At 57.1% G+C, this 50,261-nt stretch carries 45 protein-coding genes; 19 read left to right on the top strand and 26 right to left on the bottom strand.

Annotated elements, in window-relative coordinates:
* Positions 1–575 precede the first annotated feature (575 nt).
* Positions 576–2,501 (top strand): Cache 3/Cache 2 fusion domain-containing protein, encoded by a 1,926-nt coding sequence (locus IBX51_RS05250; RefSeq protein WP_291829403.1) that lies wholly within the window; start codon positions 576–578, stop codon positions 2,499–2,501.
* A 79-nt stretch (positions 2,502–2,580) separates the two neighbouring features.
* Here the strand turns inward: IBX51_RS05250 and tmpT are convergent, their stop codons facing one another.
* Positions 2,581–3,246 carry a thiopurine S-methyltransferase gene (gene tmpT / locus IBX51_RS05245; protein WP_291829401.1) on the bottom strand — a complete coding sequence of 222 codons (666 nt, stop codon included), beginning with the start codon at positions 3,244–3,246 and terminating at the stop codon, positions 2,581–2,583.
* A 73-nt stretch (positions 3,247–3,319) separates the two neighbouring features.
* Between tmpT and IBX51_RS05240 the strand changes: the two genes are divergently transcribed.
* Positions 3,320–4,258: a D-2-hydroxyacid dehydrogenase gene (locus IBX51_RS05240; RefSeq protein ID WP_291829399.1), complete on the top strand. Its 939-nt coding sequence runs from the start codon at positions 3,320–3,322 to the stop codon at positions 4,256–4,258.
* Here the strand turns inward: IBX51_RS05240 and IBX51_RS05235 are convergent.
* Entirely contained in the window at positions 4,249–5,082 is an 834-nt protein-coding gene (locus IBX51_RS05235; protein ID WP_291829397.1) for an OmpP1/FadL family transporter, read from the bottom strand. The genes IBX51_RS05240 and IBX51_RS05235 overlap by 10 nt on opposite strands.
* A gap of 204 nt (positions 5,083–5,286) precedes the next feature.
* Between IBX51_RS05235 and IBX51_RS05230 the strand changes: the two genes are divergently transcribed.
* A complete protein-coding gene (locus tag IBX51_RS05230; protein ID WP_291829395.1) occupies positions 5,287–6,624 on the top strand; it encodes a YihY/virulence factor BrkB family protein in 1,338 nt (445 codons plus the stop codon).
* Here the strand turns inward: IBX51_RS05230 and IBX51_RS05225 are convergent, their stop codons facing one another.
* The 4 genes from IBX51_RS05225 to IBX51_RS05210 form a co-directional block, all read right to left on the bottom strand.
* Positions 6,625–7,674, bottom strand: a complete 1,050-nt coding sequence (locus tag IBX51_RS05225) for an HDOD domain-containing protein (protein WP_291829393.1) — start codon at positions 7,672–7,674, stop codon at positions 6,625–6,627. It abuts the gene before it with no gap.
* A 93-nt stretch (positions 7,675–7,767) separates the two neighbouring features.
* Complete coding sequence (locus IBX51_RS05220) at positions 7,768–8,997, bottom strand: hypothetical protein (RefSeq protein ID WP_291829392.1); 1,230 nt, start codon at positions 8,995–8,997, stop codon at positions 7,768–7,770.
* A gap of 144 nt (positions 8,998–9,141) precedes the next feature.
* Positions 9,142–9,876, bottom strand: a complete 735-nt coding sequence (locus tag IBX51_RS05215) for a 16S rRNA (uracil(1498)-N(3))-methyltransferase (protein ID WP_291829389.1) — start codon at positions 9,874–9,876, stop codon at positions 9,142–9,144.
* A gap of 13 nt (positions 9,877–9,889) precedes the next feature.
* Complete coding sequence (locus IBX51_RS05210; protein ID WP_291829387.1) at positions 9,890–11,239, bottom strand: adenosylmethionine--8-amino-7-oxononanoate transaminase; 1,350 nt, start codon at positions 11,237–11,239, stop codon at positions 9,890–9,892.
* Positions 11,240–11,452: 213 nt separating this feature from the next.
* On the opposite strand from IBX51_RS05210, the gene IBX51_RS05205 reads away from it, so the two are divergent.
* Complete coding sequence (locus IBX51_RS05205) at positions 11,453–11,953, top strand: DUF2505 domain-containing protein (RefSeq protein WP_291829385.1); 501 nt, start codon at positions 11,453–11,455, stop codon at positions 11,951–11,953.
* A gap of 41 nt (positions 11,954–11,994) precedes the next feature.
* Complete coding sequence (locus tag IBX51_RS05200; RefSeq protein WP_291829383.1) at positions 11,995–13,176, top strand: ADP-ribosylglycohydrolase family protein; 1,182 nt, start codon at positions 11,995–11,997, stop codon at positions 13,174–13,176.
* On the opposite strand, the gene ovoA is transcribed toward IBX51_RS05200, so the two are convergent.
* Positions 13,148–15,310 carry a 5-histidylcysteine sulfoxide synthase gene (gene ovoA, locus IBX51_RS05195; RefSeq protein WP_291829382.1) on the bottom strand — a complete coding sequence of 721 codons (2,163 nt, stop codon included), beginning with the start codon at positions 15,308–15,310 and terminating at the stop codon, positions 13,148–13,150. The genes IBX51_RS05200 and ovoA overlap by 29 nt on opposite strands.
* 568 nt (positions 15,311–15,878) lie before the next feature.
* Here ovoA and IBX51_RS05190 point away from each other — a divergent pair.
* From IBX51_RS05190 to IBX51_RS05180, 3 genes are read left to right on the top strand one after another with little or no spacing between them, the layout of a single operon-like run.
* Positions 15,879–16,928 (top strand): mechanosensitive ion channel domain-containing protein, encoded by a 1,050-nt coding sequence (locus tag IBX51_RS05190; protein ID WP_291829380.1) that lies wholly within the window; start codon positions 15,879–15,881, stop codon positions 16,926–16,928.
* Between the two features lie 18 nt (positions 16,929–16,946).
* Positions 16,947–17,735 (top strand): SDR family oxidoreductase, encoded by a 789-nt coding sequence (locus IBX51_RS05185; RefSeq protein ID WP_291829378.1) that lies wholly within the window; start codon positions 16,947–16,949, stop codon positions 17,733–17,735.
* A gap of 49 nt (positions 17,736–17,784) precedes the next feature.
* Positions 17,785–18,180: a DUF2750 domain-containing protein gene (locus tag IBX51_RS05180; RefSeq protein WP_291829375.1), complete on the top strand. Its 396-nt coding sequence runs from the start codon at positions 17,785–17,787 to the stop codon at positions 18,178–18,180.
* Here the strand turns inward: IBX51_RS05180 and IBX51_RS05175 are convergent.
* From IBX51_RS05175 to IBX51_RS05145, 7 genes are all read right to left on the bottom strand, one after another.
* The gene (locus IBX51_RS05175) at positions 18,177–18,923 is read right to left on the bottom strand and encodes an amino acid ABC transporter ATP-binding protein (protein ID WP_291829373.1); all 747 of its coding nucleotides are present in this window, start codon (positions 18,921–18,923) and stop codon (positions 18,177–18,179) included. The two genes, IBX51_RS05180 and IBX51_RS05175, sit on opposite strands and share 4 nt — an antisense overlap.
* 13 nt (positions 18,924–18,936) lie before the next feature.
* On the bottom strand, positions 18,937–19,608 hold the full coding sequence (locus IBX51_RS05170) for an amino acid ABC transporter permease (protein WP_291829372.1): 672 nt from the start codon (positions 19,606–19,608) through the stop codon (positions 18,937–18,939).
* 71 nt (positions 19,609–19,679) lie between these two features.
* Positions 19,680–20,438: a transporter substrate-binding domain-containing protein gene (locus tag IBX51_RS05165; protein WP_291829370.1), complete on the bottom strand. Its 759-nt coding sequence runs from the start codon at positions 20,436–20,438 to the stop codon at positions 19,680–19,682.
* A 223-nt stretch (positions 20,439–20,661) separates the two neighbouring features.
* Complete coding sequence (gene metF / locus IBX51_RS05160; RefSeq protein ID WP_291829368.1) at positions 20,662–21,531, bottom strand: methylenetetrahydrofolate reductase [NAD(P)H]; 870 nt, start codon at positions 21,529–21,531, stop codon at positions 20,662–20,664.
* A gap of 12 nt (positions 21,532–21,543) precedes the next feature.
* Positions 21,544–22,938, bottom strand: coding sequence for an adenosylhomocysteinase (gene ahcY, locus IBX51_RS05155; protein WP_291829366.1), 1,395 nt, complete (start codon positions 22,936–22,938; stop codon positions 21,544–21,546).
* Between the two features lie 78 nt (positions 22,939–23,016).
* The gene (gene metK, locus IBX51_RS05150; protein ID WP_291829364.1) at positions 23,017–24,207 is read right to left on the bottom strand and encodes a methionine adenosyltransferase; all 1,191 of its coding nucleotides are present in this window, start codon (positions 24,205–24,207) and stop codon (positions 23,017–23,019) included.
* Positions 24,208–24,352: 145 nt separating this feature from the next.
* The gene (locus tag IBX51_RS05145; protein WP_291829362.1) at positions 24,353–25,354 is read right to left on the bottom strand and encodes a metalloregulator ArsR/SmtB family transcription factor; all 1,002 of its coding nucleotides are present in this window, start codon (positions 25,352–25,354) and stop codon (positions 24,353–24,355) included.
* 236 nt (positions 25,355–25,590) lie between these two features.
* Between IBX51_RS05145 and tkt the strand changes: the two genes are divergently transcribed.
* The 4 genes from tkt (at position 25,591) to fba (ending at position 31,232) form a co-directional block, all read left to right on the top strand.
* A complete protein-coding gene (gene tkt, locus IBX51_RS05140; RefSeq protein ID WP_291829360.1) occupies positions 25,591–27,591 on the top strand; it encodes a transketolase in 2,001 nt (666 codons plus the stop codon).
* The gene (gene gap, locus IBX51_RS05135; protein ID WP_291829357.1) at positions 27,591–28,619 is read left to right on the top strand and encodes a type I glyceraldehyde-3-phosphate dehydrogenase; all 1,029 of its coding nucleotides are present in this window, start codon (positions 27,591–27,593) and stop codon (positions 28,617–28,619) included. The genes tkt and gap overlap by 1 nt, the downstream gene beginning before the upstream one ends.
* A gap of 167 nt (positions 28,620–28,786) precedes the next feature.
* A complete protein-coding gene (locus IBX51_RS05130; protein WP_291829355.1) occupies positions 28,787–29,947 on the top strand; it encodes a phosphoglycerate kinase in 1,161 nt (386 codons plus the stop codon).
* Positions 29,948–30,167: 220 nt separating this feature from the next.
* The gene (fba, locus tag IBX51_RS05125; RefSeq protein WP_291829353.1) at positions 30,168–31,232 is read left to right on the top strand and encodes a class II fructose-bisphosphate aldolase; all 1,065 of its coding nucleotides are present in this window, start codon (positions 30,168–30,170) and stop codon (positions 31,230–31,232) included.
* A gap of 39 nt (positions 31,233–31,271) precedes the next feature.
* Here the strand turns inward: fba and IBX51_RS05120 are convergent, their stop codons facing one another.
* The 4 genes from IBX51_RS05120 to IBX51_RS05105 are packed head-to-tail and all read right to left on the bottom strand — an operon-like array spanning position 31,272 to position 35,018.
* Positions 31,272–31,880 (bottom strand): DUF2894 domain-containing protein, encoded by a 609-nt coding sequence (locus IBX51_RS05120; RefSeq protein ID WP_291829351.1) that lies wholly within the window; start codon positions 31,878–31,880, stop codon positions 31,272–31,274.
* Positions 31,877–32,533: an OmpA family protein gene (locus IBX51_RS05115; RefSeq protein WP_291829349.1), complete on the bottom strand. Its 657-nt coding sequence runs from the start codon at positions 32,531–32,533 to the stop codon at positions 31,877–31,879. The genes IBX51_RS05120 and IBX51_RS05115 overlap by 4 nt, the downstream gene beginning before the upstream one ends.
* Positions 32,533–34,332, bottom strand: coding sequence for a DUF802 domain-containing protein (locus IBX51_RS05110; protein WP_291829347.1), 1,800 nt, complete (start codon positions 34,330–34,332; stop codon positions 32,533–32,535). The genes IBX51_RS05115 and IBX51_RS05110 overlap by 1 nt, the downstream gene beginning before the upstream one ends.
* The gene (locus tag IBX51_RS05105) at positions 34,329–35,018 is read right to left on the bottom strand and encodes a DUF3348 family protein (protein WP_291829345.1); all 690 of its coding nucleotides are present in this window, start codon (positions 35,016–35,018) and stop codon (positions 34,329–34,331) included. The genes IBX51_RS05110 and IBX51_RS05105 overlap by 4 nt, the downstream gene beginning before the upstream one ends.
* Positions 35,019–35,240: 222 nt before the next feature.
* Here IBX51_RS05105 and IBX51_RS05100 point away from each other — a divergent pair, with 222 nt between their 5' ends.
* Together IBX51_RS05100 and IBX51_RS05095 are read left to right on the top strand one after the other, a co-directional pair.
* The gene (locus IBX51_RS05100; protein WP_291829343.1) at positions 35,241–36,218 is read left to right on the top strand and encodes a DnaJ C-terminal domain-containing protein; all 978 of its coding nucleotides are present in this window, start codon (positions 35,241–35,243) and stop codon (positions 36,216–36,218) included.
* A 12-nt stretch (positions 36,219–36,230) separates the two neighbouring features.
* Positions 36,231–36,575 carry a chaperone modulator CbpM gene (locus IBX51_RS05095; RefSeq protein ID WP_291829340.1) on the top strand — a complete coding sequence of 115 codons (345 nt, stop codon included), beginning with the start codon at positions 36,231–36,233 and terminating at the stop codon, positions 36,573–36,575.
* A gap of 36 nt (positions 36,576–36,611) precedes the next feature.
* Here the strand turns inward: IBX51_RS05095 and IBX51_RS05090 are convergent, their stop codons facing one another.
* Entirely contained in the window at positions 36,612–36,788 is a 177-nt protein-coding gene (locus IBX51_RS05090) for a DUF6435 family protein (protein WP_291829338.1), read from the bottom strand.
* A gap of 129 nt (positions 36,789–36,917) precedes the next feature.
* Here IBX51_RS05090 and IBX51_RS05085 point away from each other — a divergent pair, with 129 nt between their 5' ends.
* Complete coding sequence (locus IBX51_RS05085) at positions 36,918–37,514, top strand: ACP phosphodiesterase (protein ID WP_291829336.1); 597 nt, start codon at positions 36,918–36,920, stop codon at positions 37,512–37,514.
* On the opposite strand, the gene IBX51_RS05080 is transcribed toward IBX51_RS05085, so the two are convergent.
* Positions 37,500–38,462: a nitronate monooxygenase family protein gene (locus tag IBX51_RS05080; RefSeq protein ID WP_291829334.1), complete on the bottom strand. Its 963-nt coding sequence runs from the start codon at positions 38,460–38,462 to the stop codon at positions 37,500–37,502. The two genes, IBX51_RS05085 and IBX51_RS05080, sit on opposite strands and share 15 nt — an antisense overlap.
* A gap of 115 nt (positions 38,463–38,577) precedes the next feature.
* On the opposite strand from IBX51_RS05080, the gene IBX51_RS05075 reads away from it, so the two are divergent.
* From IBX51_RS05075 to IBX51_RS05065, 3 genes are all read left to right on the top strand, one after another.
* Positions 38,578–39,309 (top strand): thioredoxin domain-containing protein, encoded by a 732-nt coding sequence (locus IBX51_RS05075; protein WP_291829331.1) that lies wholly within the window; start codon positions 38,578–38,580, stop codon positions 39,307–39,309.
* A gap of 187 nt (positions 39,310–39,496) precedes the next feature.
* Positions 39,497–40,516 carry a rhodanese-related sulfurtransferase gene (locus IBX51_RS05070; protein WP_291829328.1) on the top strand — a complete coding sequence of 340 codons (1,020 nt, stop codon included), beginning with the start codon at positions 39,497–39,499 and terminating at the stop codon, positions 40,514–40,516.
* 24 nt (positions 40,517–40,540) lie between these two features.
* Positions 40,541–41,272 carry a YdiY family protein gene (locus IBX51_RS05065; RefSeq protein WP_291829326.1) on the top strand — a complete coding sequence of 244 codons (732 nt, stop codon included), beginning with the start codon at positions 40,541–40,543 and terminating at the stop codon, positions 41,270–41,272.
* Positions 41,273–41,356: 84 nt separating this feature from the next.
* On the opposite strand, the gene IBX51_RS05060 is transcribed toward IBX51_RS05065, so the two are convergent.
* Positions 41,357–42,304, bottom strand: coding sequence for a DUF523 and DUF1722 domain-containing protein (locus tag IBX51_RS05060; RefSeq protein WP_291829324.1), 948 nt, complete (start codon positions 42,302–42,304; stop codon positions 41,357–41,359).
* A gap of 24 nt (positions 42,305–42,328) precedes the next feature.
* Complete coding sequence (locus IBX51_RS05055; RefSeq protein WP_291829322.1) at positions 42,329–43,015, bottom strand: GntR family transcriptional regulator; 687 nt, start codon at positions 43,013–43,015, stop codon at positions 42,329–42,331.
* A gap of 108 nt (positions 43,016–43,123) precedes the next feature.
* On the opposite strand from IBX51_RS05055, the gene gloA reads away from it, so the two are divergent.
* A complete protein-coding gene (gene gloA, locus IBX51_RS05050) occupies positions 43,124–43,666 on the top strand; it encodes a lactoylglutathione lyase (protein WP_291829320.1) in 543 nt (180 codons plus the stop codon).
* Positions 43,667–43,693: 27 nt separating this feature from the next.
* Here the strand turns inward: gloA and IBX51_RS05045 are convergent, their stop codons facing one another.
* The 4 genes from IBX51_RS05045 to uca all read right to left on the bottom strand — a co-directional run bounded on the left by IBX51_RS05045 (position 43,694) and on the right by uca (position 50,061).
* The gene (locus tag IBX51_RS05045; RefSeq protein WP_291829318.1) at positions 43,694–44,638 is read right to left on the bottom strand and encodes a DMT family transporter; all 945 of its coding nucleotides are present in this window, start codon (positions 44,636–44,638) and stop codon (positions 43,694–43,696) included.
* A gap of 104 nt (positions 44,639–44,742) precedes the next feature.
* The gene (locus IBX51_RS05040) at positions 44,743–45,015 is read right to left on the bottom strand and encodes a ComEA family DNA-binding protein (protein ID WP_291829316.1); all 273 of its coding nucleotides are present in this window, start codon (positions 45,013–45,015) and stop codon (positions 44,743–44,745) included.
* Positions 45,016–45,442: 427 nt separating this feature from the next.
* The gene (locus tag IBX51_RS05035; protein ID WP_291829314.1) at positions 45,443–46,168 is read right to left on the bottom strand and encodes a GntR family transcriptional regulator; all 726 of its coding nucleotides are present in this window, start codon (positions 46,166–46,168) and stop codon (positions 45,443–45,445) included.
* 260 nt (positions 46,169–46,428) lie between these two features.
* On the bottom strand, positions 46,429–50,061 hold the full coding sequence (uca, locus tag IBX51_RS05030) for an urea carboxylase (protein ID WP_291829312.1): 3,633 nt from the start codon (positions 50,059–50,061) through the stop codon (positions 46,429–46,431).
* Between the last annotated feature and the right edge of the window lie 200 nt (positions 50,062–50,261).

Genomic DNA, 50,261 nt, shown 5'->3' with positions numbered 1-50,261 from the left:
CAGGTATACGTTATCCGGAGCTTTCCGGCCTGTTAGCTTTGAGCTTAGTTCAGAGACAAGAGATTGGACAGGTGGAGTTCATCTAAGGTTCACTGAAATCGCACGAAGCTATGGCTTCATTCAATCTAAACTCCCCCTAAAGCCCGCAATCACGAAACTTTTATTCCCCTCAGTCTTTGTTAGCGAGTAATGCATTTGGGGTGGCTGGTTCCTGTGGTGCGTAACAGGATTTAACAATTACGCACGGAAAATGTGTAGCTTTCTGCGCTTGTGGAACACTATTGTGTAATTCTATCAGATTGTTTAGAGCTCCCGTGTTTAGGGTATTAGAGTATCTTCGATGGTTTTGGAGCAGTGCCTTGCAAAGTCGCCAGCAAAGTTGAGCCGGGACAATGCCTGCACCCCATGATCCGCGCAACAGCTTGGTGGATGTCAAGCGCCATCCCGGCGCTGGCAAAAGCGTGTGTGCCACTTCAGGGCTTGGGACTATGTCTCATAAGGGGCTGGAATAATTCAAGCGAGTTCTTACGATTACAAACGGTTGACTGGCAGATTGGCTGCTGAGGGAACGTCTAATGTCTATTCGTAACGTGTTTATCGCAGCTGTTTGCGGCTTGCTGGCAATTTTTGCCGTGGTGGTCAGTGTTGTCTCAGCTGTTGACACTCGCGCAAGTATCGTACAAGAAGTGTCTCGCACCAGCTCATCTTTGAATGATGAAGTTACCAAGATTTTGTCGGTAACCAACAACCTGATGCTCGAGCGTGTCCGAAGCTCCCTTGATCTTTTGATCGAAAGAGGGAGAGGGCTCGGTCAGGCCAGCGTGCGGGGCTCTTTTGTCGTTGGTGGTACCAATGCGCCTGGTTTGTACCTCGGTAACCAGTTGACCAACAACAACTTTGCCCTGGTTGATGGCGTAACCGATATCATGGGCGGAACAGCCACGTTATTCGTACGTGAGGGTAATGACTTCATCCGGGTCTCAACCAACGTTAAAAAGGCCGATGGCACCCGGGCTATTGGCACCAAACTCAATATGAGTGGTGCCGCGGGGCAAGCCATCAGCCAGGGAGAGGCATACTTCGGGCAAGTCGACATCCTGGGTAACCCCTTCATCACAGCCTATGCACCGTTGAAAGACGCCTTTGGTGACATAGTAGGTGTTTGGTACGTGGGCTATTCAGCGGACCTTGCAGAGGTCGAGGAAGTGGTTTCGTCAGCCACATTGTTAAACGATGGTTTCCTGGCGGTTCTCGACGACCGGGGTAGGGTGCGCATGCACTCAGGGACCATCCAAAGCGACAAGTTGAAGTTGATCCTGGAAAACAAATCCGAGCACTGGCAGCTCAGCAGAGTGCCGTTCGCACCTTGGAATTATGAGATAGTAGCCGGCTACTCTCGGGATGAAGTATCCGGTTTGGTCACGCGGCAGGTCATGCAGTCTGTGCTTTGGATTGCAGCCGGCGGGCTGGTCCTGATTGTTATTCTTTCAATGCTTGTGCAGTGGGTAGTTGGGCGCCCGCTCCAGGCGATGATTGCAGCCATCGAAGACATCGCTGAAGGTGAGGGCGACATGACCATTCGGTTTAATGCCAGCAAATCTGATGAGCTTGGCCAGATGGCAAGGGGGTTTGATCGCTTGCTGGACCGCCTGCAACGGACCATCTCAGAAACCAAGACTTCGTCCCACACCCTGCTGGAATCTGCCTCGCATCTGGAGACTATTGCCGCTAAATCCGCCTCGGTCATTGGAGAACAAAGCAAGGAAACCGAGCAGGTGGCTACCGCTATGAACGAGATGACAGCCACCGCTCAGACCGTAGCTGAGAGCGCCAGCCGCGCGGAAAACACTGCCACGCATGCGGACTCTCTGGCGGAAAATGGCCGTACCTTGATTGACCAAACCACACACGCCATCTCAAGCCAGCTGGAGAACAATCATAACGCAGCTCGGGCCAGCGCACTTCTTAAGGACGCATCGTCCAGCATTGGCAACATTTTGTCGGTGATTGAAGACATCGCAGGGCAAACCAACCTCCTGGCGCTGAATGCGGCTATTGAAGCGGCGAGAGCTGGTGAACACGGCCGGGGGTTTGCTGTGGTTGCCGACGAGGTGCGCCGTCTCGCGGGTCGCACCCAGGAGTCCGTGCAGGAGATTCATGCCCAAATTGAACAGTTGCAAAATGGTGTTGGTGAGGTGGTTAATGTCATAGACACTGGCAGCCAGTTGGCCGAAAAGACCAGCAGTTTGATTGAGGAAGCCGGTGTGGCTATCGAATCCCTGCGCGAGGCCGTGCAGTCCATCCGCGGTGCCAACATAGAAATGGCCAGTGCAGCGGAGGAGCAAAGCACGGTGTCGGAAGACATTAATCAGCGCCTAGACCATATCCGACAGATTGCCCTAACTAGCGGAGAAAACGCAGATGCCACCAAAAGCGCTGCCAAAGCGCTTCAAGATTTGGCAGGATGCTTGCAGCAACAATTGGGGCAGTATAAGGCTTAGTTGGAGCATTGAGATGCTCCAACTAAGCTTATGGTATGGCTGTTCGCGTATCTTGGCATCAATCAAGGCCTTTGCGAGGTTAAAGCTGCTTTTTCGTCAAGGTAAACACGCTCTCTGTGGCACCGTTTCTCAGGCCTCTTCTTTTGGCAAACGGGTTATCCCTCGCCATGTCTTGTCTCAGCATCTGGGTGATCTCGTAGTCTTCACCGTAGAGTTGGTAGACTTCGTCATCGCTGACATTGAACGGCGGGCCTTTCATTTCGTTGCTATCGTAATCCAGCGTGATCAGTAACATCTGCAAGGCGTCGGGTGTTACCGCTGTGAGGTGGTCGACGTAACCCTGGCGCATTTCCCGGGGCAGGGCAATGAGCGCTGCGCGATCGTAGACCAGGCGGATGTGTTTGAGGTCATCTGGCACCAGCTGGAAGAAATCGCCACACCAGAGCTGCAGGTCGTCGTGCTTGAAGGTGGTGAAGGGTTCACCCGGGTGCACCGTGGCTTTTTCGCCGGCTTCTTCGAAGAAGTCTTTGCAGGCAATGTCGCTGAGTTCCACACCAATGATTGGGTGGCCCCGGTCATTCAGCCACCACATGTCGTGGGCTTTGCCGCACAGGGGCACAAACACGGCGTCGGTACCGGTGCTGGCCAGCTCCGGCCAGTGATCGTGCAGGTACTTGTTGACGGTGCCTTCGTGGAAACCGGTTTCTTCTTTTGCCCAGCGTTCGTGCCAGAATTCGTGTTCCATGGTTGCCCTCCGGAATTTGGTCATTTTCCCCAGTCTACCTTACTCTGTGCCGATCGTGACTCGGGAGAAAAGTATGAACGCGGTGTTTCTGGATAGCAAAACCCTTGGCAATGACGTTGATCTGTCACCGATTGAGCAGGTAACAGGCGGCCTGGTTTGCCATGAACGAACCACATCTGAGCAGGTTGCTGATCGAATTCGGGGCTTTGATACGGTGTTGGTGAACAAGGTGGTGCTGGGCCGCGAGCATTTTGCGGCTTGCCCGGAGCTTAAAATTATTGCGGTGGTGGCAACAGGCCTTAACAACATTGATCTGGACGCGGCGGAGGATCACGGCATCAAGGTGATGAACGTGACCAACTATGGTCGCTCCACCGTGGCTCAGCACACCCTGGCGCTGATTCTGGCACTGGCTACCCGGTTGCTCGATTACAGCCGGGATGCCCGGAATGACACCTGGGGCAAGAGCGATATGTTCTGCCTGATGGATTATCCGATTATGGAGCTGGAGGGCAAAACCCTGGGGATCGTCGGGTATGGCGATCTGGGGCAGGGCGTGGCCGAGCGGGCGAAGGCCTTTGGTATGAACATTGTGTTGGGCTGCCGGCCCGGACAGGCGCCGGGTGAGGTCGACGGCTACCCGCGCGTACCATTGGATGAGCTGCTGGCGCAGGCCGATGTGTTGTCGCTGCATTGCCTGCTGACGGATGAAACGCGGAATATGATAGGGGCGCGGGAGCTGGGATTGATGAAATCATCAGCCTTGCTGATCAATACCAGCCGCGGCGGGCTGGTAGATGAGTTGGCGTTGGCGGAGGCGTTACGAAAGGGCGACATTGCCGGTGCCGGCTTTGATGTGTTGACCGAAGAGCCGCCCCGCAACGGTAACCCGTTGCTGGCGGACAATATTCCGAATCTGATTATCACTCCCCACTCTGCCTGGGCCAGTCGTGAGGCCCGACAGCGGATTGTGGGGATCACCGCAAGGAACCTGGCGTCGGTTCAGAACTGATAGCCGACGCTGAGAGACGCACCTACCTGAGTCATGCTCAGCTCAATCTGCTGGCCGGGGCCCAGTGGGTTTTCGCCTCGAACGGTATTGCGGGGTGAGTAGAAAGCCATGCCGGAGACCTCCAGAGCGTCGCTGAACCGATGGGTGAAGCCGCCGGTAAAGTGCCATTCCTGAACGCCGGGCGCCAGAATGTTGAACAGGACTTCTTCATCCGGGATGGGCTGCTCACCGTAGCTGACTCCGGCGCGCCAGGTCTGTTCATTGCTTTGCTGCCACTGCCAGCCGAGTTTGACGATGGTCATGTCGTCCCAGCCGAAGCCCGCACCCTGGTCATCGCCCAGTTGCGCTTGCATCAGGTTTGGCAGCATGGGGTTGCCGATGCTGTTGATCTCGCTGTAGCGGATATGCTGAACGTCCAGCAACAGCCAGTGGTTCTCAATGCCAGACCAGGCGATGCCGGCGTTGAGCATCTGGGGAATGTCGAAGCCACCCTGTTCAGCAAACAAGCCTTCGTATTTGCTGAATTCCTCCATCTCAAGGATCGTGCGCCAGCTCAGGCCGGCGCGCAGGGTATCCGTTATTTTTCCCTGCCAGCCGATCTGGATGCCATAGCCCCAGGCGTCGTCGGTGCCGTTGTTGGAGAGAGCTTCGGAGTTGGAAGAAAAGCCCGCGAACGACTGAAGACCGGTCGCTTTGAAGCGTTGATAGGCAATCAATGGTGATATGCCGATAGCCTGGCCGTCGGCAAACTCCCAGGCCCAGGTGGGTGCAATAAACAGCTGTTCCAGATTTACGCCGGTTTTGCCTGCTTTAAGCGCATACATCAAACCCTGTATCTGGAAAATGGACGGATAATAAACAGAGCTTTTTACGTTAATATGGTTATAAGTGGAAGTGAAAAAAGTTGATATGGTTATACTTAATTTTGGGGCATGGCTACAAAACACGGATCACCTGAACCAAGAATCACCTTGTTTACTGGCATCCGACTGATAAGCTGTAGAAAAGACAAACAAGCAGGACGTTGCGTGGCTTCTATTCAAATGAAAGAGCGGTTGCAGGCCGCAGAAACCTGGATTCTCGCCAACCCGAACCCACCCCAGAAGTGGCCGTGGACCTGGCTCTACAAAACCGGGCGCTCCGTGTATGCGGTAGTGAGGGATGTTATCAGCGGTCAGTTAACCCTGCACTCCATGAGCCTTGTCTACACCACGTTGCTGAGTATTGTCCCGCTGCTGGCTTTGAGCTTTTCGGTCCTGAAGGCGCTGGGTGTGCATCAGCGCATGGAACCCCTGTTGTATCAGTTTTTCGAGCCGATGGGGCCGCAGGGTATCCAGGTGGCGGATCAGATACTTGGGTTTGTTGATAACATCAAAGTAGGCGTGTTGGGTTCGGTTGGCCTTGCACTGCTGGTGTATACGGTTATTTCTCTGGTACAAAAGATCGAGCGCTCGTTCAATATGATCTGGCGAGTACCAGAGATGCGCTCGATGGCGCAGCGGTTCAGTAACTATCTAAGCGTTATTATGGTGGGGCCATTACTGATGGTGTCGGCCATCGGTGTTACTGCCACGATATTCTCTTCAAGCGTTGTTCAGCAGTTCATGGAGATCGAGCCCTTTGGGTCGCTGCTTGTTCTGATCAGTCGCTTTACGCCGTTCTTTCTGGTGGTGGGTGCCTTCACCTTCGTTTATGTATTCATTCCTAACACCCGGGTAAAAGTGCGCTATGCCTTCATTGCAGGCCTTGTCGCCGGCATTTCCTGGCAGGCGGCGGGCATGTTGTTTGCCTCTTTTGTCGCTGGCTCTGCCAAGTATGCGGCCATCTACTCCGGGTTTGCGGTGGGGATCATTCTGCTGATCTGGACTTATCTGAACTGGATGATTTTGCTGCTTGGCGCAACCCTTGCGTTCTATATGCAGAATCCGGGTTCTGTTGCCAAGCGTCAGAATGTTCAACTGGCACCAGAACTTCAGGAGCGTGTCGGGCTGGCATTGATGTGGATGGTGGCTCAGCCGTTCAGTCGTGGTGAGCCCGCCCCCCAGCAGGAGTCGTTGGAGTATGACTTGAGAGTGCCCGGTGAGATTACCCGGAACGTCAGTGACAAACTGATTCGCGCGGGTCTGCTTAGTTTGGCTGGGCGCAATGGCGATCAACTGGTTCCGGGCAAGGCGCTTGATCTGATTACCGTGGGTGGTGTGTTACAGACCATTCGCCGGGATGAAGATCGAGTGGTTGACCGGCTCCCGGCAGAGGCGGTTCCGTTCCAGCTGATTGATGTCGCCGGCCATCGGGATGACGTCAGCTTTGCGGAGTTATTGGGTCTCGATAACAAGCAAGGCGAAGACAAGTCCGCTCGCGCTTGATCAGGTGCCAGGCTGGGGACTTTTACCTTCCTGCAGCATTTTGAGGAGAGCGGTTCGCACTGAGCCAATCTGCTCGGGTGTTAGATGCACAATTTTTTGCACGTCGGCCTCCGCAAGATTGCGCTGGCGTGCATGGCGTAAAACCTCTCTCGTGCCCATCAGTAGTCCGTCGGTTAGGGCAGAGTGAGCCTGGTGCGGAGCCGGGCGCTCGGCTGAAAGCAGCCAGGCGTGATACTTGGGTGGCAGGTTCCATATATTGGCCAGTAACTGACAGGCAGCCCATTGATATCGGGTCAGCGCCACCCTCAACAGCGCTGCATCCGGCTCGCTCCCGGTATTTTGAGAACGACAGATGCGGGTCAGCTCACGGCGGATGGTGATGTAAGCGAGGGCCGGTAGCAAACCAACCATAAAGTGGGCACTGGTATCGTCTCGATGAATTCGCGCTACCAGTTCAGAGGCTCTGGCGCAGGTAAGCCCCCAGCGCCAGGCCCGCTGCGCAAACAATGCCTCACGGCTGTTCCTGGCGGCCATCATGGGGCGCATTACCGCCGCTGATATCACGCTGCGTATGCCATCCAATCCCAATATAAAGACTGCCTGATCCACCGATTCAATGGTGTGATCACCGGGCCGGAAGTATGGGCTGTTAGCCACTTGCAGCAGCTGGTCTGTTAGTGAGGGGTCGCTCAGGATGATGTCGGTAATCTGTTTTCGGTCTGTGGTTTCGCTGGACAAAGACCGCATCAGCATGGGTAAGCTGCCTGGCCTGCGCGGCAGTTCTTCCATTTCACTATGATAAAGGCGTCGCTCAAGCTCGCCCAGGGCACGCTCTTGGTGAGTGTAATCTTGATCAAGCTTTGCTGGCGGGATGTCAAGCAGCCAGCAGAACAGGTGTTCCTCCAGTTGCTCAACCACATTGGATTCTAAAGACTGCTGCTCAGAGTGTTCGCCTTGCGACGGGTTGAAAAGACGGGTCTCGGTGATGTGGGCGGCAGGCTGTTGCCGGGGCGAGAACAAGCCTGAAATCCAGGTAAAAAAGCCCGGCATCCATTGCCTCCGGATTAATGTGTATTGAGAAGTGACCGGTTTACCGAGCCAGTATAGTTGCGTAAACCAACCCTGCACAATGCTTTGCCACTATCAGAAGAAAGATTCTCCAAACACAAACACCAACTGGCAAACACCGGCTAACAGGCCCAGAAATGCGCCCACCAGAATAAGCTTTATCTCATCTTCCTGAAAGCAGGGGCGAAGCAGATCCTGGAACTCTTCGGATGAGAGCGCAATCATCCGTTCAACCATGATGGATTCCACCGCACGGGCCCGATCTGTTTCGAAGATGGGATTGTTGAAGGAGTTTTGTGAGATCTCGATGGCTTTTTCGCCCACTTGATTCTTCAGGGTGGCAAACCCGGTCGGTCCGAAGGCAACCTGAGTAAGCGCTTTACCCATGCCGGCGGTCTCGTCTACCAATGGCTTGATGTGCTTCTTCACCATGTTGCGGGCGCGCTCACCTTTTGGGCCGGCCATGATGGCATTCACGATGTTGCCGACGGTGAGAATTTCGTGGGTGACGATGTGGCAGAACGACTCGGCCACGGCTGGCTGGCGTTTCAGGAATAGCCCCTGCAGACGCAAGGGACCAACTTTGTGCTCGTGCAATGGCCGGAAGATAACGTTCAGGGCGATCCAGTTGGTGGCCCAGCCTACCAGTAAGCCGAACAGAGGCAGTACCCAGATGGCGGGGTAGAGGTACCAGACGACCATCTGGATCAGGCCGAATAAAAAGCCGAAGTAGAGACCGGAATTGATGATGAAACGGAATTCGACGTCACCACATTCAAGGAAAATACGGTTAAGCAGTTTTTTGTCTCGGGCCAGGCGCTCGATGACCATGCCTTTGATATCGAGCAGGTCTTCGATGTTGTCAGAGACGTCTTCGACCAGGTTGTCGACCAGTTGAGGTGTGGATTTGCGTACCCGATCGTAAACCATTTTACGGGCGGAGGCTGGCAGGTTTTCCCAGAAGGTGGGGTATTCCTTGAGCATGAGTTCGTCGACGTACTCTTCAACGCGGGGGTCGACGGTGTAGATGATATGGGCTGCGAGGACTTTGGGGTCTATCTGCTCGAAGATTTCCTGGACGGTGCCGATCTTGGAGATGGTGGCATCGACACTGATAGCGGCCATTTTTCGGGCTTTGGACGGGATGATGCCTTGCCAACCAAGCAGAGGTGGCTTGCCGATAAACTCCAAAGGGTAGAAAGTCATTTTGATGGCAAGCCAGTTGGTGGTCCAGCCGATCAGGGCTGCTATCACCGGGATGCTGAGGTATTGCCAAAACTCTGGATTGGTAAGTAGGTCTGTCATCCTGGGCTCTTATTTGTTTTCTTGGGTGCAAGCGGCCGGTTGGGGGCGGTCAGCCAAGTTTTGTCTGACAAGGATAATGTTGGTCGCCGCCAGATCTGTCAATGACTGCGATGCCCAAGGATTTGCCATTCAAGGCCACAAACCTCAGTTGCCGATATCCCCCCACAACCACTGGCACAGCGCAATGGCCGCAACCGGGGCTGTTTCGGTGCGCAAAACCCGGGGGCCAAGGGCCACGGGCAGGAAGCCGCTTTGCTCCGCCCGGGCGATTTCGTTGGTGGTCAGGCCGCCTTCGGGGCCGATCATCAGGGCAACACTGCCGGGCTTGGCGAGGGTATTTAGTGACTGCTCGGTACGGTGGTGGAGTACCAGTTTCAGGTTGGCGTTCTGGCTGTAATGCAGCCACTCGGCAACGGTCATCACTGGCAATATGTTCGGTACCCGCGCGCGGCCACATTGTTCGGCGGCGCTGATGGCGACTTGCTGCCAGTGGCGCAGGCGTTTTTCTTCCCGGTCGCCTTTGAGTTTTACATCGGAGCGTTCGGTGGCCAGGGGCACGATGACGGTGGTGCCCATTTCGACCGCTTTCTGTATCGCGTAATCCATCCGGTCGCCCTTGGACAGGGTTTGACCCAGGATGATGCTCAGGGGAGATTCGGTACGGTTGGTTTCAGCTCCGGTTATTTCCACCTGGACGTTTTTCTTGCCGGCCTGGGCGATGGTGGCGGTGTAGTCCTGTCCGTCGCCGTTGAACAGGCGCAACTCCTGGCCTTGCTGCATGCGCAGTACCCGGCCCACGTGATTGGCGGCGTTGTCGTCGAGTTCACAGTGGCTGCCCACCAGCAGTGGGCTGTCTGTGAAGATTCTGGGGATGCGCATGGACAGTTTTCCCTCAACCTTTTACAGCAATGTCGATGCCTTCGGTCGCCACCTGTGCCAGATGGCGAACCTGCTCTTCGGTGATCACGTAGGGAGGCATAAAGTAAATGACGTTCCCCAGCGGGCGCAGCAGCGCCTGGCGGGTAAGCGAGTGTTGGTAGACTCGCAAGCCGCGGCGTTCCTGCCAAGGGAAGGGCGTTTTGCTGGCTTTGTCTTTGACCATTTCGATGGCCAGGGTCATGCCATGCTGACGGATATCACCCACGTTGGGGTGGTCGGCCAGGTGGGCCACGGAGTCGGCCATGCAACGGGACAGCTGGCGGTTGTTTTCGATGACGTTGTCATCCCGGAAAATATCCAGAGTGGCCAGGGCGACGGCACAACCGATGGGGTTGCCGGTGTAGCTGTGGCTGTGCAGGAAGGCGCGCAGGGTTTCGTAGTCGTCGTAGAAAGCGTTATAAACTTTGTCGGTGGTCAGTACCACCGAGAGCGGCAGGTAGCCGGCAGTGAGCCCCTTGGAAAGGCACATGAAATCAGGGGTTATGCCGGCCTGCTCACAGGCGAACAAGGTGCCTGTGCGGCCAAAGCCCACGGCGATTTCATCAGCCAGCAAGTGCACGCCATAGCGGTCGCAGGCTTCCCTCAGTTTGGTATGGTAAATCGGGTGATGCATGCGCATACCGCCGGCGCACTGAATCAACGGCTCAACCACCACGGCACAGATTTCTTCGTGTTTCTCCGCCAGCAGCTGTTCCATCGTCTCAAACTGGCGCAGGGCGTATTCCTCGTCGGTTTCTCCGGGCTCTTTGTTGTAAGCATCTGGTGAGGGTGCGGTCAGCACCTCCATTAACAGCGGCTGGTAGGTGTCTTTATAAAGAGCAACATCGCCCAGTGCCAGGGCTCCCAAAGTTTCGCCATGATAGCTGTTGCTCAGATTGACAAAGTTTTTCTTGCCAGGTTTGCCCAGATTCTTCCAGTAGTGGTAACTCATCTTCAGGGCCGCTTCGATGGCGGAGGAGCCATTGTCGGCATAAAAACACTTGTTGAGACCTTCTGGCGTTACCTCAATCAGTCTTTCTGACAGGTTGACCACTGGCTCATGGGTAAAACCAGCCAGGATCACGTGTTCCAACTGGCCGATCTGTTCCTGAATGGCGGAGTTGATGCGCGGGTTGGCGTGGCCGAACAGGTTCACCCACCAGGAACTGACCGCATCGATATACCGGTTGCTCTCGAAGTCTTCCAGCCATACGCCCTCGCCACGTTTGATGGGAATCAGCGGCAGGCTTTCGTGGTCTTTCATCTGGGTGCAGGGGTGCCACACAGATTTCAGATCCCGTGCGACCAGATCGGCATTGCGCATCGTGTTCTCCTGTCTTCCCGGCTGGGGCATTTTATTTAGGTCGCCCATAATACTTCCCGGAAGGCTCTGTTAACAGCACTCAGGGTGTGAACCAGAACATCAATGACCTGTGAACCAGTCGGATGGCTTCCTTGCCAGAAACACTCGCTCGGGCGGCCAATGTGAGCCGGGCCGGCGGCGGCAACAATGAAATCAAGATAATAGGAGGCATATATGGAGCTGACTTTGGAGCATCCCTACGAGGTAGGGCTGAATCACATCATTGAACGGTTTTTCAGTGAGAATCACATTCGCGAGAAGAATGAGAAGCTGGGTTCCCGAAATGTCCGAGTGGCTGAGCTGCAACGGAATGATGCCGCGGCCAAGTTGGTTATTGAGCGGGACATGATGGCCTCAACGCCGGTGCCCGGTATGTTGGCCAGCTTTCATCGTGATTGGAACCGGGTGCGCCAGGAAGAGCACTGGTTTAAAAAAGACGATGACGAGTGGCACTGCGAGTTCCGGGTAAAAATTGATGGGGTACCGGCCAGAATCAAGGGCATCCAGCGTTTGCTGGGCAACGGTAACCGCTGCATCAACTACGTGAACCTGTCGGTTCACTGCGACGTGCCCTTCCTCGGCAAGAAAGTGGCTAAGTTTCTGGCTGAAGATTCGCACGCAAAGATTGAGCGGGAATATGAAGTTATCCGACAGCTTTTGCTGGGCAACGCGTAGCTCCGATCCCCGCAGTCCGGCGTAGATATCTGGTGAAACCGGTGACTTCAGAATCAAGCACTCAGGAGTCATCGCCCATCACCCAGTTGTCGCCCGGAGCTGACGCCATGAATTCGGAATCCAGCCTTTCCTGCCGCATTTCAGATGCACTCAAAACGCAATACGTCGCAGACGCGCTGGCCATGCCGGTGCACTGGTACTACAACCCTTTGGATATCGAGAAAGCGTTTCCAGGTGGAGTTCAACGCTTTGAGGCGGCACCGGCCTTCCACCCCTCATCAATCATGTCTCTGCATTCCACAACCGGTGGCGGGCGACGCCATGCACGGGAAGGAACGGCTGAACAGCCGCAGGTAGTCGGGGACGTTATTCTCAAAGGCCGGGCGACGTTCTGGAATGTGCCGAACGTGCATTATCACCAGGGTATGGAGGCCGGAGAGAACACATTGAATGCCCATTGCGCCCGGGTACTGATGCGAACCCTGGCAGCTGGCCAGGGGCACTATGCTGCCCGAGAATTTCTGGATGCCTACATTGGTTTTATGATCGCGGATCCGCCCCGGCATCCGGACACCTACGCGGAATCCTATCATCGGGGCTTTTTCTCGAACCTGACAAAAGGAGTGCCGCCGGAGAAGTGCGCGATGGTAACCCACGACACCCCATCCGTTGGCGGGCTGGTGACCGTGGCGACGCTGGTATTTACGCAGCGCCTGAGAGGTGCAGGCGTGCAGGAAATTCAGGATGTGTGCCGCCAGCATGTGTGGCTGACCCATCCGGACGAATCCCTGCTGCAGGTTTGCGACCGATACGTGGCGCTGCTCTGTGGCTTGATGGAATCCGCTGACGACAGTGAGGTTGCCGAACTCATTGCACGGGCTGCTAAGGGTAAGACGGGTCTTGATGTGGTCGCGCTGGTGAAGCGCAATCTGCCGGATTCCCAGGTGGTGGGACGACTGTATTCGCCGGCCTGTTATATTTCCGATTCCTGGCCGGTTGTCCTGTACCTGGCCTACAAGTACCGCCAGGATCCCTGGCTGGCACTTCGGGTTAACACCAACCTTGGCGGTGATAACGTTCATCGTGGCATGGTGCTGGGGTCAATACTGGGGCTTCTGAATGGCGATGTGGCTGCCAGTTGGTTCGGCCAACTGGCAGCGCATCAGGCCATTGAAGAGGAAATCGACGCGCTGATCAGCGCGGCAACCGCTCCCAGACGGTAACTTCAGACAGGGTATGCTGGAATTTGTGCTGGGTCTCACGGATGATGAACGGCACTTTCCGGGGCTCTCCGATCATTCTGAAGTGCTCGCCGAGATGCTCCTTCAGGCCGTCCAGCGTAGTGTGGTTTTCGCCGTCTTTTTTGTATCCGCCAATCCATTCCTCTTTCGGGGTGTGCTCCTCCAGCCAGGTATAAGGAGAGGCAATGACCAACAGCCCGCCGTCGTTGATGCGCTCGTGAATGTTGTCCAGGAAGCGTCGCGGACGGTACAGGCGATCAATCAAGTTGGCAGCCAATACCAGGTCGTAACCGGTAAACTGGGGCTTCAGGTTACAGGCATCGCCCTGATAGAACGACACGCGATTGGCGCTATTTTCAAGCCCGAGTTCTTTGAGGGTGCGGGTATGGTAGCTAACGAGGTCGCCTTCTTCTGCCAGTGAGTAACGAACGGAGCCTTGTTCAGCCATCTCTACGCCAAGGCGTATGAAGTTGGCTGAAAAATCCACGCCTTCTACAGTCTCGAAAACGTTTGCCAGTTCAAAGCTGGAACGTCCGCAGGCGCAGCCCAGATCCAGCGCCTTGCCCGCTGGCTTGCCTGCCATAGCCTCAAGCGCAAGGTCAGCGACGGCTTTCGGGAAGTTCTCGACACCAAACCAGGTGTCGCCGAAATGGAATTCGGCATACTCGGTGAGCAATCGGTCGCTCTCGTAATAGGCATTGGGCTGAACGGCATCGGCCTCTGCAGCGACGTACCGGAAGCCGGCGTGCTGGAAAAAGTGCCGTCTGAAAGCGTATCGGGCGGACAGTCTTGCTTCGTTCCCGCAGGAAATCCAGGACCCGCCTTTGATCAGGTTGTGCTGGCCATCAAAGGTTGGCGTTGTGAAATCGTCGTAAAGCGGGTGCACCTTGAAGTCGTCAAACGGGTAGGTGGGGGTTTCGGTCCACTGCCACACGTTGCCTACCACATCAAACCAGTCTCCGTGCCGGAACCGTGTGACCGGGCAGGAAGAGGCGCCATGATCAAGGTGCAGGTTGGCACTGGCGGGTTCGTCACCCACCTCAGATACACCGGCTACTGAACACAACCGGTGCCATTCGTCTTCGGTTGGCAGGCGAATGGGCTGGCTGGTTTCCTCACGCTTCCATTCACAAAAGGCCTTGGCCTCGTGGTAGTTGACCTCTACCGGCCAGTCCCAGGGCATTTCGACCTCTTCCGTCATCAAACGCAGGTGCCATCCGTTTCTCCAACACCAGAAGGTTGGGTGTTTGGCCTTGGTGAACCGCCGCCAAGAGAGCCCCTCTTCGCCCCAGTACTGGTCCTGTTCATAACCGCCCGCTTCAACGAATTCCAGAAACTCCTGATTGCTGACCAGATACTGGCTGGCTTTGAATTCGTCGACATTGGCCTGGTGCTGGCCGTATTCGTTATCCCAGCCGTACCAGGGAGCGTCGCAGGATTTGCCAATGCGAACTTCACCGGCAGGAACCGTGATCAACGTATTGTCGGGAGCCTCGCCGGTCTCCTGAACCGGTGCCCATTCCGGTTGTGGCTGCACGCGGGCAAGATCGTGCTGACGGATCAGTACTGACGATGTTTCAAGATGGATGCGTTCATGCTCAACCCCCATGACAATTGGCCACCAGGGGCTCTCCCAGTTGATCGGGAGGGTTAACGGTAACGAATCGATGAGTGCCAGCACAGCAGAGCGGACCTTCGCCCGATACGCCATGACCTCTTCAACACTCGGCCATTCATAGTGATCGTCGTTCAGATCGTCCCAGCTCATTTCGTCCACGCCGACGGCGAAGACGGATTCCATACGTGGATCAATCCGCTCCGGCAGCAGCTTCGCCAGGACCAGTTTGTTGATAAAGAACGTGGCGGTATGGCCCAGATAGAAGATGAGAGGATGTCGCAACGGGATAGACTTCTGAAAATATCCGGCATCATTGGCCAGACAGCTGAACAAGCGAGTGTAGACATCAAACGTGTTGGTGAAATACGTCGCAATTTCTGCACGCTTGTCACCTGGTGAGCCTTCCCTGAGGTTGGGGGTTCTGAGGAGCTTTGGTAATGAGTCGGAAGGTCCGCTGAATTGAGTGGTGGCTTTTTCTTCTTGAGTCGACGAGTGCATCTTCGGACAGTTCCCTTATCGTGTTTGATAACTTCCCATACGACCGTCTTTGATGTTGTGGTTCATATCCAGTTATTAAAGTCGCACATGGATAGTCGGTTACGTTGTGATGCTTTATCGCCATAGCCGCGTACTTAGTAGCTGATCCGTGTAAGATCGCGAACTTTCCTGTAGCCTGCGCGGCTTTTTCTCAAAGAGGCATCACGTATGGCAGCGACACAACCCGATCCCGTGACGAGGGGGAAATCCAGCGCCCTGGCTGACAGCGATCCAGTGGTGCCGGCTTTACCTGCACCGCAAAGTATCTGGGTTCCTGATTCACCCTGCTGGGCGGTTCCGGTCCCTACTACTATCTTGCTGGTACGTTTGATCTGACCGATGCGCTGAACCGTTTCCGCTTTGATGTCGCTACTGCTGATTATTGTTGCCTCATTGTGTACCGGCCGCGAAAGCGGCTATGGCGATGGCACGGGAGCAGGGGCTGGTGTAGTCTTTCACAGACCAAGGCCGCCTTGGGTAAAGGCGGCTGACTTGTTCATCATTGCCAAGTCGTGCTCGTGGAGGGCTGATGCTGGAAGCGTTTGAGACGGGTGTCAGGGCATGGTTGTGGCCTGGAGGGTCGGCCTTTCTTGCCGTGCTCACCACCTATGCCATCTACCGGTTGGCGCTGGCGGTGTTCCGCCATTTCTCCGAATCGAGAACCGTGCTTCGGTTGTTTCTTGATGCAGCGGCCGGGGCTCTTGGTGTGGTGTTCTGCCTGCTGGCGTTGACCGGCTCTCTCAAACTTGCGCCACCCGACCTGCCATTATTGTCCGCTCTTCAGCAAACCACCACGTTGTTGCTCCTACTGGCCATTACCTGGGCGGCCGTCCGGCTAACCTCCGCCATTGGCGACGTGATCGTGGCACTTAATCCGGTGCTCGAAGGCCATTGGAAGCGGGCACGAAAAGTCGAAACCCAAACCCGGTTTCTGGTTCGGGCGCTGAATATCCTGATTGTGATTGTCGGTTTTGGAGCGGCATTGATGACCTTTGAGTCGGTCCAGCACATGGGCGCAAGCTTGCTGGCTTCCGCCGGTGTTGGCGGCTTGATTCTCGGCTTTGCCGCCCGCCCCGTGTTGAGCAATTTGCTGGCAGGGATGCAGATTGCACTCACGCAGCCGTTTCGGATAGACGATGTGCTCCATGTACAAGGCGAATGGTGCTGGGTGGAAGAAGTGACCGCCACCTACGTGGTGGTCAGGGTCTGGGATCTTCGTCGCCTGGTCATTCCCTTGCAGTGGTTCATCGAAAACCCGTTCCAGAACTGGTCCCGAAATAACTCTGACCTGCTGGGAACTGTCTTCATCTGGGTGGATTACACCATGCCAGTGGAGGCGCTCCGGCAGGAGTTCAACCGGCTGCTGGCGCAATCGAACCTCTGGGATGGCAAACTGGCAACGGTCCAGGTGACCGATTCCAGCGATCAGGCTCTTCAGGTGCGATTTTTGATGAGTGCCGCAGACTCTACCAGCAACTGGGATCTCAGGTGCGCTATCCGAGAGGGACTCATCACGTTCATACAAGAACACTACCCCGCCCAGCTGCCCCGTGTGAGGGCCCGGTTGGTCGATAACTGAACCTTTTGAGGAGTTGTTATGCCTACACAGAGTGTCTGGATTACCGGAGCCTCCTCCGGCATTGGCGAAGCGCTCGCCCTGAGATATGCAAAGAACGGCGCCCGCGTGGTTCTATCGGCCCGCCGAGAGAGCGAACTGGAACGTGTTGCGGAACGGTGCCGTAATGCCGGGCTGGCGGCTGACCATGTGTTGGTTCTGCCGCTGGACGTAACCGATTGGGACGCCCTGCCGGGCAAGGTTCAGGTTGTACTGGACACCTTTGGTGTTATCGATCTGCTGGTGAATAACGCCGGCGTGTCACAGCGCTCGCTGTGCAAGGACACCGATATGTCGGTGTATCAGAAGCTGATGGATGTCGATGTGATGGGCCAGATCGCCCTGACCAAGGCGGTGTTGCCCCATATGCTGGAACGTGGCTCCGGGCACCTGGCGGTGACCGCCAGTGTTGCCGGTAAGGTGGGTGCACCCATGCGTACCGGCTATTGTGCGGCAAAACATGCGGTGATGGGCTTTTTTGATGCTTTGCGGGCGGAAGTGGAAGGCGAGGGTGTGAATGTGTCGACCATAACCCCTGGCTTTATTCACACCGATATTTCCCGTAATGCACTGGCAGGTGACGGATCTAACTACGGCAAACTCGATGACGACATTGCCGGTGGCATGGACGTAAACGAATGTGCGGAGGTGATCTTTAAGGGGTTGCAGGCGAAGAAGCGTGAGATTCCGGTGGGTAAGGGCAAAGAAATGGCCGCGCTCTGGGTTAAACGGCTGTCACCGGAATTACTGTTCCGTCTTGCTAAGGCGTAAAGCCCGGAGTGCAGGAAAGCGATAAAACAACGACACAAAGAGTAATGATATGAGTGATGACGGTTTGGTCGGAATACTCGGCCTGGACGGCGAAGAACGCTATGACTACTTTCTCAGCATGGTGGCTGAGGAGAGGGAAGTCTGGATTCTGGTGAATGCAGACAACCGATTCCTGAAAATATCGTCTGAGGATGAGGATGAGGATGAGGGTGTGGAGTACCTGCCGGTATGGCCCGCCTCGGCGTTTGCGCTGGAATACGCCAAGGGTGCAGATGATCTGTTGCCCAAGAGCATTTCATTGCCGGACTTTTTCAGAAAGTGGGTGCCAGGGCTGAGCAAAGACGGCCTGGAAGTGGGGGTGCTTCCGGGCCTCGATAAAACCGTCTGGATTACCGAGGCTGAGGAATTAAAACGCGACCTGCAAGACGCAATGTCTGACTTTTAGTGCGCCAGCACCCGGGACAGGAATGCCTGGGTGCGTTCGTTTTGGGGGTTGTCGAAGACATCGGCCGGGCTGCCTTCTTCCACAATTTTACCCTCGTGGATGTAGATGACCCGATCGGCCACTTCCCGGGCGAAACCCATTTCGTGGGTTACCACCATCATCGTCATACCTTCTTTTGCCAGCTCTCTCATTACGTCCAGCACTTCACCGATCATTTCCGGGTCTAGCGCTGAGGTGGGTTCATCAAACAACATCAGCTTGGGTTCCATGGCCAGCGCCCGGGCAATGGCGACTCGCTGCTGTTGCCCGCCAGACAGCTGGCCTGGGTATTTGTTCGCCTGGTTGCCGATACCTACCCGCTCCAGTAGCCGTTCCGCAGTTGCATTCGCGATAACCTGTGAGGCGTTCTTGACCTTTATCGGTGCCAGCATGATGTTTTTTTTCACGGTCAGGTGTGGGAACAGATTGAACTGCTGAAACACCATACCGACTTCTTTGCGGATTTTAGCCAGGGATGCCTGATTGCCGGCGTTCGGAGCCAGCGCCTGGTTGTCTACGTGCAGAGTGCCCGATTCGTATTCTTCCAGACCGTTTACGCAGCGAATCAGAGTGGATTTGCCGGAGCCGCTGGCACCGATAATCACCACCACTTCGCCCTGCTCAACGGTCAGATCTATGTTCTTCAGGACATGCAGTTTGCCGAAGTACTTGTTCATGCCCTTCATTTTTACAATCTGAGTCATGGTGAGAGTTCCTTCAGATCGACGCGACGCCTCGGCGTTCAAGCAAACGCAGGAGCAAAGACAGGGTTAAGGTGATGGCCAGGTACATGAGCGCCACCACAAAATACACCTCAAATGCGGTGAAGGTGTTGGCTATGTACACCTGGCCCTGGCGTACCAGTTCACCGACGCCGATAACGGAAAACAAGGACGTGTCCTTGATGCTGACGATGGCCTGATTGCCCAGGGGCGGAATCATACGTCGGAAAGCCTGGGGCCAGATGATCGACCAGAACGTTTGGGATCTCGACAAGCCCAGTGAGAGGCCTGCCTCGGTCTGGCCTCTGTCTATGGATTGCACACCACCGCGCACGACCTCCGAGATGTAGGCGCCGGAGTTAAGGGCGATGGCGGCAATGCCGGCCGTAAGCGGATCAATAGGACGGCCAACAAGATCGGGCAGGCCGTAAAAGATAAAAAGTACCTGAACCAGAATCGGTGTGCCGCGAAAGATCTCGATGTAGGTGATGGCCGGCCAGCGCAGAAACCATTTCTTGTTGATGCTGAGTAAGCCGAACAGAATGCCCAGCGCAAAACCGATGGCCAGGCCACCAAAGGAAATCATCAGAGTGTAAGGGATGCCTTTGGCCAGAAATGGAATGGCATTAACGGCTGCCTGCCAGTCAAACTGAAACTGGAATTCCACAGTATGAATCTCCGTTGAATTGGGAGGAGCCGATCAGGGCGTTGTGCACCCTGATTGGAACGAGTGGAGTGTTAATCGCCTTCAGGCATTGGGCCAAACCATTTTTCATAAATGGCCTTGTAGGTACCGTCTTCTTTGATAGACGCCAGTGCCTCATTGACCGGGCCTACCCATTCGCTGCCCTTTTTCAGGGCAATGCCATATTGTTGGCCTTCATAAAGCTGACCAACCGTTTTAACCCGGCCCTTGCCACGGGTGCTGGCGAAGTAGCCTACATTGGGGGCATCGTAGAAAACCGCGTCAATGGCACGAGACATCAAGGCCATGTACATGTCGGAGCTGCCCGGGTAAGGGGTGACACCGCCATCCTTATCCAGCGTTTTTACCAGGAAGTCATAGCTGGTGCTGCCAATCTTGGTGCCAATTTTCTTGCCTTCCAGGTCTGACATTTGTTGAACGTCGTCGTTGTCCTGGCGTACCAGAATCCGCAGTCCGGAGTCGTAATACGGATCAGAGAAATCGACGATCCGCCCGCGCTCTTCGGTAATGGTGATGCCCGCAATGGCAATATCAACGTTGCCGGTCTGGAGTGCCGGAATAATACCGTTGAAGTCCATGGTGTTCAGGTTGTAATCAAAGCCTGCGCGCTCGGCAACTTCGGAAATAATATCCATGTCGAAACCGATCATCTCGCCGGTTTCCTGGTCCATCATTTCAAAGGGGACAAAGCTTGGGTCTGTTACTACACGGAGTGTGTCTGCGTTAACCGAGGTTGCAGCTACCGACAGTGCCAAGCCTGCGCCCAGCGTTTTTAGCCATTTGATGCTCATGCTTTCTCCTTTTTGTGTCTATGCTCCATTTGCCCGATAAGGCAATCCGATCGTTACTGCTGGTGACTGTGATGAACGGGAGCGTTGATAGAACTGCATCAAATACACTCTAGACCATGAAATGAGGATTTTCAGAAAATCAGGAGGTTATGAAAAGGAATATATAAAAAGGAATATATAAAAGCCCTTTCCCGGGGAGGGAAAGGGCGTCAGTAACGACGACTCAGAAGGCAATTTTTTCGCGATCGGTAATGGCCAGGTTCTTCCAGATAGAAAGGCTGGGCTCAACCTGATTCAGCGTGTAAAAATGCAGCCCCGGCGCGCCGGCCTGGAGCAGCTTTTCACACATGCGAGTGACCACCTCTTCACCAAACTGGCGGATGCTTTCACTGTCGTCGCCATACGCTTCAAGCTGCTTGCGAATCCAGCGCGGGATTTCCGCACCGCACATATCCGAGAACCGCACCAGGCTGGAGAAGTTGACGATGGGCATGATGCCCGGCACCACCGGAATGGTAACGCCCATCTTCTCCAGACGGTCGATGAAGTAGAAGTAGCTATCCGCGTTGAAAAAGTACTGGGTGATGGCGCTGTTGGCACCAGCCTGTACCTTGCGGGCAAAGTTCTTTAAATCATCTTCCGCGCTGCGGGCCTGAGGATGGAATTCCGGGTAGGCAGCCACTTCAAGATTGAAATGATCACCGCTGTGCTCCCTGATAAATTCCACCAGCTCGTTGGCGTAACGCAGCTCACCGGAGGCTCCCATCCCTGAGGGCAGGTCGCCGCGCAGGGCGACGATCCGGTTGATGCCGTTGTCTTTGTACAGATCCAGCAGTTCGCCGATCTCTGCGCGGGTACCTCCCACGCAGGACAGGTGTGGTGCTGTCGAAATGCCCTGCTTGTGCAGGCTCAGTACCGTTTCAATCGTGCGGTCTCGGGTGGAACCGCCAGCGCCAAAAGTGACCGAGAAGAAATCCGGGTTCACCTCGGCCAGCTGGCTCCGCACTTCCTGCAGTTTTTCCTTGCCCTGATCCGTCTTGGGCGGGAAAAACTCAAAGCTGAAGCGGCGCTTGAATTGCTTCTGGGATTCCATAATAACGTCCGCTTAGTACCTGTAAGTTTCCGGCTTGTATGGGCCTTCGACCGGCACGCCGATGTACTTGGCCTGGTCTGGAGTCATCTTGGTGATCACGCCACCAAAGCCTTCCACCATGGCGCGGGCTACTTCTTCATCCAGCTGCTTGGGCAAGACCTGAACATAAATGCCCTTGGCCTTGGATTCTGCTGGCAGGTCGGCGAACTTACGCTCGAAAAGATACATCTGCGCCAGCACTTGGTTGGCGAAAGAGCCATCCATGATCCGGGACGGGTGACCGGTTGCGTTGCCCAGGTTCACCAGGCGGCCTTCGGACAGCAGGATCAAGTGGTCGTTGGCGGCTTTGTCGCGGTAGATTACGTGTACCTGCGGTTTAACCTCGTCCCATTCCCAGTTCTTGCGCATGTAGGCGGTGTCGATTTCGTTGTCGAAGTGACCGATGTTGCACACCACAGCGCCGTTCTTCAGGGCTTTAAGCATGTTGGCGTCGCACACGTTGACGTTACCGGTAGTGGTCACCAGGATGTCGGTGGTGCCCAGTACGTCGGTGTTGATGCCCTGCTCGGTGCCGGTGTTGATGCCGTCGATGTACGGCGACACCACCTCAAAGCCGTCCATGCAAGCCTGCATGGCGCAGATCGGGTCGGCTTCGGTGATCTTGACGATCATGCCTTCCTGACGCAGCGACAGCGCAGAGCCCTTGCCCACGTCGCCATAGCCGATGACCAGTGCTTTCTTGCCGGACAGCAGGTGGTCGGTGGCGCGCTTGATGGCGTCGTTCAGGCTGTGGCGGCAGCCATACTTGTTGTCGTTCTTGGACTTGGTGACCGAGTCGTTGACGTTGATGGCCGGGATCTTCAGAGTGCCGTCGCGCAGCATTTCCTGCAGACGGTGCACGCCGGTGGTGGTCTCTTCGGTCACGCCGTGGCAGTTTTCAATGATCTGCGGGTACTCGTTGTGCAGCAGCTCTGTCAGGTCGCCGCCGTCATCCAGGATCATGTTTGGCTGCCAGCCGTCTACGTCTGCGCCCACGGTCTTGTGCAGGCACCATTCGTATTCTTCGTCGGTTTCACCTTTCCAGGCAAACACCGGAATGCCCTGAGCTGCAACGGCGGCTGCGGCCTGATCCTGGGTCGAGAAGATGTTGCACGAGGACCAGCGCACATTGGCGCCCAGCTCTACCAGTGTCTCGATCAACACGGCGGTCTGGATGGTCATGTGAATGCAGCCCATCACATTGGCGCCTTTCAGCGGCTGATCTGCCTTGTACTTTTCGCGCAGCTTCATCAGTGCTGGCATTTCGCCTTCGGCGATCTTGATTTCCTTGCGGCCCCAGTCAGCGAGTGTAATGTCGCGAACTTTGTAATCTTCGAAGGTCTTCAGCTGTTCTGCTGGAGTGCTCATGGTGTGCTCCTGTCAGTTCTGGTTTAGCGTATTCAATCTGTGTGAGATGTTGAATACGCCTTAGAGTCCGGTTTGGCTTTAAATGCCGGCAGCGTCTTTAAGCGCTGCCGCGCGGTCGGTCTTTTCCCATGGGAACGCGGTGAAGGTTTTGCCGCCCACGGTCATCTCGTAGGGATCACGACCGAAGTGGCCGTAGGCTGCAGTGGCCCGGTACATCGGGTGCAGCAGGTCCAGCATGTTGGTGATGGCGTAGGGGCGCAGGTCAAAGTGCGCGCGCACCAGGTCGATGATCTTGTCGTCGCTGATCTTGCCAGTGCCAAAGGTGTTCAGTGAGATAGACGTGGGCTGCGCCACACCGATGGCGTAAGACACCTGAATCTCGCACTTTTCGGCCAGGCCCGCAGCCACAATGTTCTTGGCCACGTAACGGCCCGCGTAGGTCGCGGAACGGTCCACCTTTGAGGGGTCTTTGCCTGAGAATGCGCCGCCACCATGGCGAGCCATGCCGCCGTAGGTGTCGACGATGATCTTGCGGCCTGTCAGACCACAGTCACCTACCGGGCCACCGATCACGAACTTGCCGGTCGGGTTGATGTGAAACTCGGTGCCTTTGTGCAGCAGTTCCGCCGGCAGCGTGTGCTTGACGATCAGTTCCATCACCGCTTCACGCAGGTCGGCCTGGCTGACGTCCGGATCGTGCTGGGTTGACAGCACCACCGCGTCGATGCCAACCACCTGGCCATTCTCATACCGGCAGGTGACCTGGCTCTTGGCGTCCGGGCGCAGCCACGGTAACAGACCGCTTTTGCGGGCTTCAGACTGGCGCTGAACCAGACGGTGCGAGAAAGTGATTGGTGCAGGCATCAGTACGTCGGTTTCGTTGCTGGCATAGCCAAACATCAGGCCTTGGTCACCAGCACCCTGGTCTTCTGGCTTCTGGCGATCCACGCCCTGGGCGATATCAACCGACTGTTTACCGATGATGTTGATCACGCCACAGGTGTCGCCGTCGTAACCTACGTCAGAGGAGGTATAGCCTACGTCTTTGATCACGCCGCGCACGAGATCTTCCAGATCGACCCAGGCGTTGGTGGTGATTTCACCACCGACAATGGCAACGCCGGTTTTTACCATGGTTTCGCAGGCAACACGGGCGTGTGGGTCGTCGGTCAGAATGGCGTCCAGTACCGCGTCGGAAATTTGGTCAGCCAGTTTGTCCGGGTGGCCTTCAGAGACGGATTCGGAGGTGAAAATGTTGTAGTCAGACATAGGTGTGCTCCTTGTTGAGCGTTTTCATGTTCATACCGACTCTGCCAGGAGTGACTTGCCGGATGCCTTGGTGGTTGTCGAAGTGTACGTAAAATTACGTACGCCAATATCAAAGTTTTTTGATGTTCCAGCTCTGGCGCGGGTTTCAGCTCGCTCCAGACGTTTTCCAGAATTCCCGTACCTGCACCTGAAAACCGTTGCGCAGGCCGATAAACAACTGCTCACCAGCCGTCAGGCCGGCCTCTGTGGCCCAGACCGTCAACTCTTCCGGTTCAAAGCCGAGCCACAGATCACCGCAGTTGGTTTTGGCCCAGTCCTGATCGTGGCTGCAAAGATCGCTGACAATAAGGCAGCCGCCGTTGTTCATCAGCGCAGCGGCATCCAGAAAAATGTCTGCCGGGCTGGGCACATGATGCAGCACCATGTTCGCCACAATCAGATCAAAGGCATCACCGCGGGCGAGAACCGTATCGGTAACGCCTTCAATCAAGTCAACGTTGTTCAAGCGCTCGTCAATGCAGGTGCGGGTAGCCTTGGCCAGCATGTCTTTGCTGTTGTCCAGACCCACAACGTGCTCGAACAACTCGGACAGCACCGGCAGAAAGCCGCCTTCACCCGGGCCAATTTCCAGCACACTGCGCCAGTCCTGGCGGCTGGCCCGCTTGCGGATCAACCCGGCTGTGGGTTCGGCATACAGGTCAAACGCCGCAATCAGCTCCTGTTGTTCCCGGAACTGTTCGGAGTGGCGTGAGAAAAAAGCCTGTGACTGGTCGGCCCTTTGTTCCCGAATGGCCTCAATTTTTTCCACCAGTTGCGGCGGCAGGGGTACCCGGTCGACCGTTTCAAAAATCTGCCGAATGGCCTGATCTGCCAGTTTATCGCTGTCCAGATTCAGTGGGCGGCGGTAAAAAATGGCGTTGCCTTCGCGTTGGGGTTCCAGCAGCCCGGCCTTGTTCATTACTTTGAGATGATGGCTCATGCCGGATTGGCGCATATCAAACATCTGGCTCAACTCAAGCACACCAAAGGTGTCCCGGCGCAGCACCCGCAAAATCTCCAGACGCAGAGGATCCCCGCTTGCTTTGAAGATCGGTGCCAGGGCGTCTATCGACGACGTATTAAAAGCCTGCGTTTGGAGTGATGTCATGGGCGGCAAGTGTAGGGGCGTTCGATTGATCGATCAATAGCCATATCAAAATATTTTGATATAGATTTATCATTCTTTGAAATTCATAGGGTTTGGTGATTTTGTGGCCGCCCTAACGGTAAACCACTACATATGGATTTGCCCCGGCCCACCGTAATCGGCGAAAATACGCGCCTTCTTTTTGAGCAGTAGTTGCAGCTTGAATTCTTTTCCTGAAAAACACTGGAGAATTGTCAATGCCGTCCCGTAAAGATCTCGCCAACGCCATTCGCGCGCTGAGCATGGATGCGGTTCAGAAAGCCAAATCCGGCCACCCGGGCGCACCCATGGGTATGGCGGATATCGCCGAGGTGCTGTGGAACGATTACCTCAGCCACAACCCGGTCAACCCGCAGTGGGCCAACCGTGACCGTTTCGTGCTGTCGAACGGCCATGGCTCGATGCTGCAGTATTCCCTGCTGCACCTGAGCGGGTACGACGTGTCTATTGACGACATCAAGAACTTCCGTCAGCTGCACTCAAAGACTCCGGGCCACCCGGAGTACGGCTACACCCCGGGTATTGAAACCACCACCGGTCCGCTGGGGCAGGGCATTGCCAACGCGGTCGGTTTTGCGCTGGCGGAGAAGGCGCTGGCAGCCCAGTTCAACCGTCCCGGCCACGACATTGTGGACCACTACACCTACGCCTTCCTGGGCGACGGCTGCCTGATGGAAGGCATTTCTCACGAAGTCGCCTCGCTGGCCGGTACGCTGGGCCTGGGCAAGCTGGTGTTCTTCTATGACGACAACGGCATTTCCATCGATGGTGAAGTCGAAGGCTGGTTTACCGATAACACCCCGCAGCGTTTTGAATCTTATGGCTGGCAGGTTATTCCGGCCGTTGATGGCCACGATGCCGACGCCATTCGCGCCGCCGTTGAACAGGCTCGCGCCAACACCGAACAGCCTACGCTGATCTGCTGCAAGACCATCATCGGCTTTGGCTCTCCCAACAAGCAAGGCAAGGAAGATTGCCATGGCGCGCCGTTGGGTGACGATGAAATCGCCTTGACCCGCAAGGCGCTGGGCTGGGAACACGGTCCTTTTGAAGTACCTTCAGAAATCTATGCCGCCTGGGATGGCAAAGAGAAAGGCGCTGCCGCACAAAGCGCGTGGGAAGCAAAGTTCGCCGCCTACGAAAAAGCCGAGCCGCAGCTGGCTGCTGAATTCAAGCGCCGCATGGCCGGTGATCTGCCCGCTGATTTTTCTGAAAAGGCGCAAGCCTATATCCAGGAATGCCAGGACAAGGGCGAAACCGTAGCCTCCCGCAAGGCGTCTCAGAATGCTCTGAACGCTTATGGCCCGCTGCTGCCGGAACTGATGGGCGGCTCCGCTGACCTGGCCGGCTCCAACCTGACCATCTGGTCTGGCTGCAAAGGCGTGACCAAAGACGACGCCTCTGGTAACTACATCTATTACGGTGTGCGCGAGTTCGGTATGGCCGCGATCATGAACGGCCTGGCGCTGCACGGCGGTTTTGTGCCTTACGGCGCTACCTTCCTGATCTTCATGGAGTATTGCCGTAACGCCGTGCGCATGGCGGCTCTGATGAAGCAGCGCTCTATCTTTGTGTTCACCCACGACTCCATCGGTCTGGGCGAAGACGGCCCCACCCACCAGCCCATCGAGCAGATGGCCAGCCTGCGCACCACGCCGAACATGAGCACCTGGCGCCCGGCCGATGCCGTGGAATCCGCGGTCGCCTGGAAAGCCGCGCTGGAGCGTAATGATGGCCCTACCGCCATGGTGTTCTCCCGTCAGAACCTGCCGCACCAGCAGCGTGATGCCGAGCAGCTGGCCAACGTCGCCAAAGGTGGCTATGTGCTGTCAGGCAGCGAAGGCACTCCGGACCTGATCCTGATCGCCACCGGCTCGGAAGTGGGCCTGGCACAAGACGTAGCCGTTAAACTGCGTGAAAAGGGCAACGCCGTGCGCGTTGTGTCCATGCCCTCTACCGATGTATTCGACGCCCAGAGCGCTGAATATAAGCAGCAAGTACTGCCGCTGGAAGTCACCAATCGTATCGCCATCGAAGCCGGCATTGCCGACTACTGGTACAAGTACGTTGGTCTGGACGGCCGGGTTGTCGGCATGACTACCTTTGGTGAGTCTGCACCGGCGGGCGAGCTGTTCAAGGAGTTCGGCTTTACCGTCGACAATATCCTGGAAGTGGCTGCAGAACTGCTGGACGCTTGATGAGCAACGCAAAGCCCTTTCGTATCGCCATCAACGGGTACGGCCGCATCGGCCAGTGCGTATTGCGGGCCTTGTATGAAAAAGGCTATCGCGATCACCTGCAGGTGGTCGCGATCAACGAGTTGTCTGACATCGACACCATCGCTCACCTCACCAAATACGATTCCACCCATGGGCGGTTTCAGGGAGAGGTGGCGGTGGATGGCGACAACCTGGTGGTCAACGGCGACCGCATCCGGGTGCTGCGTCACCCGGATCCGGATGAATTGCCCTGGCGATTGCTGGACGTAGACCTGGTGCTGGAATGCTCCGGTGCCTATACGGATCGGGCAACCGCGGAAAAGCATATTGCTTCCGGTGCCGGCCGATTGCTGTTTTCCCAGCCGGCGGAAGCCGATGTAGACCGCACCGTGGTGTTTGGCATCAACGATGACAGCCTGACGCCCGGCGATGTGATCGTTGCCGCTGGTTCCTGCACTACCAACTGCCTGGTACCGGTGATCAAAGTACTGGACGAAGCTTTTGGTGTGGAGCAGGGCAGCACCACCACCATCCACGCTGCCATGAACGACCAGCCCGTTATTGATGCGTATCACCACCAGGATTTGCGCCGCACCCGCAGCGCGCTGCACAACATCGTACCGGTAGATACCGGCCTGGCCCGCGGCATTGAACGCCTGCTGCCCCACATGGAAGGCCGGTTCAGCTCCGTTGCCATGCGGGTGCCAACCCTGAACGTCTCCGCCATCGACATGGTGGTCAACGTGCGCAAGGCCACCGATGTAGCGGCAGTAAACCGCCTGTTAAAAGACGCCGCCCAGGGATCGCTGAACGGTATCCTCGGCTACACTGATGAATTACTGGCCAGCTCAGATTTTAACCACGACTCCCACTCCGGCGTCGTCGACGGCGGCCAGACCCGAGTCACCGGCGGCACGATGGTGAAAGTGCTGTGCTGGTTCGACAACGAATGGGGCTTCGCCAACCGCATGCTGGATGTTAGCAAAGCCTGGCTGGCCAAAACCTGAAGACGACAAAGGGGCCTGATCTTTCACCTAGCCCCGACGGATACAAAGGGGTCTGATCTTTCACCCAGCCCCGACGGATACAAAGGGGTCTGACCCCGAACGGGGTCAGACCCCACCCATAGGCTTAACAATTTGCACCTGTGAACCCATAACTACGGACCCTGATTATGGCCATCAAAAAAATGACTGACCTGAACCTCGCCGGCAAGCGGGTTCTGATTCGTGAAGACCTCAACGTACCGGTCAAAAACGGCAAAGTCTCCAGCGATGCCCGCATTCGCGCCTCATTGCCCACGATTAAAGCGGCTAAAGACGCCGGCGCCAAAGTCATGCTGATGTCCCACCTGGGCCGCCCGGAAGAAGGCGTGTACGACGAAGCCTCCTCCATGAAACCAGTCGCTGAGCACCTGTCCACCCTGCTCGGTCAGGAAGTGCGCCTGATCAAGGATTACCTCAGCGGTGTTGATGTCGCCGACGGCGAAGTGGTGTTGTTCGAAAACGTCCGTTTCAACAAGGGCGAAAAGAAAGACAACGAAGACCTGGCCAAACGATACGCCGCCCTGTGCGATGTATTCGTGATGGACGCCTTCGGCACCGCCCACCGCGCCCAGGCCTCCACCCACGGCGTAGCGAAATTCGCCCCCGAAGCCTGCGCTGGCCCGCTGCTGGCAGCAGAACTCGACGCCCTCGGTAAAGCCCTCGACAACCCGGCCAAACCGGTGGTGGCCATCGTCGGTGGCTCCAAAGTCTCCACCAAACTGGACGTACTCAACGCCCTGGAACACGTGTGTGACCAGATCATCGTCGGCGGCGGCATCGCCAACACCTTCCTGGCTGCCGCTGGCCACCCGGTCGGCAAATCCCTCTGCGAGCACGACCTGATCGACACCGCCAAAGACATCGCCAGCCGCGTGCAAATCCCACTGCCGGTTGACGTAGTGGTCGCCACGGAATTCGCCGAAACCGCCACTGCTACGGTGAAAAACATCTCCGACGTCAGCGCCGACGACATGATCCTCGACGTAGGCCCGGAAACCGCCAGCCAGTTCGCCAGCCTGCTCAAAAACGCCAAAACCATCCTCTGGAACGGCCCGGTTGGCGTGTTTGAATACGACCAGTTCGGCAACGGCACCAAAGCTCTGGCTGAGGCCATCGCCGAAAGCGACGCCTTCTCCCTGGCCGGCGGCGGCGACACCGTTGCAGCCGTTGACAAATACGGCGTAGCTGACAAGATTTCCTACATCTCCACCGGCGGCGGCGCGTTCCTGGAATTCGTGGAAGGCAAAACTTTGCCGGCGGTTGCTGTATTGGAAGAGCGCGGAGCGTAATCAACAAAGCGATTCTGAGAGAAACCCGCACAGGGCCAGAATCGCAAGGAGGGTGGGGTAGGACTTTCCGGGACTGTGCGCAGCAGGGAAGCTGCGCACAAGCCTACAGGGATGTATTTACGGCGTGTCCTGGAAAGTCCTACCCCACACTCCGTAGCAGACTCCAAAGTCTAAAACGAACAGAATTCAAACCTCAAAAAGTCAACGAAGGAGACAACCCATGGCCCTGATTTCGCTGCGGCAACTTCTCGACCACGCCGCCGAGCATGGTTACGGTGTGCCAGCCTTTAACGTAAACAACCTCGAACAAATGCGCGCCATCATGGAAGCCGCCGACAAAACCGACTCCCCGGTAATTGTCCAGGCCTCCGCCGGTGCCCGCAAATACGCCGGCGCCCCCTTCCTGCGCCACCTGATCCTGGCCGCCATCGAAGAATGGCCGCACATCCCGGTGGTCATGCACCAGGACCACGGCACCAGCCCGTCCGTATGCCAGCGCTCCATCCAGCTCGGCTTCAGCTCCGTCATGATGGACGGCTCACTGGGTGAAGACGGCAAAACCCCGATGGACTACGACTACAACGTCGACGTCACCCGCCGCACCGTCGAAATGGCCCACGCCTGTGGCGTGTCCGTAGAAGGCGAGCTGGGCTGCCTGGGCTCCCTCGAAACCGGCCAGGCCGGTGAAGAAGACGGCATCGGCGCAGAAGGCACCCTGGACCACGACCAGATGCTGACCGACCCGGAAGAAGCCGCAGACTTCGTCAAGAAAACCCACGTAGATGCCCTGGCCATCGCCATCGGCACCAGCCACGGCGCCTACAAGTTTACCCGTCCGCCGACCGGTGACATCCTGGCCATCGAGCAGATCAAAGCCATCCACAAGCGCATTCCAGATACCCACCTGGTCATGCACGGCTCCAGCTCCGTACCCCAGGAGTGGCTGAAGGTCATCAACGAATTCGGTGGTGAAATCCCGGAAACCTACGGTGTACCGGTTGAAGAAATCGTCGAAGGCATCAAGCACGGCGTGCGCAAGGTTAACATCGACACCGACCTGCGCCTGGCCAGCACCGGTGCCACCCGTCGCTTCCTGGCCGAAAACCCAGCCGAGTTCGACCCGCGCAAATTCCTTAAGGCCACCATGGTCGCGATGACCGACATCTGCATCGCCCGCTACGAAGCCTTCGGCTGCGCCGGCCAGGCCAGCAAGATCAAGCCCCTGAACCTCGAGCAGATGTTCGAGCGTTACGCGGCTGGCGAGCTGGACCCTAAGGTCAAGTAACTGCACCGTTCAAAGCCCCCGCACTCCGGGGGCTTTTTTCTACCCTCGCTTTGCCATTTTCTCCAAAGCCATCAATGTATCGGTATACCGGGCAAACCGCTCCAGATACTCCGGTGACAACGTCTGCATTTCCGCAATCGCCCGGCTGACCAACCGGTGGGCGTTCATCGGCCCCGCCTCTTTCGGGGTGCTCTCAATAGCGTGGCGGATGCGCTCCTGAAGAGCGTGAGTGCTCTGATCCGCTCTTGCTCTGATCAACGCCTTGAGCGGTTGTGGGCTGTTGGAGCTTGATGCCGTGCGCGTTTGCTCCAGCTCAGAAGTCTCTCCGAACACCCTTTGTTCCAGCGTTGATCTCGGCGCTTCGGCCGGGGTCTCTGTAGTTTGGTTCAGTCTGTCCAGCAGGGATGAAACGATGGATGGCTCTGGGACAGTTGGTGCCGGCTTGGGCTGTTCGGCACCCTCTAACCTGGCCTGATAATCCGCGATGGCTTGCTTGAGCTTCTGCCAATGTGTTCCCTGCTGGAGTCCGTTCGCGCGCAGCCGCCGCTCGAAGGATTCCAGATAGCGAAAGCGGACAGGGTCAAAGCGGTCTGCGCCTTGCTGCCTCAGGTTATCAAGTAATAAAGAACTGGCGGCTTCGTTCATCATCCGTTGCCTGCCTCGGTTTCGGATTCCGCGGCCGCCGAGGGCGCCCGTGGCACCGTACTGATTTCCACCCGCCGGTTCTGAGCGCGTGATTCGGCATCCGTGTTGGGTACCGCTGGGTGGTGTGGGCCGAAGGCGGCGGCGAAGACGCGGTCGTTGGGCAGGCCCAGTTCGGTTAACGAACGGGTGACGGTCAGCGCCCGCTGGGCCGACAGGCCCCAGTTATCCTGGTAACGGTTGCCGGGGTGCATGGGCAGGTCATCGGTAAAACCGCTCACCATCAGCAATTCATCGTGCTGTTCCAGATAGGTTTTCAGGGGGCGAACCAGCGACTCCAGGATTTCTTCACCTTCGGCCTGAAGTTGGTCGGAGTTCAGCTCAAACAATACGTTGCCGCTGATGCCGATGCGGCCATCCCGGAAAGTGACCAGCCCCTTGGTAAGCGGATCTTCCAGGGCCTGTTCCAGAGCGATTCGACGTTGCTCCTCCGCTTCCCGCTTCTCGATTTCCTGAGCGAGGGACTGGCTGAGTTCCAGCTGTATGCCAATCACCCACACCAGGATCAGCGCCAGAATACCCACCAGCGCCGCCATCAGGTCTGAGAAAATCGCCCAGACCGGTGCCGATTGTTGTTCGCCGCTTTCCAGTTGTTCCATCAGCTGGCCTCGCCGGGTTCGGCCCGGCGCAGTGCTGCGGCGGCATCCATCACATCTTTCTGGGCGCTGACGCTGAGATCAATAACCTCGCGGGCCTGGGCCACGTAATAGGCCAGTTGCTCATCGTGGCGGGTGCCGGCGTTATCCAGCGCTTTCTGGATATCCGCCAGGCTGGCGATGACCTGCTGGTTGGACTGGCTGAACAGCTCAATGGCCTGAGCGAACGCATCGCTCAGGGCGCCCACTTCCTGACTGCTACCGGTGATGTCGTCGCCCAGTTTGCCAAGCTGCTGGCTTTGCTCCTGAATCAGCGTGTTAAAACGCTCGCTGATGCCAGTCAGGGTTTCGCCGGCGCCACAGATCAGCGAAGCCACCGCGTCCCGCTGGCTGTCGGCTGTGCTGCGTTGGGTTTCCAGCAGGCTGTCCAGCTCCTTTACCAATCGCTGGCGTTCTTCCAGCAACTCGTTCTCTCGTGCGCTGTTGCGGGCGATTTCCGACTGCAGCTGGCGGATCACTTCGGCGGCGGCTTTCGGGGTTTCAGAGGCGGTTTCGATCAGTCGGGTCATGGGGGCTTCCAGCGCGGTGCCCAGCTCTGACAGATGTTTGGTCACCGTTGCTTCAAGGGTCTCCATACGTGCCGTAGACGCATCAGCGCGACCGGCCTCCTGCTCGCGCAGTTCGGCAAGTTGTTTGCCGATGGTGGTGACCAGTTGCTCAAGACCGGCTTTCTGGGTTGTGACCAGCTCTGCGGTGTTACGACTGAAATGTTGCTGGTATTCCGCCAGATTTTGCTGCCAGCGATCGCCAGCCTCGGCAGTGGTTTTTTGGAAACCAGCGGTCAGTTCCGCCAGTTGCTGACGGGCATCATCCGCCCAGCTCTTTTGCAGGGACCGGGCATTGCTCTGAAGTTGCTCCATGGCACTGATGACAATAGGCTCAACCCGCTCCGCTGCCTGCTTTGCGCTGTCATCCAATGCGGTTTTCAGGGAGTTGGCGACGGAATCGGCCAGAGTTTGATAGTGGCTGCCCACAGTGCTGTGGAATTCCTGCTGGTTACGGGTCAGGGATTGTTCCAGTTGCTGACCGAGCTGTTCCATGCGCGTGGTCACACGTTCCATGGCTGAGGCCATCTGCGGTAAGGCTTGTGCCTGGGTTTCCAGAGCCTGGAAGGCCTGCTGGCGTTGATGGTCGGCAGACAGGTGGTGCAGTTTTTGCCGCAAGGCAGTATCCAGCGTGCGGGATGCCTGTGCCCGGTCCCGGCGGCTCAGGGTAGAGGCCAGTCCGAGCATGGCGGAGGCGGCCACACCGGCAATGGAGGTGCCAAAGGCCAGGCTCAGCCCCGCGATGGGGGCGGCCAGTGCGCTGCGGATGGCGCTGAGTTCGGTGCTGTTATCCAGGGCCGAGGCGGCACCGCCCAGGGTTACGATCATGCCTGCAAAAGTGCCCAGCAGGCCCAGCATCACCAGCAGGCCGGTCAGGTAAGGGGTGATTTGTGGGCTGGGCAGGGCGGCAGCGTGGCCTTCGATGCGCCGTTGCGCCGGATACTGAAGCGGTTGGGGCAAGGTGTTCAACCAGCGGGAAACCTGGTCCTGGCTGTCCGGCAACTGGCCGACTTGCCCGGCCAACTGCCGGGTTTGCCGGCGAAAGTTCACCAGCTCACCAAAACCCAGGCAATACACTGCACCAATCAGGCCGGTGAACGCCAGGGCCAGCAGGTCTGAATCAATGAAACCCGCGCCAATCCAGGTTGCCACGGCCAGGCCGATGACGAACGCCAGGGTAAAGAACAGTTTACTCATGGAGTGTTAGTAACCTCATTGTGGCAGGCTTCAAGCAAACCCAGCACCGGTTCCAGCCGAACGTCCAGTTCAGCGAGTAACAAGGCCTGCGCTTCCTCGCAGTAACGGTGGAACCAGTCGTGGGGTGCCTGGCCTGATGTTTGGGGTTGTTCATTGGACGTCTGTAAGGCCCGGAATCGTTGCTCCAGCACCAGGGATACCGCGGAAAAACACTGGCTGGTGTAGCCGGCCACGGTGTGATCGAACACCGCGTCCAGCTCGGCCAGGCGGGCCAGGGTCTGGCTCTGATCTTTCATGGATCTGCGGACTTTATCCCGCAACTGGCGGCTATTGGCCGCGATCTTGCGCTGCAATGCCAGCCAGGCGTTTAACACCGGCTCACATTCCGGCTCGCCTTCAAATTCAAGTTCACCCGCCCAGATGTGAACGCGGCGGACCAGTGCCCGGCGAGTCGTAGCCAGCTCGTCGGTCAGCTTATCGACCACTGCACTTTGCAACTGGCCCGGCTGCCCGGCGCGGTAGGCCGTGGCGGCGTCCAGAGTCATGGTGTCGCCCAGACCAAACAGCCGGCTCAGGCGCTCTGCAATACAGGGCAGGGCGTCAGTCGACGAAGCTGCGCCCAGATGGGCCAGCTGTGCGAGCAATTTGGATGGGTGGCTTGTTTGCGCCTGCGGCTGGTTTGGCATCCGTTCGGTGTTTCACTCCGTGATTAAATCTTGTCGTTCTGAAAAACGGCTATTCTACTTAGTATGGAGCACGAAACATAATGACTGACGGGATAGAAACAGAGTGTAAATATGATCACCTGTCATCATTCGGGCTATCTCGAAATCGGCCTCTTGTATTTTCAACGCCAGCATCAACTATAAGTGACAATGAATAAAATTTGATCAGCTGCGAGGAGTTCCATGGACTTCAAAGACTATTACGCCACCCTGGGGGTGAGTGAGTCTGCCCCACCCGAGGACATCAAAAAGGCCTATCGCAAGCTGGCCCGAAAATACCACCCGGATGTCAGTAAAGAAGAGAATGCCAGCGACAAGTTCAAAGACGTCGGGGAGGCCTATGAAGTTCTGAAAGACCCTGAAAAGCGGGCAGAGTATGACCAACTGCGCAAATACGGCGCTAAAGGCGATGGCTCGTTTCAACCGCCCCCGGGTTGGCAGAGTGCCTCCGGATTTGGCGGTGGTGGCTACACCGAGGCCGATGCCAGTCAGTTCAGTGACTTCTTTGAGGAGATTTTTGGCAGCACTCGGCGTGGCGACGCGTCATCCGGCGCGGGTTTTAGCGGGGGCAGTTTCCGCCAAAACAGGAGGATGCGCGGAGAAGATGTGCATGCGCGACTGGCGCTGTTTCTGGAAGAGGCATTCAACGGTTGTGACAAGCAGGTGTCGTTCACGGTGCACGATGCCGATGAGCATGGCCGGATCATCCCACGTCAAAAAACCCTGAAGGTGAAGATTCCGGCGGGCATGCGCGATGGCCAACACATCCGGCTTAAAGGGCAGGGTGCGCCAGGTGTTGGGAGCGGCGAGCCGGGTGATCTGTTTATCGAGGTAGAGTTGGCACCCCATCCACACTTTTCGGTAGAAGGCCACGATGTGTTGCTGACCGTTCCGGTGGCACCTTGGGAGGCCGCTTTGGGCGCGACGATCACCATTCCGACCATGGCGGGCAAAGTGAAGGTGAAGGTTCCTCAGGGGACTACGAGTGGGCGTAAGCTTCGGTTAAAAGGCAAAGGCTTTCCGGGTAAGCACCCCGGTGATCAGATTGTGATTTTGCAGGTGGCCATGCCGGAACAGCACGCACCGGAAGCGGCGCAGCTCTATGAACAACTGGCCGAGCTGGAAAAAAACTTCGATCCACGCAACAAACTGCACGTGTGAGTGGGGGCAGACATGACTGATCAAGATCGGATTTTGACCGTGGAAGTCACCGACGCCAACGGCAGCACCTTTACGCTTCGGGAAGTGTGCGAGCGCGGTGATTGCCATGCCGAATTTGTCATCAAACTGGTGAACTACGGCATCATCGCCCCGGTGGAAGAGGGCCCTGAGGCACGCCAGTGGCAGTTTGATGTGGATGCTTTAACCAGACTTCAAAAAGCCCTGCGATTGCAGCGTGACTTGAAGCTCAATCTGCCCGGCCTGGCGGTATCTCTGGACCTGCTTGACGAAGTGCAAGCTATGCGCAGAGACATCGCTCGCCTTAATCAGCAACTCCGTCAGCTAATAGACGACTGAGTATTTGGGGTAGTGCCAGCGGTGTTGTCCCAGTGATTAACGCTTGCCCTGTTCCAGGCTCTGGATCTCAGCATAGATCTTCTCGGCTTCTTCCATCAGCGTGCCATGACTGCGTAAATCCCCGTTACGTTGAGCATGCAGTGCCTTGGCGAGCTTATCTTCGTAGGCTTTTTGCAGTTTCTTCTTTGGATCGCTTTTTAAAAATCCCAGCATAACGTTCGCCCGGTTGAGGAGTTTGTGCAAGAGTATACGAAGGTTCGTTTGCAGAGTTCACTGTAGATCAGATCAAATAAAAGCGTAAGGTGGGGCGTCTGCGATGCCCCTGATTTTCTGGAGATAACCATGAACCACCTCGCCCACACCTTCCTGGCTCCGGACTCCCCGGAGGCCCGTGTGGGTAGCATCCTGGGTGACTTTTGCCGAGGTGTGAGGCTGACGGAGTTGCCGGAGCGGGTGTTGCTGGGTGTGCGTCACCACCGGGCGGTGGACGCCTTTACCGACCAACACCGGGAAGTGTTGGCCAGCAAGCAGTTGTTTTCCAGTCAGCGCCGGCGCTTTGCCGGTGTGGCGCTGGATATTCTTTATGATCACTACCTGCTACGGCACTGGTACAGATTCAGCCCGGCCGATCACCGTGGGTTCGTGTGCGGGGTTTACCGAGAACTGACAAACCACGAACGCGTCATGCCCACTGCGATGGTCAACGTCACCCGCCGGATGGTTCAGCATGACTGGTTCGGTGCCTACGAAGACTTCGAAAACATCGGCTATGCTCTGGATCGGGTAGCCAGCCGAATCCGTTTTGCCAATCAGTTCGCCGGCATCATCGAAGAGATCCGGGCTAACGATGAGCAGCTCGAAGCCCGGTTTCTCCGGTTCTTTCCGGAACTGCTCGCCTTTGCTGCCGCCGAAGCAGCCAGCCTGTCAGCCCAATCGTGAATGCGCCTGCTGGTATTCCACTTTAAGCCGGTCAACCAGAGCCTGAACGCTCGGAACGTCGTGAATCAGGCTCACGCCCTGGCCGGCAGACCAAACGGTCTTCCAGGCCTTGGCCTCTTCATCCATAGGTTTGAGCTTTTCACCATAATTCACATCGCCGGCCTGGTTTAACTTATCCATGTCAAAGCCTGCCGCTTCAAGGCTCTGACGCATAAAGCTGGCCGGCACCCCGGATACCGCCGGCGTATGGATAATGTCACCAGACACCGCCTCAATGATCATATTGCGATAGGCATCTTCCGCCTCCGACTCCTCAGTGTTGATAAACCGGGTGCCCATGTAGGCGAGATCCGCCCCCAGTGCCTGGGCTGCCAGCAGATCTTCACCATGGGATAATCCGCCCGCGAGCAGAATGGTGCCATCAAACACCTCGCGAATCTCGTGGACCAGCACAAACGGATTCACCGTCCCGGCATGGCCACCGGCCCCGGCACTCACCGCAATAATGCCATCCACACCGGCCTCCGCCGCCTTGCGCGCATGCTTCTGATTGGTCACATCATGAAAAACCAGCCCACCATAGCTGTGCACCGCCTCCACCACCTGGCTGGCCGCACCCAGCGAGGTAATCACCAAAGGTACTTTGTGCTTTACACACAGCTCAAGGTCCGCCTGCCAGCGCGGATTGGTACGATGCACCACCAGATTCACCGCGTAGGGCGCTGTAACCTTGTCCGGATGGGCCTGTTTCCATTGCGCCAGCTCTGTGCTCATCTGAATCAGCCATTCCTCAAACCCTTCACTGCTGCGCTGGTTCAGGGCCGGGAAACTTCCGACCACGCCCGCTTTACAGCAGGCCAGCGCCAGCCGGGGCGAAGAAATCAGAAACATGGGCGCGGCAATCAGGGGCAATGAGAGAGAATTTTTGAGCTGAACGGGCATTGGCATGGTTGGTCCTTGATTTTTATTGGAACTTTTTCAGGATATAAGGGATCTTAGCTTGCCCGGAGAACATTGGACAATCGTTCCAACGGGTGACAGGACAAAACAAAAGGAGCCCGCCATGGGTGAAGCAAAAAGACGCAAACAAACCGGTGCACCCGCACCGAGTAAACACCGAAACAAAAAGCCGGCTATCATTGGCATCTCAGTTGCGGCCATCGCCGTTGTTATCGTGGCTGTCTATTTTCTGACCCAACCGCCGAAGCCAACCTCCCAGGCGCTGCCGGTGGCCGCACCGAACGCCGCTGACTTCCCGGCCTTCCTCGACCAGTACGGGATCTCCGCCGGTCCTGAGGATGCTCCGGTGGTTGTTCGGGAATTCGCCGATTACCAGTGCCCCGCCTGCGCCCGCTTCTCCTCAGCCAGCCAGCGTCTCAAATCCGAGTACGTAGACACTGGTAAAGTCCGCTTCGTGTACTTCGACCTGCCACTACGCCAACACCAAAACGCCGTCCCCGCCGCCCAGGCCGCCCGCTGCGCCGGTGACCAGGGCCAGTACTGGGAGATGCACGACAAACTCTATGACGCCCAACGCGAATGGAGCGGCTCCAGAGACCCGGTTGCCACCTTCACCCGCTACGCTAACGGCCTGGGCCTGGAAGAGCGCCGCTTCCGCCGCTGCATGACCACCGAACTCCACAAAGACGCGGTAGAGCAAAGCCTGCAAGTGGCCACTCAGATGCGTGTGATGAGTACCCCGACGGTGATCGTAGATAACATCCAGCTAACCCGACCGGGTTGGGGACAGCTCTCTGCAGTAGTTGAAAGAGAACTGGGAAAAGCAAATAACTGATATAGAAAATTATTGCAGGGGCCTCCCCACACAGGGCGGGGCCCCAAAGCACCGAAACGCCAAATTGCGCATATCCCCAACTTGCACCCAACCCCCAGTCGGTTAAACTTTGCTCCCTGGCGGGCACCCCCCGTGACAAACATCAAACCATGCTCCGGATTTACGATCCGGCCCGCAGGAGAAAATCATGAGCAACGAAATCGTCGTTTGCGCACTCTACAAGTTCGCCGTCCTGAATGATTACAAAGAATTACGCCAGCCCCTACTGAAACTGATGCTCGAAAAAGACGTCCACGGCACCCTGCTGCTGGCCCGTGAGGGCATCAACGGCACCATCGCCGGCCGCCGTGAAGGCATCGACACCATCAAAGCCTGGCTTGGCAGCGACCAACGCTTCGAAGGCATCGACTACAAAGAATCTTACGTCGAATTCCAGCCCTTCAAACGCACCAAAGTAAAACTCAAAAAAGAAATCGTCACCATGGGCGTCGAAGGCATCGACCCAAAGCGCATCGTCGGCACCTACGTTGATGCCAACGCATGGAACGATTTGATCTCCGATCCCGACGTCCTGCTCGTAGACACCCGCAACCAGTACGAAGTTGAAATCGGAACCTTCAAAAACGCCGTCAATCCGGCCACTGACACCTTCCGGGAATTTCCAGAATATGTGAAACAGAACCTGGACCCGAGCAAACACAAAAAAGTCGCCATGTTCTGTACCGGCGGCATCCGCTGTGAAAAATCCACGGCGTACCTGAAAGAACAAGGCTTTGAAGAGGTGTATCACCTCAAGGGCGGCATCCTGAAATACCTGGAAGACGTACCCCAGGAACAGAGCCTGTGGCAAGGCGAATGCTTTGTATTTGACGACCGGGTAACCGTCAACCACCGCCTCGAGCGCGGTGACTATGACCAGTGCCACGCCTGCCGCAGACCGATTACCGAAGACGACAAGAAGCGCCCGGAATACGAACAGGGCGTGAGCTGCCACCAGTGCATCGAATCACTGACCGAAGAGCAGAAAGCCAGATTCAAAGAGCGCGAGCACCAGATGCGCCTGGCTGAAGAGCGCGGAGAAGTGCATGTAGGGGGAGAGGCTGCCCGCATCATTGCCGAACGCAAGGCCCGCAAGAAGGCCGAGCGCGAGCAGCAAGCCCGCAGAAGTCTGGAGGGGGAGGCAGAGCGTAAGTCTGCAACCAACTGATAATAACCCAACCAAGGAGACAGCATGGGTATCAGAAAACCGCTGGTGATTGCGTGCATGGCGTTGGCCCCATTGGCCCACGCGCAGAACAGTGAGAACTGGAAAGGAGAGGCAGAGCTAGGCTTTCTGCTGACCTCAGGCAATACCGAAGAAACCAAAGTTGACGGTCGTCTTGGCCTGCAGTACGAAACCCAGACCTGGCGCAACACCGGTGATTTCAGCTCTCGATACACGGAGACCGAAGATCAGACCACCGCCGAGGAATACAAGGCTGCGCTTGAAGCGGATTACAAGTTCGATGACAAGCAGTACTGGTTTGTTCGTGGATCTTATGAAAAAGACCGCTTCTCCGGTTACGACTTTGAGTCCACGTTGACCACCGGTTATGGAAATCGTGTTTGGCAAGTGGGCGATCGCTCGTTCCTGGATCTCTCGGTTGGCGGCGGTTATCGCTACAACAAGCTCCAACAAGAAGACCCTGATGGCCGCGATGTCGAGGAAGAAGCCATCGCACGACTGGCGGGTCAGTTCGATTATTCGCTGTCTGACTCTGCCTTGTTCCGTCAGAAGCTGAGCACCGAGATTGGCCTGGACGACAACAACGCCATCAGCCAGTCCGAGACCTCAGTGCAGAGTAATATTGTGGGCAGTTTGTCGATGAAAGCGGCGTTCCGCGTCAAGCATGTCACTGATGCACCGGCCGGCTCCGACAAAACCGACACAGAGACCTCGCTTTCGTTACTCTACGGATTCTGAAGCGGCGGTTCAACGCGATAAAAAAGGGGCAGATGATTAAAGCATCTGCCCCTTTTTTGTTGCCTGAACCATCGGGAACAAGGCCTACACGTTATTTCGCAGCCCCAGCTCGTCCGGGTAAGGCGTCAGGTACTTCTGGGTGTGCAGGTAATCCACCGGCTCCTTGCGCTGGGCCAGCCGCAACAGCGTCATCGGCACCACCAGCGGAATCTCGCCCCGGCGGTACGCTTCAATCTGCTCCAGCAATACGGTCTTTTCCTCGGCTGACATGCCTTCCTTCAGAAAGCCCAGAAGATGTTGCATCGCATTTACGTGGGAGCCTCGGCTGACTTTCTGGGTCATCGCCTCCATGAACAGATGAATATAGCGTTCGGCAATGGTCGCCAACGGTTCGGACTTCAGATCTCCAAGCATTGGGCCAAGCTGGCGGTAGATTTTCTCGGAATGGGCCAGCAGGGTGAATTTATGGCGAGTATGAAATTCGATGAGTGCCTGCTTGCCAAGATTGTCGCCGGCGACATTTTGCATCCAGTCATCGTAGGCGAACACCCGCTCAATGAAGTTCTCCCGCAGTAAATTGTCATTCAGGCGACCTTCTTCTTCTACCGGCATTAACGGGAAGGCTTTCATCAGGGCGTCTGCAAACATGCCCCGGCCGTCCCGGCGCACAAAGCTGCCCTCGGCGTTATGGACTTTGATCCGCTCCATGCCGCAGCTCGGGGATTTGGCCATCAGGATATAACCCCGCAGGTCGGCCAGTGTTGGCAGGATGTCTTTGATAAAGCCCTGCATTGCCTCTGTGTGGTCAGCGTTGCCTCTGCTCTCAACCAGGTGCAAACCGTCAGCGTGCTCACGCAACTGAATAGCCGGGCGGGGCACGCCCAGGCCGGCTTCCAGCTCCGGACAAATGGAGCGAAACTCAAAATGTTTGGCCAACACCTGGGTGCAATATCGGGAATGCTTGTGGCCACCGTCGTGGCGAACTTCCTTGCCCAACAGACAGGTGCTTATGCCAACAGGAATACCGGTCACTAAAACTCTCCAGCCGTCGGATTATTACGGTGTCTTTGTGAATGTGGAATCAGTATAGCCCAGCGCCTGGCGAATCAATTGCTTCTGATGCTCGGCAAAGCCGCGAATCAGCTCTTGTGATTTGAGGGCATCGCGAGCCAGCACTGCTTTAGGCAACTCCGCAAAAAATTGGCTGGTCTGGGCCAGGCCCTGGCGATAGCGTTCGGCACTGAGGTAATAAGCCCGGCTGACCGCCGGCTTAAAATTGGTGAGGGCTTCCGTCAGGTAAGGATTGGCCGCCACATCACAGCAGGTCTCCATAACGCCAAAGCTGGCTTCGACAATCGCAGTAATGTCGGCTGTCGGTTGCCTCACCTGATCTACCACCTGGTTGACTGCATTCAGCATTCTGGGCTTGTCTGCCTCTTGCCAGCGTTCACACAGCCGCACAGCCAGCATCATCAGTAAGTGCATGTATACGTCATAGAGCTCAGACGCAGACTCGGCGTTCAGTTGGGTGGCTGAAGCTCCTTTGCGGGGCGTTATCTCTACCAGGTGCCAGCGTTCCAGTGTGTACAGGGCTTCCTTCACCGATGCCCGGCTCACTTTTAATTCGACCGCCAACGGCGCCTCATGAATGCGCTCCCCTGGGCGGATCTGCCCGGTCATGATGCGCTCGGCCAGGTAATTGGCGATTTGCTCGGCCAGGGTGTTGGGCACCTGAAAATCCATAATGGCTCTCTGAAACAATGGGCGCGCCAGTTTACCATAGCCTTGAAATCCAGCGCTCTTGCACTCAGGTATGAAGGCTGAACACTCAATTTGATAAGGAAAACCACCATGCCCAAGCATTTTGAGCAGGCGCCTGGCCTGCATGACGCACCGGTCCCTGAGACTGAAGGTTTTGTCTTCAATCAAACCATGATGCGCATCAAAGAGCCTGAGCGTTCTATGGACTTTTACACCCGGGTGCTGGGCATGCGACTGGTGCGCAAACTGGATTTTCCGGAGATGAAGTTCACCCTGTATTTTTTGGGGTATCTGGATGACAAACAGGCTCAGCTTGTGCCCAATGACGACGCTCACCGCACCACCTATACGTTTGGTCGAGAAGCCATGCTGGAGCTTACCCACAACTGGGGTACCGAAGACGACCAGGAATTCGCCTACCACAATGGCAATGACCAGCCGCAGGGCTTTGGTCACATCGGTATCGCCGTTCCGGATGTTTACGTTGCGGCTGAGCGGTTTGAAAAGTTGGGTGTGGAGTTTGTGAAAAAGCCGGACGAAGGCAAAATGAAAGGACTGGCCTTTATCAAAGACCCGGACGGCTACTGGATTGAGATCCTGCAGCCGAACATGCTGGAAAAACAGCGAAAGTAAGGTGATTTGTTTGCTGCAGGCCCGGTGTCAGCGTTCCCGGTGCGTGCCGGGCGGTTTGCCATAACGTGACGCGACGATCACCGCGACCGTCAGGATCACGGCCCCGACAATGCCGATCGGCCCCAGTATTTCCCCCAGGATCAACCAAGCCAGCAATGCCACAAACAGCGGCTCCAGGGTCACGATGATGCTGGAGAGAGTGGCCGGCGTCGTTTTCATTCCCGCAAAGAAACACAGATAGCCGATACACGTTGGCACCACGCCGATGTAAAGAATCATCAGCCAATGCTGGACACTCAGAGTGCCTAAGCCTTCAAAGCCCCCGCTGATGACGACCACCGGTAACAGCAACAGCGCGGCGGTCGAAAAGCAGATGAAGGCTGTTGTGAAAACCGGGGTTCCCGCCGAGTTATAACGGCTGGTCAGAGTAAAGCCGGTGTACACCGCCGCCGCCAGCAGCGCCACCAGAATGCCCGCCAAACGCAGTGTGCCTGCGGTACCTATGTCACTGACCACCAGCATACTGGTGCCAATGATCGCGGCTATAGCTGCCACAATGGTTAGCAGGCCTGGCTTTTCTCCCAGAAGCGGTGCTGCCAGAATGGCCACCAGAACCGGCGGTAGGCAAAGAGCAATCAGCGTCGCAATACCCGCACCGGTCAAATCCACCGCGAGCAGATAGCTGCCCTGATAAAACGCCTGAAACAGCCCCATAGCAGCGAGGGGCAGTAAGGCTTTTTTGGTGAGGCCGCGCAGAGAACTTCCCGGCGCATTCTGGCCTGGATGGGCCACTGCCAATTGACGCTGTTCACGGCGCATAAGCAACCAGAAAAAGGGCAGGGCAACTGCCAGCCGAAGCAGGGCCAGGGTAATGGCCGCCAGTTCTGTGCCGGTAAACAGGAACTTGGCAACAATGCCCGTAGTGCCCCACAGCAATGCTGCCAGAGCAATAAAAAGCGCGCCTTGGATCATGAAAAAGCCAGAGTTGGGTAAACAGAGGCTGGAAAGACTAACAGTGGCAGGCAGGCGATACCAGTGGTGGGAAATACGGGCAGCAGAGCGCTGCCCGTAAAAGTTTATTCGACCGACAAACGCTCGGCGTTGTTTTCAACCGTGCGGGCACCAATGCCTCTTACGTTGGCCAGATCTTCCACAGACTGGAACGGGCCGTTTTCATCACGGTAGGCGACGATGGCTTGGGCCTTGCTCTCGCCAATACCATTCAGCGAGGCCAGTACAGCTACATCGGCAGTGTTGATGTTGATGGCGCCTGGTTCGTTGGCGTAGGTAAAGCCTGTGGCCAGGGAGAAGAGTAAAACGAGGGTTGTGAGAATGCCTGTGTGCTTCATTGGAGAGCTCCGTTTGCTTTATGACGTTGTTGTGTTCCGTCAGGGAGACAAACCATTGATTTACAATTGCCTAAATTTGGTGTGGGCGCAGTGCGATCTGGGGGAGGGTATTACGAAGGTTGTGGAGGTAGTGCACGGAAGGGACTACCGTCCATGTAGTCCCGAAATTCCGTGGCTGACCCCTGCCTGATCCATCAGGCTGCGCATCATCCTGAGCACTTCGTCCTTGCGATCGTCCCTGTAGCCCTGATCCCTCGGGCAACTCCTTATTCCCTGGAGTTCTCTTCCCTGAACCAACATCCGTGCTGGCTTGTCATCCCTGACAACAATCATTCTACTCGGGGCTCTTTCATTAATAATCGGACATCTGCCCCATGGCGTGTGCGATATCTCTTACACGCATGTAAGCCGCCTGGTGAACTCTAATTCATTGTTTGGTCGTTACTTTTTGGGCAATTTCTTGCCCGGATTTGTGGGCCTCCGCCGCTTCTTTGATTCGCTCCATGGTGATTTCCCGCACTGCTTTCTGGCTGGCTCTGATGTGCGTTGTCAGCCGGTCTGCGGCCTCTGAAGCATGGCCAGTCCTCAAGGCCTCGAGAATATGGGCGTGTTCTATGTAGGTGGCATCCACCCGGTCATCGCGGGTGAAATCGAGCCGGCGGATGATGCGCAGGCGGTCGGTAATCTCCCGGTGAATGCGGGTCATCTCGCGGTTGCCGGCGGCGGCCACCAGGTCGCAGTGAAAACTCTCGTCGAGCGCGCGCACAGTGCTGCCTACCGCGCGTTCGGAGGGGTGGTCCGGGTTCCAGATGGCAATCAGGGTGCGGAGGGTTTGGGGTTCTTCGGGCAGGGCGCAGATTTTGTGCATGGCGGCCCGTTCGAGGGTGATGCGCAAGTCGTAGAGTTCTTCCACCTGCTCGAAATCAAAGGGCTTAACCTGCCAGCCGCTGCGGAATAATACGTCAACATAGCCTTCCCGTTGTAACCGGTACAGGGCTTCCCGCACCGGTGTCCGGCTGGCATTCAGGCGTGCACCGACATCGCCCTCGCTGAACTTGTCTCCGGGAATCAGGCGGAACTCAAAAATATCGTCCTTCAGGGCTTCGTAAACCCTGTCGGCCATGGAGGCCTTTCTTTTGGTGGTCGTTTTCATTTTTGGAGTTTGCCCTCTTTTAATAATGCGGGAGGCCTGTTGGTTTGGAGTTTGGCGCTGGGCGCGGCTATCGGGGAGGCTGTTCAAAAGACGCCGTGAACCCATCCGTGGGGGCTTGAGCGCAGCATCCCTGCTGCGCACACTTTTGAACAGCCTCCCCGATAGCCACGCCCAACTCCCTATGCCTGCGAGAGGCGTTTCCCGGATAGCGGCGCCATCGCAAAACAAGAGGCCAGCACCAATGGCACCGATCTCCCAAGTTAGACCTCAATGCTTAGGAGGGGCTCGCCGGGCGTTACCGACTTGCCGGGTTCCACGTGCAGGGCGCTGATCTTGCCAGACAAAGTCGCACTCACCTCGAACTCCATCTTCATGGCCTCTACGATCACCAGCGGATCACCCTCCGCCACGGTATCCCCCGGCTTCACCAGGCACTTCCAGATATTCCCGGCGATCTCGGCACTTACCAGTTCTCCAAACCGCTCCAGGCTTGAGGCATCCACTTTTGGTGGGGCTTTCGCCAGGCGGTCCAGCTCCTCCGCTTCGCTCTCCTTCCACAACGCCACCTCTTTAGCGTAGGCCGCCTGTTGGAGTTTGCGGAACTCGGCAATGGAGCTTTCGTTGGCATCCAGGAAGGCTTGGTGGGATTTCAGGTCGAAGCTTTCCTCTTCGATCTTGATCTCCAGCTTGCCGGCGCGGAACTGGTCGCGCATTTCCGTCAGTTCGTCTTCGGTGACCGGGTAGTAGCACACCTGGTCGAAGAACCGCAGCAGCCAGGGCGCGCCTTCGGCGAACTGTTGGTTTTTCAGGTACTTGTTCCAGATCGGCAGGGTGCGGCCGACCAGTTGATAGCCGCCGGGGGAGTCCATGCCGTAGATGCACATGTAGATCCCGCCGATGCCCACGGTGCCTTCGGCGGTGTAGGTGCGGGCCGGGTTGTATTTGGAGGTGAGCAACCGGTGCCTTGGGTCCAGGGGCACGGCGCAGGGGGCGCCGAGGTAGACGTCACCCAGGCCCAGCACCAGATAGCGGGCGGAGAAGAGCACGTCTTTTACATCATCCCGGCTGGGCAGGCCGTTGATGCGTTGCATGAAGTCGACGTTGTTGGGTAGCCAGGGCGCGGTGTCGCGTACCGATTGGCGGTATTTATCGACGGCTTCCAGGGTGGCGCTGTCTTCAAATGCCATGGGCAGGTGAATCACCCGGCTGCGCACTTTCAGTTCATCCGTCGGGGGCAGGGTGGCTTCCAGATCCAGCAGGTAGGTCATCAGCGACTCCTGCGGCAGAATCCTTGAATCGTAGCGTAACTGCAGGGAGCGTACGCCGGGGGACAGTTCCAGCAGGCCGTTGGGTTGTACGTCGGCGATGGCTTCCATCAGGGCGTGGATGCGCATGCGCGCGCCCAGATTGAGCACGTTGGCGCCGTATTCCAGCAGGATGTACTGGTCACCGGCCTGGCGGTAGGTGACTTCCGGGCGGCCATCGGTTTCATCCAGATGCGCAAGGATGGTCGCGGACAGACCGTTCAGCGGGGCCAGGTCTGGCGCTACCAGGGTGACCGCCGGCGGGGCCATCAGGCTCTTGATGGCCAGTTCCTGGCGTTCGGCCAGCTGCACCGCGGTGTCGTTATCAATCGCCACAAAACGGATGGTGTCGCCGGGTTTTACCTGGCCTACTTTCCACAACTCGGCTTTCGCGATGGTGACCGGGCACACGAAACCGCCCAGGCTGGGGCCGTCTTTGGTGAGGATAACCGGCATGTCACCGGTAAAATTGATGGAGCCGATGGCGTATTCGGTGTCGTGGATGTTGGACGGGTGCAGGCCGGCCTCGCCGCCGTCTTCGCGGGTGAACTCCGGTTTCGGGCCGTTCAGGCGAATGCCAAGGCGGTTGGAGTTGTAGTGTACTTCCCAGTCCTGCTCGAAGAACGTCTCGATGGACTTTTCCGAGAAGAAATCCGGGGCACCGTGGGGGCCATAAAGCACGCCGATTTCCCAATGACTGGGGTAATCCGGAATCAGATCCGGGTCGGCCGGGGCGGGATCGTGGGTTGGCCCCGGGGTGGTGCAGGCGGGCAGGGCCAGTTGGCTGATGCCGAGCATGTCGCCCGGGCGCAGGGGCCGGCCGCCGTGGCCGCCGAACTGGCCCAGGGCGAAGGTGGCGCGACTGCCCAGATACACCGGTACATCAAAGCCACCGCGCACCGCCAGGTAGGTACGGCAGCCTTTGATGGCCTTGCCGACTGCCAGCACCTGGCCGGCTTTCACGGTGATGGGTTTCCAGAATTCCACCGTTTTGTCGTCCAGGGTGGCATCGGTCAGCGCGCCAGTCAGCGCCACCACGGCATCCTTGTGGAATTTCAGGCTGGGGCCGATCAGGGTGGATTCCAGGCCGGCGGCGTCGTTGTGGTTGCCGACAATGCGGTTGGCGATGCGGAAGGCGTAATCGTCCATCGGGCCGCTGGGCGGCACGCCGATATTCCAGTAACCCACACGGCCCGGGTAGTCCTGCACCGTGGTGTAGGTGCCGGGTTTGACCACTTCCGCCACCGACGGCTTGAACTCGAAACTCTCCAGAGCGCGGGTGGAGACAATACCCTCCTCAAAACTTTGCTGGGCCACCACCTGGCGCAGGTAATCCAGATTGGTGGCAATGCCCATCAGCCGGGTTTCCGACAGCGCCTGGCGCAGTTTGGCCAGGGCGTCGGCCCGGTTGGTGCCGTGTACGATCAGCTTGGCGATCATCGGGTCGTAATGGGCGGAGACTTCACTGCCGTTCTCCACCCAGGTATCCACCCGCACGCCGTCTTCCGGCCAGTAGACATCGGTCAGCTCGCCGGGGGAGGGCTGGAAATCCTTGAGGGGATCTTCCGCGTAAATGCGCACTTCCATGGAGGCGCCGTTCAGTTCCGGCTGGAAGCTGGCCAGATCCGGGCTTTCGCCGGCGGCGATGTTCAGCATCCACTCGATCAGGTCCAGGCCGGTGACCGACTCGGTGACCGGGTGCTCCACCTGTAAGCGGGTGTTCACTTCCAGGAAATAGAACTCGTCCCGGTCTTCGTCATAGATGTATTCCACGGTGCCGGCGGAGCGGTAATGCACCGACTGGCCGAGGGAAACGGCGGCATCCAGCATGGCCTGGCGGGTCGCCGCCGGCAGGTTGGGGGCCGGGGTTTCTTCCACCACCTTCTGGTTGCGCCGCTGCAGGGAGCAGTCCCGTTCACCCAGGGCGACCACGTTGCCGTGGCCATCGCCGAACATCTGCACTTCCACATGGCGGGCCCGGGCAATGAAGCGCTCCAGGAACACGCCGCTGTCGTTGAAAAAGCTCTGGCCCTGGCGGCGCACGGTTTCAAAGGCCTCGCGCAGTTCGTGTTGGCTGTTGCAGCGGGTCAGGCCGATGCCGCCACCACCGGCGGTGCTTTTCAGCATCACCGGGTAGCCCAGGCGCTCGGCGGTTTGCAGGGCTTCATCCAAAGATTCCAGCAGGCCGCTGCCCGGGGCCAGGGGCACGCCGGCGGCTTCGGCCAGTTCCCGGGCCCGGTGTTTCAGGCCGAATTCACGCATCTGCTCCGGAGTGGGGCCGATGAACACAATGCCTTCTGCTTCGCAGGTTTCGGCGAAGTCGGCGTTCTCGGACAAAAAGCCATAACCGGGAATGATCGCTTCGGCGCCGGTCTGTTTGGCTGCTGCCAGAATCTGGGCCTTGTCCAGGTAGGTTTCGCTGGCGCCTTTGCCCACCAGTGCTACGGCTTCATCGGCATTGGTGACGTGCAGGCTGTGGCGGTCCTCAAAGGAGTGCACGGCGACGCTGCTGATGCCCATGGCCTTGAGGGTGCGGATGGTGCGGACGGCGATTTCGCCTCGGTTGGCGATCAGGACTTTTTTGAACATGTTGTTTTATCTCCGGAGTAGGTGGGGTCAGACCCGCGGGGTCTGACCCCGAATCTCAACTTGGGCGATGTTCTGGGTGGGGTCAGACCCGTGGGGTCTGACCCCGATGCGCGACTTGGGCATGTGGACCCTTGGGGTCTGAACCGGGGTCTGACCCGGGGTCTGACCCCAATTGATCGGTCAGGATTTGATGAAGGCGC

Source organism: Marinobacter sp., from assembly GCF_014859525.1.
Lineage (GTDB): Bacteria > Pseudomonadota > Gammaproteobacteria > Pseudomonadales > Oleiphilaceae > Marinobacter.
This window is presented reverse-complemented; position numbering and strand designations above follow the sequence as displayed.

What these genes read in the sequence shown, in the direction of transcription:
- IBX51_RS05145 (WP_291829362.1), bottom strand. Translation starts at nt 25,354, where the DNA reads ATGACATCACTCCAAACGCAGGCTTTTAATACGTCGTCGATAGACGCC.
- IBX51_RS05035 (WP_291829314.1), bottom strand. Translation starts at nt 46,168, where the DNA reads ATGAAAACGACCACCAAAAGAAAGGCCTCCATGGCCGACAGGGTTTAC.
- IBX51_RS05215 (WP_291829389.1), bottom strand. Translation starts at nt 9,876, where the DNA reads ATGCGCATCCCCAGAATCTTCACAGACAGCCCACTGCTGGTGGGCAGC.
- IBX51_RS05095 (WP_291829340.1), top strand. Translation starts at nt 36,231, where the DNA reads ATGACTGATCAAGATCGGATTTTGACCGTGGAAGTCACCGACGCCAAC.
- IBX51_RS05055 (WP_291829322.1), bottom strand. Translation starts at nt 43,015, where the DNA reads ATGGATTTTCAGGTGCCCAACACCCTGGCCGAGCAAATCGCCAATTAC.
- IBX51_RS05100 (WP_291829343.1), top strand. Translation starts at nt 35,241, where the DNA reads ATGGACTTCAAAGACTATTACGCCACCCTGGGGGTGAGTGAGTCTGCC.
- IBX51_RS05175 (WP_291829373.1), bottom strand. Translation starts at nt 18,923, where the DNA reads ATGACTCAGATTGTAAAAATGAAGGGCATGAACAAGTACTTCGGCAAA.
- IBX51_RS05070 (WP_291829328.1), top strand. Translation starts at nt 39,497, where the DNA reads ATGAGCAACGAAATCGTCGTTTGCGCACTCTACAAGTTCGCCGTCCTG.
- IBX51_RS05080 (WP_291829334.1), bottom strand. Translation starts at nt 38,462, where the DNA reads ATGCCAATGCCCGTTCAGCTCAAAAATTCTCTCTCATTGCCCCTGATT.
- IBX51_RS05065 (WP_291829326.1), top strand. Translation starts at nt 40,541, where the DNA reads ATGGGTATCAGAAAACCGCTGGTGATTGCGTGCATGGCGTTGGCCCCA.
- metF (WP_291829368.1), bottom strand. Translation starts at nt 21,531, where the DNA reads ATGGAATCCCAGAAGCAATTCAAGCGCCGCTTCAGCTTTGAGTTTTTC.
- IBX51_RS05240 (WP_291829399.1), top strand. Translation starts at nt 3,320, where the DNA reads ATGAACGCGGTGTTTCTGGATAGCAAAACCCTTGGCAATGACGTTGAT.
- IBX51_RS05165 (WP_291829370.1), bottom strand. Translation starts at nt 20,438, where the DNA reads ATGAGCATCAAATGGCTAAAAACGCTGGGCGCAGGCTTGGCACTGTCG.
- IBX51_RS05235 (WP_291829397.1), bottom strand. Translation starts at nt 5,082, where the DNA reads ATGTATGCGCTTAAAGCAGGCAAAACCGGCGTAAATCTGGAACAGCTG.
- IBX51_RS05205 (WP_291829385.1), top strand. Translation starts at nt 11,453, where the DNA reads ATGGAGCTGACTTTGGAGCATCCCTACGAGGTAGGGCTGAATCACATC.
- IBX51_RS05180 (WP_291829375.1), top strand. Translation starts at nt 17,785, where the DNA reads ATGAGTGATGACGGTTTGGTCGGAATACTCGGCCTGGACGGCGAAGAA.
- IBX51_RS05130 (WP_291829355.1), top strand. Translation starts at nt 28,787, where the DNA reads ATGGCCATCAAAAAAATGACTGACCTGAACCTCGCCGGCAAGCGGGTT.
- IBX51_RS05105 (WP_291829345.1), bottom strand. Translation starts at nt 35,018, where the DNA reads ATGCCAAACCAGCCGCAGGCGCAAACAAGCCACCCATCCAAATTGCTC.
- gloA (WP_291829320.1), top strand. Translation starts at nt 43,124, where the DNA reads ATGCCCAAGCATTTTGAGCAGGCGCCTGGCCTGCATGACGCACCGGTC.
- fba (WP_291829353.1), top strand. Translation starts at nt 30,168, where the DNA reads ATGGCCCTGATTTCGCTGCGGCAACTTCTCGACCACGCCGCCGAGCAT.
- IBX51_RS05220 (WP_291829392.1), bottom strand. Translation starts at nt 8,997, where the DNA reads ATGACAGACCTACTTACCAATCCAGAGTTTTGGCAATACCTCAGCATC.
- IBX51_RS05040 (WP_291829316.1), bottom strand. Translation starts at nt 45,015, where the DNA reads ATGAAGCACACAGGCATTCTCACAACCCTCGTTTTACTCTTCTCCCTG.
- IBX51_RS05115 (WP_291829349.1), bottom strand. Translation starts at nt 32,533, where the DNA reads ATGGAACAACTGGAAAGCGGCGAACAACAATCGGCACCGGTCTGGGCG.
- IBX51_RS05120 (WP_291829351.1), bottom strand. Translation starts at nt 31,880, where the DNA reads ATGATGAACGAAGCCGCCAGTTCTTTATTACTTGATAACCTGAGGCAG.
- gap (WP_291829357.1), top strand. Translation starts at nt 27,591, where the DNA reads ATGAGCAACGCAAAGCCCTTTCGTATCGCCATCAACGGGTACGGCCGC.
- ahcY (WP_291829366.1), bottom strand. Translation starts at nt 22,938, where the DNA reads ATGAGCACTCCAGCAGAACAGCTGAAGACCTTCGAAGATTACAAAGTT.
- ovoA (WP_291829382.1), bottom strand. Translation starts at nt 15,310, where the DNA reads ATGCACTCGTCGACTCAAGAAGAAAAAGCCACCACTCAATTCAGCGGA.
- IBX51_RS05250 (WP_291829403.1), top strand. Translation starts at nt 576, where the DNA reads ATGTCTATTCGTAACGTGTTTATCGCAGCTGTTTGCGGCTTGCTGGCA.
- tmpT (WP_291829401.1), bottom strand. Translation starts at nt 3,246, where the DNA reads ATGGAACACGAATTCTGGCACGAACGCTGGGCAAAAGAAGAAACCGGT.
- IBX51_RS05085 (WP_291829336.1), top strand. Translation starts at nt 36,918, where the DNA reads ATGAACCACCTCGCCCACACCTTCCTGGCTCCGGACTCCCCGGAGGCC.
- uca (WP_291829312.1), bottom strand. Translation starts at nt 50,061, where the DNA reads ATGTTCAAAAAAGTCCTGATCGCCAACCGAGGCGAAATCGCCGTCCGC.
- IBX51_RS05210 (WP_291829387.1), bottom strand. Translation starts at nt 11,239, where the DNA reads ATGCGCAATGCCGATCTGGTCGCACGGGATCTGAAATCTGTGTGGCAC.
- IBX51_RS05185 (WP_291829378.1), top strand. Translation starts at nt 16,947, where the DNA reads ATGCCTACACAGAGTGTCTGGATTACCGGAGCCTCCTCCGGCATTGGC.
- tkt (WP_291829360.1), top strand. Translation starts at nt 25,591, where the DNA reads ATGCCGTCCCGTAAAGATCTCGCCAACGCCATTCGCGCGCTGAGCATG.
- metK (WP_291829364.1), bottom strand. Translation starts at nt 24,207, where the DNA reads ATGTCTGACTACAACATTTTCACCTCCGAATCCGTCTCTGAAGGCCAC.
- IBX51_RS05110 (WP_291829347.1), bottom strand. Translation starts at nt 34,332, where the DNA reads ATGAGTAAACTGTTCTTTACCCTGGCGTTCGTCATCGGCCTGGCCGTG.
- IBX51_RS05190 (WP_291829380.1), top strand. Translation starts at nt 15,879, where the DNA reads ATGCTGGAAGCGTTTGAGACGGGTGTCAGGGCATGGTTGTGGCCTGGA.
- IBX51_RS05090 (WP_291829338.1), bottom strand. Translation starts at nt 36,788, where the DNA reads ATGCTGGGATTTTTAAAAAGCGATCCAAAGAAGAAACTGCAAAAAGCC.
- IBX51_RS05075 (WP_291829331.1), top strand. Translation starts at nt 38,578, where the DNA reads ATGGGTGAAGCAAAAAGACGCAAACAAACCGGTGCACCCGCACCGAGT.
- IBX51_RS05225 (WP_291829393.1), bottom strand. Translation starts at nt 7,674, where the DNA reads ATGCCGGGCTTTTTTACCTGGATTTCAGGCTTGTTCTCGCCCCGGCAA.
- IBX51_RS05045 (WP_291829318.1), bottom strand. Translation starts at nt 44,638, where the DNA reads ATGATCCAAGGCGCGCTTTTTATTGCTCTGGCAGCATTGCTGTGGGGC.